At 68.8% G+C, this 55,816-nt stretch carries 55 protein-coding genes (1 of these 55 only partly in view); 26 read left to right on the top strand and 29 right to left on the bottom strand.

Features of this window, described 5'->3' with window-relative positions; all coding sequences use genetic code 11:
• Nucleotides 1–822 carry the 3' portion of a TAXI family TRAP transporter solute-binding subunit gene (locus ACZ7KI_RS14000; RefSeq protein WP_470273520.1) on the top strand. Its footprint begins 90 nt before the window's first position, so 822 of the gene's 912 nt are visible here — the last part of the coding sequence; its start codon lies beyond the left edge, outside the window; its stop codon occupies nt 820–822.
• On the opposite strand, the gene ACZ7KI_RS13995 is transcribed toward ACZ7KI_RS14000, so the two are convergent.
• Nucleotides 812–2,221: a sensor histidine kinase gene (locus ACZ7KI_RS13995; RefSeq protein ID WP_470273519.1), complete on the bottom strand. Its 1,410-nt coding sequence runs from the start codon at nt 2,219–2,221 to the stop codon at nt 812–814. The genes ACZ7KI_RS14000 and ACZ7KI_RS13995 overlap by 11 nt on opposite strands.
• Before the next feature lie 4 nt (nt 2,222–2,225).
• Complete coding sequence (locus ACZ7KI_RS13990; protein ID WP_470273518.1) at nt 2,226–2,912, bottom strand: response regulator transcription factor; 687 nt, start codon at nt 2,910–2,912, stop codon at nt 2,226–2,228.
• 394 nt (nt 2,913–3,306) lie between these two features.
• Between ACZ7KI_RS13990 and ACZ7KI_RS13985 the strand changes: the two genes are divergently transcribed.
• The 4 genes from ACZ7KI_RS13985 (at nt 3,307) to ACZ7KI_RS13970 (ending at nt 6,807) form a co-directional block, all read left to right on the top strand.
• On the top strand, nt 3,307–4,035 hold the full coding sequence (locus ACZ7KI_RS13985; RefSeq protein WP_465463644.1) for an amino acid ABC transporter ATP-binding protein: 729 nt from the start codon (nt 3,307–3,309) through the stop codon (nt 4,033–4,035).
• Nucleotides 4,036–4,267: 232 nt separating this feature from the next.
• The gene (locus ACZ7KI_RS13980) at nt 4,268–5,125 is read left to right on the top strand and encodes a glutamate ABC transporter substrate-binding protein (RefSeq protein ID WP_470273517.1); all 858 of its coding nucleotides are present in this window, start codon (nt 4,268–4,270) and stop codon (nt 5,123–5,125) included.
• 84 nt (nt 5,126–5,209) lie between these two features.
• Complete coding sequence (locus ACZ7KI_RS13975) at nt 5,210–5,905, top strand: amino acid ABC transporter permease (protein ID WP_470273516.1); 696 nt, start codon at nt 5,210–5,212, stop codon at nt 5,903–5,905.
• On the top strand, nt 5,902–6,807 hold the full coding sequence (locus tag ACZ7KI_RS13970) for an amino acid ABC transporter permease (protein WP_470273515.1): 906 nt from the start codon (nt 5,902–5,904) through the stop codon (nt 6,805–6,807). Before ACZ7KI_RS13975 ends, ACZ7KI_RS13970 begins: the two co-directional genes overlap by 4 nt.
• 410 nt (nt 6,808–7,217) lie before the next feature.
• On the opposite strand, the gene ACZ7KI_RS13965 is transcribed toward ACZ7KI_RS13970, so the two are convergent.
• From ACZ7KI_RS13965 to ACZ7KI_RS13940, 6 genes are all read right to left on the bottom strand, one after another.
• A complete protein-coding gene (locus ACZ7KI_RS13965) occupies nt 7,218–7,865 on the bottom strand; it encodes a response regulator (protein ID WP_470273514.1) in 648 nt (215 codons plus the stop codon).
• A gap of 236 nt (nt 7,866–8,101) precedes the next feature.
• The gene (locus ACZ7KI_RS13960) at nt 8,102–8,938 is read right to left on the bottom strand and encodes an NAD(P)H-binding protein (RefSeq protein WP_470273513.1); all 837 of its coding nucleotides are present in this window, start codon (nt 8,936–8,938) and stop codon (nt 8,102–8,104) included.
• Nucleotides 8,939–8,948: 10 nt separating this feature from the next.
• On the bottom strand, nt 8,949–10,307 hold the full coding sequence (locus ACZ7KI_RS13955) for an MFS transporter (protein WP_470273512.1): 1,359 nt from the start codon (nt 10,305–10,307) through the stop codon (nt 8,949–8,951).
• A 250-nt stretch (nt 10,308–10,557) separates the two neighbouring features.
• On the bottom strand, nt 10,558–11,097 hold the full coding sequence (locus ACZ7KI_RS13950) for a GtrA family protein (protein WP_465507019.1): 540 nt from the start codon (nt 11,095–11,097) through the stop codon (nt 10,558–10,560).
• 126 nt (nt 11,098–11,223) lie between these two features.
• A complete protein-coding gene (locus ACZ7KI_RS13945; RefSeq protein ID WP_470273511.1) occupies nt 11,224–11,724 on the bottom strand; it encodes a GtrA family protein in 501 nt (166 codons plus the stop codon).
• Nucleotides 11,725–11,736: 12 nt separating this feature from the next.
• Nucleotides 11,737–14,001, bottom strand: coding sequence for a sigma-70 family RNA polymerase sigma factor (locus ACZ7KI_RS13940; protein ID WP_470273510.1), 2,265 nt, complete (start codon nt 13,999–14,001; stop codon nt 11,737–11,739).
• A gap of 257 nt (nt 14,002–14,258) precedes the next feature.
• On the opposite strand from ACZ7KI_RS13940, the gene ACZ7KI_RS13935 reads away from it, so the two are divergent.
• The 5 genes from ACZ7KI_RS13935 to purE all read left to right on the top strand — a co-directional run bounded on the left by ACZ7KI_RS13935 (nt 14,259) and on the right by purE (nt 19,480).
• Nucleotides 14,259–15,131, top strand: coding sequence for a GGDEF domain-containing protein (locus ACZ7KI_RS13935; RefSeq protein ID WP_470273509.1), 873 nt, complete (start codon nt 14,259–14,261; stop codon nt 15,129–15,131).
• Nucleotides 15,132–15,210: 79 nt separating this feature from the next.
• Nucleotides 15,211–16,563: a glycosyltransferase 87 family protein gene (locus ACZ7KI_RS13930; protein WP_470273508.1), complete on the top strand. Its 1,353-nt coding sequence runs from the start codon at nt 15,211–15,213 to the stop codon at nt 16,561–16,563.
• Nucleotides 16,538–17,743: a glycosyltransferase 87 family protein gene (locus ACZ7KI_RS13925; protein ID WP_470273507.1), complete on the top strand. Its 1,206-nt coding sequence runs from the start codon at nt 16,538–16,540 to the stop codon at nt 17,741–17,743. Before ACZ7KI_RS13930 ends, ACZ7KI_RS13925 begins: the two co-directional genes overlap by 26 nt.
• A gap of 45 nt (nt 17,744–17,788) precedes the next feature.
• Nucleotides 17,789–18,973, top strand: a complete 1,185-nt coding sequence (locus ACZ7KI_RS13920; protein ID WP_470273506.1) for a 5-(carboxyamino)imidazole ribonucleotide synthase — start codon at nt 17,789–17,791, stop codon at nt 18,971–18,973.
• Nucleotides 18,974–18,982: 9 nt separating this feature from the next.
• The gene (gene purE / locus ACZ7KI_RS13915; protein WP_410656335.1) at nt 18,983–19,480 is read left to right on the top strand and encodes a 5-(carboxyamino)imidazole ribonucleotide mutase; all 498 of its coding nucleotides are present in this window, start codon (nt 18,983–18,985) and stop codon (nt 19,478–19,480) included.
• A gap of 70 nt (nt 19,481–19,550) precedes the next feature.
• Here purE and ACZ7KI_RS13910 read toward each other — a convergent pair whose 3' ends face one another.
• On the bottom strand, nt 19,551–21,200 hold the full coding sequence (locus ACZ7KI_RS13910; RefSeq protein WP_470273505.1) for a class I adenylate-forming enzyme family protein: 1,650 nt from the start codon (nt 21,198–21,200) through the stop codon (nt 19,551–19,553).
• A gap of 105 nt (nt 21,201–21,305) precedes the next feature.
• Here ACZ7KI_RS13910 and ACZ7KI_RS13905 point away from each other — a divergent pair, with 105 nt between their 5' ends.
• Nucleotides 21,306–22,478: an acyl-CoA dehydrogenase family protein gene (locus tag ACZ7KI_RS13905; protein WP_007031887.1), complete on the top strand. Its 1,173-nt coding sequence runs from the start codon at nt 21,306–21,308 to the stop codon at nt 22,476–22,478.
• A 227-nt stretch (nt 22,479–22,705) separates the two neighbouring features.
• Complete coding sequence (locus ACZ7KI_RS13900) at nt 22,706–23,134, top strand: hypothetical protein (protein WP_470273504.1); 429 nt, start codon at nt 22,706–22,708, stop codon at nt 23,132–23,134.
• On the opposite strand, the gene ACZ7KI_RS13895 is transcribed toward ACZ7KI_RS13900, so the two are convergent.
• A complete protein-coding gene (locus tag ACZ7KI_RS13895; RefSeq protein ID WP_470273503.1) occupies nt 23,082–23,540 on the bottom strand; it encodes a hypothetical protein in 459 nt (152 codons plus the stop codon). The genes ACZ7KI_RS13900 and ACZ7KI_RS13895 overlap by 53 nt on opposite strands.
• Nucleotides 23,541–23,726: 186 nt before the next feature.
• Between ACZ7KI_RS13895 and ACZ7KI_RS13890 the strand changes: the two genes are divergently transcribed.
• Nucleotides 23,727–24,152: a DoxX family protein gene (locus ACZ7KI_RS13890; RefSeq protein WP_470273502.1), complete on the top strand. Its 426-nt coding sequence runs from the start codon at nt 23,727–23,729 to the stop codon at nt 24,150–24,152.
• 63 nt (nt 24,153–24,215) lie between these two features.
• Here the strand turns inward: ACZ7KI_RS13890 and ACZ7KI_RS13885 are convergent, their stop codons facing one another.
• The 3 genes from ACZ7KI_RS13885 to ACZ7KI_RS13875 all read right to left on the bottom strand — a co-directional run bounded on the left by ACZ7KI_RS13885 (nt 24,216) and on the right by ACZ7KI_RS13875 (nt 27,884).
• The gene (locus ACZ7KI_RS13885) at nt 24,216–24,923 is read right to left on the bottom strand and encodes a TIGR03089 family protein (RefSeq protein ID WP_470273501.1); all 708 of its coding nucleotides are present in this window, start codon (nt 24,921–24,923) and stop codon (nt 24,216–24,218) included.
• A gap of 9 nt (nt 24,924–24,932) precedes the next feature.
• On the bottom strand, nt 24,933–26,249 hold the full coding sequence (locus ACZ7KI_RS13880; RefSeq protein WP_470273500.1) for an LCP family protein: 1,317 nt from the start codon (nt 26,247–26,249) through the stop codon (nt 24,933–24,935).
• Nucleotides 26,250–26,339: 90 nt separating this feature from the next.
• Nucleotides 26,340–27,884 (bottom strand): LCP family protein, encoded by a 1,545-nt coding sequence (locus ACZ7KI_RS13875; RefSeq protein WP_470273499.1) that lies wholly within the window; start codon nt 27,882–27,884, stop codon nt 26,340–26,342.
• Between the two features lie 150 nt (nt 27,885–28,034).
• Here ACZ7KI_RS13875 and rfbB point away from each other — a divergent pair, with 150 nt between their 5' ends.
• Together rfbB and rfbD are read left to right on the top strand one after the other, a co-directional pair.
• On the top strand, nt 28,035–29,024 hold the full coding sequence (gene rfbB, locus ACZ7KI_RS13870) for a dTDP-glucose 4,6-dehydratase (protein WP_470273498.1): 990 nt from the start codon (nt 28,035–28,037) through the stop codon (nt 29,022–29,024).
• A complete protein-coding gene (gene rfbD / locus ACZ7KI_RS13865) occupies nt 29,021–29,899 on the top strand; it encodes a dTDP-4-dehydrorhamnose reductase (protein WP_470273497.1) in 879 nt (292 codons plus the stop codon). Before rfbB ends, rfbD begins: the two co-directional genes overlap by 4 nt.
• A 9-nt stretch (nt 29,900–29,908) precedes the next feature.
• On the opposite strand, the gene ACZ7KI_RS13860 is transcribed toward rfbD, so the two are convergent.
• Genes ACZ7KI_RS13860 through ACZ7KI_RS13850 form a run of 3 tightly spaced genes read right to left on the bottom strand, consistent with a single transcriptional unit; the run spans nt 29,909 to nt 34,459 of the window.
• Nucleotides 29,909–30,997 (bottom strand): glycosyltransferase family 4 protein, encoded by a 1,089-nt coding sequence (locus ACZ7KI_RS13860; protein WP_470273496.1) that lies wholly within the window; start codon nt 30,995–30,997, stop codon nt 29,909–29,911.
• Complete coding sequence (locus tag ACZ7KI_RS13855) at nt 30,990–33,503, bottom strand: glycosyltransferase (RefSeq protein WP_470273495.1); 2,514 nt, start codon at nt 33,501–33,503, stop codon at nt 30,990–30,992. Before ACZ7KI_RS13855 ends, ACZ7KI_RS13860 begins: the two co-directional genes overlap by 8 nt.
• 32 nt (nt 33,504–33,535) lie before the next feature.
• Nucleotides 33,536–34,459 (bottom strand): glycosyltransferase family 2 protein, encoded by a 924-nt coding sequence (locus ACZ7KI_RS13850; protein ID WP_470273494.1) that lies wholly within the window; start codon nt 34,457–34,459, stop codon nt 33,536–33,538.
• A 19-nt stretch (nt 34,460–34,478) separates the two neighbouring features.
• On the opposite strand from ACZ7KI_RS13850, the gene ACZ7KI_RS13845 reads away from it, so the two are divergent.
• Nucleotides 34,479–35,564, top strand: coding sequence for a glycosyltransferase family 4 protein (locus ACZ7KI_RS13845; protein WP_470273493.1), 1,086 nt, complete (start codon nt 34,479–34,481; stop codon nt 35,562–35,564).
• A gap of 40 nt (nt 35,565–35,604) precedes the next feature.
• Nucleotides 35,605–36,741, top strand: a complete 1,137-nt coding sequence (locus ACZ7KI_RS13840; protein WP_470273662.1) for a glycosyltransferase family 4 protein — start codon at nt 35,605–35,607, stop codon at nt 36,739–36,741.
• A 144-nt stretch (nt 36,742–36,885) separates the two neighbouring features.
• Here ACZ7KI_RS13840 and ACZ7KI_RS13835 read toward each other — a convergent pair whose 3' ends face one another.
• A complete protein-coding gene (locus ACZ7KI_RS13835) occupies nt 36,886–37,419 on the bottom strand; it encodes a hypothetical protein (protein ID WP_470273492.1) in 534 nt (177 codons plus the stop codon).
• Between the two features lie 123 nt (nt 37,420–37,542).
• Between ACZ7KI_RS13835 and ACZ7KI_RS13830 the strand changes: the two genes are divergently transcribed.
• Nucleotides 37,543–38,406 (top strand): glycosyltransferase family 2 protein, encoded by an 864-nt coding sequence (locus ACZ7KI_RS13830; RefSeq protein ID WP_470273491.1) that lies wholly within the window; start codon nt 37,543–37,545, stop codon nt 38,404–38,406.
• 58 nt (nt 38,407–38,464) lie between these two features.
• Nucleotides 38,465–39,505: a serine hydrolase domain-containing protein gene (locus ACZ7KI_RS13825; RefSeq protein WP_470273490.1), complete on the top strand. Its 1,041-nt coding sequence runs from the start codon at nt 38,465–38,467 to the stop codon at nt 39,503–39,505.
• Nucleotides 39,506–40,344: 839 nt separating this feature from the next.
• Here ACZ7KI_RS13825 and ACZ7KI_RS13820 read toward each other — a convergent pair.
• Nucleotides 40,345–40,779, bottom strand: coding sequence for a hypothetical protein (locus ACZ7KI_RS13820; protein ID WP_465507050.1), 435 nt, complete (start codon nt 40,777–40,779; stop codon nt 40,345–40,347).
• A gap of 204 nt (nt 40,780–40,983) precedes the next feature.
• Here ACZ7KI_RS13820 and manB point away from each other — a divergent pair, with 204 nt between their 5' ends.
• Complete coding sequence (gene manB / locus ACZ7KI_RS13815) at nt 40,984–42,063, top strand: mannose-1-phosphate guanylyltransferase (RefSeq protein WP_470273489.1); 1,080 nt, start codon at nt 40,984–40,986, stop codon at nt 42,061–42,063.
• Between the two features lie 2 nt (nt 42,064–42,065).
• Complete coding sequence (locus ACZ7KI_RS13810; protein WP_470273488.1) at nt 42,066–42,962, top strand: DNA-3-methyladenine glycosylase family protein; 897 nt, start codon at nt 42,066–42,068, stop codon at nt 42,960–42,962.
• On the opposite strand, the gene ACZ7KI_RS13805 is transcribed toward ACZ7KI_RS13810, so the two are convergent.
• The 7 genes from ACZ7KI_RS13805 to ACZ7KI_RS13775 all read right to left on the bottom strand — a co-directional run bounded on the left by ACZ7KI_RS13805 (nt 42,963) and on the right by ACZ7KI_RS13775 (nt 47,916).
• Complete coding sequence (locus tag ACZ7KI_RS13805; protein ID WP_470273487.1) at nt 42,963–43,148, bottom strand: hypothetical protein; 186 nt, start codon at nt 43,146–43,148, stop codon at nt 42,963–42,965. It lies immediately after the preceding gene.
• Nucleotides 43,149–43,177: 29 nt separating this feature from the next.
• Entirely contained in the window at nt 43,178–43,528 is a 351-nt protein-coding gene (locus ACZ7KI_RS13800) for a GntR family transcriptional regulator (RefSeq protein ID WP_470273486.1), read from the bottom strand.
• Between the two features lie 83 nt (nt 43,529–43,611).
• Entirely contained in the window at nt 43,612–44,286 is a 675-nt protein-coding gene (locus ACZ7KI_RS13795; protein WP_470273485.1) for a hypothetical protein, read from the bottom strand.
• Between the two features lie 28 nt (nt 44,287–44,314).
• On the bottom strand, nt 44,315–44,860 hold the full coding sequence (locus tag ACZ7KI_RS13790; protein ID WP_470273484.1) for an NUDIX hydrolase: 546 nt from the start codon (nt 44,858–44,860) through the stop codon (nt 44,315–44,317).
• Nucleotides 44,857–46,251, bottom strand: a complete 1,395-nt coding sequence (locus ACZ7KI_RS13785) for a coenzyme F420-0:L-glutamate ligase (protein WP_470273483.1) — start codon at nt 46,249–46,251, stop codon at nt 44,857–44,859. Before ACZ7KI_RS13785 ends, ACZ7KI_RS13790 begins: the two co-directional genes overlap by 4 nt.
• Nucleotides 46,187–47,185: a 2-phospho-L-lactate transferase gene (cofD, locus tag ACZ7KI_RS13780; protein WP_470273482.1), complete on the bottom strand. Its 999-nt coding sequence runs from the start codon at nt 47,183–47,185 to the stop codon at nt 46,187–46,189. Before cofD ends, ACZ7KI_RS13785 begins: the two co-directional genes overlap by 65 nt.
• Nucleotides 47,182–47,916: a GNAT family N-acetyltransferase gene (locus ACZ7KI_RS13775; RefSeq protein ID WP_470273661.1), complete on the bottom strand. Its 735-nt coding sequence runs from the start codon at nt 47,914–47,916 to the stop codon at nt 47,182–47,184. The genes cofD and ACZ7KI_RS13775 overlap by 4 nt, the downstream gene beginning before the upstream one ends.
• 52 nt (nt 47,917–47,968) lie before the next feature.
• Here ACZ7KI_RS13775 and ACZ7KI_RS13770 point away from each other — a divergent pair, with 52 nt between their 5' ends.
• The 3 genes from ACZ7KI_RS13770 (at nt 47,969) to dapC (ending at nt 49,683) form a co-directional block, all read left to right on the top strand.
• Nucleotides 47,969–48,163: a hypothetical protein gene (locus ACZ7KI_RS13770; RefSeq protein WP_465504731.1), complete on the top strand. Its 195-nt coding sequence runs from the start codon at nt 47,969–47,971 to the stop codon at nt 48,161–48,163.
• Between the two features lie 111 nt (nt 48,164–48,274).
• Nucleotides 48,275–48,595, top strand: coding sequence for a ferredoxin (fdxA, locus tag ACZ7KI_RS13765; protein ID WP_016331413.1), 321 nt, complete (start codon nt 48,275–48,277; stop codon nt 48,593–48,595).
• Complete coding sequence (dapC, locus tag ACZ7KI_RS13760; RefSeq protein WP_470273481.1) at nt 48,592–49,683, top strand: succinyldiaminopimelate transaminase; 1,092 nt, start codon at nt 48,592–48,594, stop codon at nt 49,681–49,683. Before fdxA ends, dapC begins: the two co-directional genes overlap by 4 nt.
• A 40-nt stretch (nt 49,684–49,723) precedes the next feature.
• Here dapC and ACZ7KI_RS13755 read toward each other — a convergent pair whose 3' ends face one another.
• Complete coding sequence (locus ACZ7KI_RS13755; protein WP_470273480.1) at nt 49,724–50,332, bottom strand: TetR/AcrR family transcriptional regulator; 609 nt, start codon at nt 50,330–50,332, stop codon at nt 49,724–49,726.
• A 79-nt stretch (nt 50,333–50,411) separates the two neighbouring features.
• Here ACZ7KI_RS13755 and ACZ7KI_RS13750 point away from each other — a divergent pair, with 79 nt between their 5' ends.
• A complete protein-coding gene (locus ACZ7KI_RS13750; protein WP_470273479.1) occupies nt 50,412–51,815 on the top strand; it encodes an FAD-dependent monooxygenase in 1,404 nt (467 codons plus the stop codon).
• On the opposite strand, the gene ACZ7KI_RS13745 is transcribed toward ACZ7KI_RS13750, so the two are convergent.
• The 3 genes from ACZ7KI_RS13745 to ACZ7KI_RS13735 form a co-directional block, all read right to left on the bottom strand.
• Complete coding sequence (locus ACZ7KI_RS13745) at nt 51,791–52,762, bottom strand: CHAD domain-containing protein (RefSeq protein ID WP_470273478.1); 972 nt, start codon at nt 52,760–52,762, stop codon at nt 51,791–51,793. The two genes, ACZ7KI_RS13750 and ACZ7KI_RS13745, sit on opposite strands and share 25 nt — an antisense overlap.
• A 117-nt stretch (nt 52,763–52,879) precedes the next feature.
• Entirely contained in the window at nt 52,880–53,866 is a 987-nt protein-coding gene (gene dapD, locus ACZ7KI_RS13740; protein WP_470273477.1) for a 2,3,4,5-tetrahydropyridine-2,6-dicarboxylate N-succinyltransferase, read from the bottom strand.
• Between the two features lie 28 nt (nt 53,867–53,894).
• Nucleotides 53,895–54,284 carry a hypothetical protein gene (locus ACZ7KI_RS13735; RefSeq protein WP_470273476.1) on the bottom strand — a complete coding sequence of 130 codons (390 nt, stop codon included), beginning with the start codon at nt 54,282–54,284 and terminating at the stop codon, nt 53,895–53,897.
• Between the two features lie 48 nt (nt 54,285–54,332).
• On the opposite strand from ACZ7KI_RS13735, the gene dapE reads away from it, so the two are divergent.
• The gene (dapE, locus tag ACZ7KI_RS13730; protein WP_470273475.1) at nt 54,333–55,406 is read left to right on the top strand and encodes a succinyl-diaminopimelate desuccinylase; all 1,074 of its coding nucleotides are present in this window, start codon (nt 54,333–54,335) and stop codon (nt 55,404–55,406) included.
• The last annotated feature ends 410 nt before the right edge of the window (nt 55,407–55,816 follow it).

Raw genomic sequence — 55,816 nt, 5'->3', positions numbered from 1 at the left:
CGGATCGCGGCGGGGCTCGACGGCGGTGTGTACGACAAGCTCGCCGAGGCGCTGGCCGACGCGTGGGCCGCCCAGCTGGACACCGAGCGGCCCGAGATCCAGGAAACCGAGGGCTCGCCGGACAACATCACCCGGGTGCGCTCGGGGCGGGCCGACGTCGCGTTCGTCGCCGCGGACGTCGCCACCGAGAACACGGCCGGGCTGGCCGCGCTCGCCCGCGTGCACGACGACTATCTGCACGTCATCGTCCGGGCCGACTCGCCGATCAGGTCGTTCGCCCAGCTGCGCGGGCGCAAGGTCGCGATCGGCTCGCCGGACTCCGGTGTCGAGTACCTGTCGAAGCAGTTGCTGGCAGCGTCCGGTCTGACCGGCGCGGTCGATCAGCGCAACCTCGGGCTCAACGAGGCGCTGCCCGCGCTGGAGAACCGTCAGATCGACGCCGTCATCTGGTCCGGTGGGCTGCCGACGCCCTCGATCACGGAGCGGGTGCAGACGGTCGGCCTGCGGTTGCTCGACATCACCGACCTCGCGGACAACCTGCGGGCCAGCAGCCCGGTATACCGCACGGCGACCATCCCGGTGACGGCCTACAACCTCGCGGAGCCGGTGACCACCGTCGTCCTGCCGAACTTCCTGGTCGTCCCCACCTCTATGTCCGACGACGTCGCCGAAGCACTGGTCCGCGGGCTGTTCGAGGCGCGGGGCCAACTGGTCAAGGCGGCCGGGGCCGCGCTGTCGATCGACGTCCACCCGGCCATCGAGACCGCTCCCCTGCCGCTGCATCCCGGCGCGTTGCGGTACTTCCGTTCCCTCAAGGACTGACGACGGGCAGGGTCACGGTCACTTCGAGTCCGCCGCCCTCAGGCGAGCCGAGCCGCAGCGAACCGCCCGAGCGGACCATGATCTCCGTGACGATCGCCAGGCCGAGGCCGGACCCCGGCACGTTCTGATGCGCGGCGCTGCGCCAGAACCGGTCCGCCGCGCGGTCGAGTTCGTCGTCGAGCAGGCCGGGCCCGTGGTCACGGACGGCGATGTCCACCTTCCCGTCCTCGACGGTGACAGTGACGGTGACCTCGGTCCCCGGCTCGGTGAACTTGAGCGCGTTGTCGAGCAGCGCGTCGAGCACCACCTCCAGGCCGCGGGCCGGGGTGAGCACCCGCAGCCCGCCGCCCAGCCCGGACGAGACCAGTGAGACGTCGCGCGTCGCGCCGACCACGGTCCAGTCGGCGACCCTGGCACCCACCACTTCGTCGATTTCGACCGGCACCAGTTCGCCCCCGGAAGCCTCGGCACGGGCCAGCGAGAGGAGTTCGTCGAGGATCTGGTTGAGCCTTCGCGCGTCGACGACGGCGGCTTCGAGGTCCGCCGCCGCCAGGTCGTCGTCGACGTGCCCGTCGAGGTTGCCGAGCCGGATCTTCAACGCGGTCAACGGGTTCCGCAGCTGGTGGGAGGCGTCGGCGACGAACGCGCGCTGCGCCGAAAGCGCCTCGTCGACACTCGCGGCCATCCGGTCGAAGGACCGTTCGAGCTGCCGCAGTTCCGGCGGACCGCCCGACTCGCCCACCCGCTCGACCTCGCGGCCGCTGACCACGGCGGCGACGAGGGCACCGGTGGCGTCGTCGAGGCGGCGGACCGGGCGCAGGATCCAGCGCACCACCGGCACCGCGACCAGCAGCGCGAGCCCGAACGCCAGCACGGCGCCCGCCGCGATGAGCGCCCACCACCACAACAGTTCGGTACGGGCCTTCTCGGTCGAAGACAGGGTGATCACCGCGCCCCGCACCTCGCCGTCGATCAGGATCGGCTCGGCGAGCACCAGCGGCTCGGTCCGCCAGGGCATCAGCAGCGGGCCGGGTTCCGAGCGCCGTCCCGCCAGCGCCTGCTGCAGATGCGAGGCGATGACGGGGTCCTTGAGGTTGATCCGGGCTGCCTGTCCGGGTTCGCCGAGCGCGCTGGCCACACCCTCGCCGTCCTGATCGGCGATCACCACCGGGACCCCGTAGACCTCGGTGTAGCGGCGGAGTTCGTCCTCGATCAGGTCCGGCCGGTTCTCCACCAGCGGGCGCTGGGCCAGCGAGGCGAACCGGGAAGTGTCGGTCAGCCGGTCGAGGAAGAGGTCGAGCTGCACACTGGCCGCCACGCTGAGCGCGAGCGGGATGCCGAGGCCGAACACGAGCGCCGCGACCAGGGTCAGCACGATCGCCTGCAGCCGGACGCGCACCGGCTCAGCCCTCTTCCGGGCCGTAGGCGCCGCCGAGGCGGTACCCCACGCCGCGGACGGTCTCGATCAGCGCGGGCCTGCCCAGTTTGGTCCGCAAAGTGGCGACGTGGACGTCGAGCGAGCGGCTCTCCGCGGGACCGCGGTGGCCCCAGACCTCGTTCAGCACGTGGTCGCGGGCGCAGACCGCGCCGCGGGCGGTGACCACCAGCGCGAGTACCTGGAACTCCTTGCGCGACAACGAAACCGGCTGCCCGTCCACGTGGACCTCGTGCCGTCCGATATCGACCGAGACATCACCCGCCCGAATGACCCCCGCCGGTTCGGGTCCAGCCGGGCGTTCGCCCCGGCGGCGGCGCACGGCTTCGACGCGGGCGACGAGTTCGTCGACGTCGTAGGGCTTGACCAGGTAGTCGTCGGCGCCGGATCGCAAGCCCTGGATCCGGTCGTCGACCTCTCCCCGCGCCGAAACGACGATCACCGCCACATCGCTGACCGCCCGGATCCGGCGGCACAGCACGATCCCGTCGATGTCGGGAAGGCCGAGGTCGAGCAGTACGACGTCGACCTCGTGCACCAGGTCGAGCACCCCGGCCCCGGAGGCGAGGCGTTTGATCGTCAGACCGCGACGGGTCAGCGCGGGCGTCAGCGCGCCCGCGACCCGGTCGTCGTCCTCCACCAGCAGTACCCGCACCCGTGTTTTCCCTTCCCCGCCATCCCCGCACCGCGACGACTGAAGAACGACTCTATGGGGTGAGTCACCCCGGGCGCTCCCCGTACCGATCGGCCGTCCGGCCCAGTGACGACCCCACCGCAGGCGGTAATGGTCACGATGCGTCACAGATTCCCTGTGACCCCGGTTACGGGATATCCCGGCCTTGTCTAGGCTGATCAGCGCCGGGCGGGCGTGGATCGGGGCCGTCCGGCGGCTTGGAACGATACGGACTTGAAACCCTAAGTATTGGTCAAGCCGCCTTTACAAGCGGTCCGACGGGAGTAGGTTTCCGCCATCGCGTGGTGCCTGACCCCGCAGTCCCCTGCAAACGAACGCTCCTGGAGGCCAGATGACCGCGGAGGTGGCGGCGCCGATGATCAAGGCGGCCGCCGTGAACAAGTACTTCGGCGACCTGCACGTGCTCAAGGACATCAACCTCGAGGTGCCGCGTGGGCAGGTCGTGGTCGTGCTCGGGCCGTCCGGGTCTGGCAAGTCGACGCTGTGCCGGGCGATCAACCGGCTGGAGCCCATCAACTCCGGCGAGATCGCGGTGGACGGCGTTCCGCTGCCCGCCGAAGGAAAGGCGCTGGCCGCGCTGCGCGCCGACGTCGGCATGGTGTTCCAGTCGTTCAACCTGTTCGCGCACAAGACGATCGTCGAGAACGTCATGCTCGCGCCGATGAAGGTCCGCAAGGTCAACTCGGCCGAAGCCCGCAAGACCGCGATGGACCTGCTCGAGCGCGTCGGCATCGCCAACCAGGCCGACAAGTACCCGGCGCAGCTCTCCGGCGGACAGCAGCAGCGGGTGGCGATCGCCCGCGCGCTGGCGATGCGCCCCAAGGTGATGCTGTTCGACGAGCCGACCTCGGCGCTGGACCCGGAAATGGTCCAGGAGGTCCTCGACGTCATGACCACGCTCGCGAAGGACGGGATGACGATGCTCGTCGTCACCCACGAGATGGGCTTCGCGCGGCGCGCGGCGAACCGGGTGGTCTTCATGTCCGACGGCGAGATCGTCGAGGACTCCACCCCGGACGAGTTCTTCACCAAGCCCAAGACCGACCGGGCGAAGGACTTCCTCGGCAAGATCCTTACCCACTAAGCGCCTGTTGGCGGAGCTGAAGACTCACCTCGAAAAGGGACCACATGCGTGAACCCGCCCCGGCCGAAGGCCCCGCTATCGCGGTGGCAGGACGCCCTGATCGACCACGTGACGTGGAAGATCAGGCAGCGTCCTGCCGACGTCGATCGCGGACGCGGGTTCACCAACAGACGCTAAGGACTTCCCCGCCGGCCGGTATGGCTGGACAAGATTCGGAAGGAAACTGAGAAGAATGCGGTTGAACCGAGTTCTGCGAATGAGCGCGGCCGTCGTGGCGGCCGGTCTCGCCCTCTCCGCCTGTGGCGGCGGCGGGTCGGACGCCGGCAGCGGCTCCAGCGGCGCCAAGAACGTGGTGGCGAAGGCCAAGAACGACAAGAAGCTGACCATCGGCATCAAGTTCGACCAGCCCGGCCTCGGCCAGAAGCAGGCCGACGGCACCTACGCCGGGTTCGACGTCGACGTGGCGAAGTACATCGCCAAGGAGCTCGGTGTCGAAGAGTCGGGGATCACCTGGAAGGAAGCGCAGTCCGCGCAGCGCGAGGACCTGATCAAGAAGGGTGAGGTCGACTTCATCGTCGCCACCTACTCGATCACCGACAAGCGCAAGAACGAGGTCTCCTTCGCGGGCCCGTACTTCATCGCCCACCAGGACCTGCTGGTGCGTTCCGACAGCACCGACATCACCGGCCCGGAGTCGCTGACCGGCAACAAGAAGCTCTGCTCGGTCAAGGGTTCGACCCCGGCGCAGAACGTCAAGGAAAAGTACGCCAAGGAAGTTCAGCTCGAAGAGCGCGGCAAGTACACCGACTGCGTTACCTCGCTGCTCAACAAGACCGTCGACGCGATGACCACCGACGACGTCATCCTCGCCGGCTACGCCGCGCAGCAGCCCGGCAAGCTGAAGCTGGTCGGCAAGGGCTTCACCGACGAGAAGTACGGCATCGGCTTGAAGAAGGACGACGCCGAGAGCGTCACCGCGATCAACAACGCCATCAAGAAGATGCAGCAGGACGGCGCGTGGAAGGCCGCTCTGGAGAAGAACGTCGGTCCGTCGGGCTACAAGATCCCCGAGCCCCCGGCCATCTCCTGACACCTGGCTCGCTGAGCCGCTGAACCAAAGGAATCGAACGGTGCGCCGTGTACCGCGGCGCACCGTTCCCATACCGAGGCTGGGTTGAGCACCTTGTTCGATTTCCTCGACAATCCCAATTACGACTTGCTCGGCGCCTTCTGGATGACGATCAAGCTCACCTTCTTCTCCGCGATCGGCTCCCTGATCTGGGGGACGATCCTGGTGGGGATGCGGGTGAGCCCGGTTCCGATCATGCGGGCGTTCGGCACCGCCTACGTCAACATCTTCCGGAACACCCCGCTGACGGTGATCATCGTCTTCACGTCGCTGGGACTGTCCTCCACCTTGGGACTCAACCTGGCCTCGTCGGAGTCGACGACGTCGTTGGAGGACAACGCCTTCCGGCTCGCGATCCTCGGCTTCGTCGCCTACACCGCCACGTTCGTCTGTGAATCGCTGCGGTCGGGTATCAACACCGTCCCCGTCGGTCAGGCCGAAGCCGCCCGCGCACTGGGACTCGGCTTCACCCAGGTGCTGACGCTGATCGTGCTGCCGCAAGCCTTCCGGTCGGTGATCGCGCCGCTGGCGAACGTCATGATCGCCCTGCTGAAGAACACCACCGTCGCGGCGATCATCGGTGTCGCCGAGGCCTCGCTGCTGATGTCGGACATGATCGAGAACGAGTCCGACTCACTGCTGCTGGTCTTCCTCGTCTTCGCCGTCGGGTTCGTCATCCTGGTCCTCCCCCTCGGCCTGTTGCTGGGCTGGGTCGCCAAGAAGGTCGAGGTCAAGCGATGAGCGCGCAGACCGTTCTCTACGACATCCCGGGCCCGAAGGCCAAGGTGCGCAACGGGCTCTACAGCGTGCTCTTCGTCCTCGTTCTGGCTTTGGTCGTTTACGCCATCTACGTGGGCTTCGACGAAAAGGGGCAGTGGGCTGGAGCTCTCTGGAAGCCCTTCGTCGATGGTGCGACGTGGACGCAGTTCCTGCTCCCCGGTCTGCTCAACACGCTGAAGGCGGCTGGGCTGTCGATCGTGATCGCGCTGCCGATCGGGGCGCTGCTCGGCATCGGGCGGCTGTCCGAGCACAAGTGGATCCGGGTCCCGGTCGGCGCCATCGTCGAGTTCTTCCGTGCCATCCCGGTTCTGCTGCTGATGGTCTTCGCGGCAGCCTTCTACGCGTTCTACACCGGCATCGACTCGGAGATCCGGCCGTTGTTCGCCGCGGTGACCGGTCTGGTGCTCTACAACGGTTCCGTCATGGCCGAGGTGTTCCGCGCGGGCATCCTGTCGCTGCCCAAGGGCCAAGGCGAGGCCGCGTCCGCGCTGGGCATGCGCAAGACCCAGATCATGATGACCGTGCTGCTGCCGCAGGCGGTCACCCTGATGCTGCCCGCGCTGGTCAGCCAGCTGGTGGTCATCCTCAAGGACACCGCGCTGGCCGGTCAGCTGACGATCGGCTTCGACGAGCTGATCCGCAGTTCCGGACCGCTCACCGGTCTCTACGGCAACACGATCCCGACGCTGATCGTCATCGCGATCATCTTCATCGTGCTGAACCTGATCCTGAGCTGGTTCGCGTCGTGGCTGGAGAACAAGCTGGCACGACGGAAGAAGGCCCCCAAGGGTGCCAAGCCGGTGCACGACGCTCCCGCGTCCGTCGTCGACGCCACCGACTTCAACACCGGCCGAGCGGTGTAGCTCGGTAAGTACATGAAGGCCCCCTTCCTTGCGCCTGCGTACAGGAAGGGGGCCTTCGAAGTCGGGATGCTGCAGGTCGGGGACCTCTTCGTCATGGCGCAGGCCGACGTCTATGAAGGAATCAGGACGTTGAGTGCCCCAATTCCTTCGTGGACACGGGGCCGCACCCGGTTGCGAAGCTTGATCAACAGAACTTCAGGGACATGCCCCTGAACCCGGTACACCTCGAGTGTGGAGGATTTGGGACCTTCACCGTCCCAAATCCTCCACACTCGCACCCCACAGGCATCAGCGATGCCACATCCGAACCACCAAGAGCCGCACTGACCAGCAACTCTGCGACTTTGCCGGGACCCTGCTCTCAAGGTAGGGAAGGAGGCCTTCACGGACTTAAATGGCCGACTCGCTATTCAGCGACCCAGCCCGGCTTCGCGGGCGCGCACGATCGCTTCGGCGCGGTCCGTGACGTGGAGTTTGCTGAACACGTTGGAAATGTGGTTCCGCACGGTTTTCGGGCTGAGACACAGGGTGCTGGCGATGGCGGTGTTGCTGCGCCCGCCGGCGATGAGCGAGAGGACCTCTCGTTCGCGGACGGTCAGTTCCGGGAACACCGTGTCCGCGCTCGGCTGGGAGTGGTTGAAGAAGCCGAGAACCCGCGTCGCGATATCTGGCCCGAAGATCGCTTCGCGCCTTGCCACCGCGTGAACGGCGCGAATGATTTCGTCGGGTTCGGCGTCTTTCAGCAGATATCCGCGGGCTCCGGCTCGCATCGCGGAGAAAACGGATTCGCTTTCGTCCGCCATCGTCAGCATGAGCACGCCGACGTCGGGCTGTTCGGCGACGATGTGCCGGGTCGCTTCGGCGCCGCTGAGGTCGGGCAGGTGCAGGTCCATGACCACGACGTCCGGCACGAGGGCACTCGCCGCGCTGATCGCGTGTGCCCCGCTCGCGGCCTCACCGACCACGTCGATCTGTGGTTCGTTGGCGAGCAGTGTGCACACCCCGAATCGGAACAATGGATGGTCGTCGACCACGAGCACGCGAAGGCGTTCGTTCATCCGGTTCTCCCCCTGTCTCCCCGACGCGGCACGCTAACGAGAGGGCCGGTCGCGGACAACGCGTGGTCCGGACAGCGGACCGGCGAGAATTAAACGCCCGATGAGTGTCGCGTATCGCGGGGTTCCGCCCAAGTCATTAACCCTTTCGGCCCAGGCGGGGGAGCAAGGGACCTTTGCTAGCGTTCGTTAGTGCACTAACTAACGGGAGCAAAGGTCCCTTGCTCTCTTTCCGCAGGTCAGGCGAAGGCGGCGGCGTGCTCGCGAGCCCAGTCGGCGAACGTGAGCGGTGCCCGGCCGAGGAGTTCGCGGACGGTGCCGAACACGATCTCCTCGTTCCCGGCGGACTGCCGTTTGAGCTCGAAGAGCCCGTCGACGCTCGAAGCGGGCCAGCCGTACCCGAGCATCCGGGCGCGGGCGTCGGCTTCGGGCTCTTCGACGTAGGTCAGCTGACGTCCGAGGACGTCGCCCAGGATCTCGACCTGCTGTCGCGTCGTGAGGGCCTCGCCCCCGGTGATCGGATACGTCTTGCCCGCGTGCCCGTCGGTGGTCAGCACGGTCGCGGCGATTTCGGCGATGTCGCGGACGTGCACCAGCGCGGACGCCGGATCGCCTTCCGGGACCCGGATGACACCGTCGCCGCGCACGGCGTGCAGCCAGGCGAACCGGTTGTCCATGAACGTGCCGGGACGCAGGATCGTCCAGTCCGGCCCGGCCTCGCGGACGGCCTCCTCGGCCGCGGCGTGCATCGAGGAGAGCGGATCCGGCTGTCCGAAATGGACACCGGTGGTGGAGAGCTTGACGAGCCGGTCGACGCCGGTGGCCGCCTTGACCACCGCGCGTTCCTGGGCGAGACCGTCCGAGCCGTGCCCGGAAGTGAGGATGAAGACGCGATCGACGCCGTCGAGCAGCGCGGGATCGAAGGCGTCGAGATCGCCTGCGGCGACTTCGGCGCGCGGATCGAGGCGGGCTCGGGCGGGATCACGGGTCAGCGCGCGTACGCGAGCGCCCCTGTCCAGCAGCATGGGAACGAGTTCGCGGCCGATTTTGCCGGTGGAACCGAGAACGAGAATCATCGAAAACTCCTTAGTGGTGGCGCCGCAGCGGGACGCGCGGCAGGAAAAGGGCGGCGGCGAGGCCGATCACGAGGGCGGGGACCATCACCCAGAACACGCCGTTGAGCGCGGAGGCATAGCCGGCGGGACTGTCGGTGCCGAACGCACTCGTGAACACCGCGCCGAAAACGGTCAGCCCGGCCGTGGTGCCGAGGGAACGCAGGAAGCCGACGGTCGCCGAAACGGCGCCGAGGTCGGTGCGGGGGACGTTCTGCTGGGCGGCCATGGAGAGCACCTGCATGTTGAGCCCCGCGGCCGAGCCGAACACGACGAGATAGGCGACGACGAGCGGCAACGGCGTCGATTCGTCCATTGTGGACATCGCGAGGGCGGCGGCGAGGCCGAGCGTCATGCTGAGGATCGGTGCCCAGCGGTAGGCGCCGGTCTTGGCGATGATCCGGCCGGCGACCATCGACGACGCGGCGACCGCGAGCGTCATCGGCAGCAGCAGGAGCCCGGCTTCCGCGGGACCGGCGCCGCCCGCGGTCTGCAGGAAGAGCGCCAGGTAGTTGACCGAACCCAGGAAGACGAACCCGGCCGCGGCACTGGCGAGCACGCTCAGGCTGAACATCCTGGCGCGGAACAGCCGGAGCGGGATGATCGGTTCGGCCGCCCGGCGCTCGATGAGCAGGAAAGCGACGAGCAGCACGGCGCCGATCGACGCGGACAGCGGCGTCGCCAGGGTCAGTCCGACGATCGCGCCGGACAGGGTGACGATGCCGGCGAAGTCGAACGGTGCGGTCGTCCGTCGTCGTTCGAGCCGGAGGAAGCGCGCGACGGCGACGAGGGCGACCAGCCCGATCGGCACGTTGACCAGGAAAATCGACCGCCAGCCCGCGAGGTCGGTCAGCACCCCGCCGACGACCGGGCCCGCCAGCGAGGAGCCGGCGAAACAGATCGAAAACCAGGCGAAATAGCGGGCGCCGTCGCGACCGGGGAACAGTTCGCCGATGATCGCGGCGACCGTGACGAACAGGCCGCCGGAGCCGATGCCCTGCAGGACGCGGGCGGCGATCAGCAGCGGCATCGTCGGCGCGAGCGCGCAGGCGAGGGAGCCGAGGACGAACAACGCGATCGCGGCGAGAACGACGCGTTTGCGGCCGAAGAGGTCACCGAGTTTTCCGTAGACGGGCGCGCTGACGCTGCCGGCCAGCAGGTAGGCGGTGGTGACCCAGGCGAACGACGCGGCGCCGCCGAGTTCGCCGACCATGCGCGGTAGGGCGGTCGCGATGACCTGGGTGTCGAGCATCGCCAGGAACACGGCGGCGAAGAGCCCGACGAGGGCAAGGGTGTTTTGGACGCGCGGAGGCGCGCCGAGAGCGGTGCTCAAGAAAGAGGTCCATTCACTGGAAGAAACGAGGGAACGCGAAGGACGCGGAGCGCTGCTTGCGAAAGCAGCCCCGGCATCCCCGCCAAGACGGGAAAAGGCTCAACCGTCATCCGAACCGGATGCGGTCCTCTTCGCGCTTGGCGATCACCTCGAATTCGTCCCGCTCGACCGTACGAACCCGGCCGGCGTCATCAGTGAAGGAACGTTGACATGGATGACCCTAGGCAATCACATGTCTTTTGGCAAGTACTTAAGGGAGCGGGATGACGTCTTCGTCCGGCTCGTCGCTGTCACGACGGCGTTTCCCCAGCTCATCCGGGAAGACCCACTTCTTGAAACCCCAGAAGCGGAAGAACATCGCCAGGAGCATGCCGATGATCGACCCGCTCGTGAAGTCCGCGAACTCCTGGACGAACCGCGTCACGTGCGGTACTTCGAGATCGAAGATGTAGCGCGAGGTGTACAGCGGGATCAGGTTGACCACCACGGCGATCCCGCTGATCACGAAGAAGAGCGCCGCCTCGTGATGCCGCTCGCGGCCGCCGCGGGTCCGGAAGGACCATTCGCGGTTGAGGATGTACGACACGATCGTCGCGACGATGATCGCGATCGCCTTCGCGGTGGTCGGCTTCGACTCCAGCACGCTGAGCTTCAGCAGGTACCAGACGCCGTTGTCGACGAGGAACGTCGTGCCGCCGACGATCCCGAACTTCAGCAGTTCACGGTGCTTGATCAGCACGGATCGGAACGGCTCCGGCGTCCGGGAAAGGACGGATTCGACCACGGTCACCCGGCCAGTCTAATTCGCGCGGGCCATCGAACGGGCTGGTAGGGGCATAGCCGGAGCGTTATATGACGCTTTGGGCGATTCTTCGGGCAGCGGGGGAGCAAGGGACCTTTGCTCTCACTCCGCAGGTCAGGCGGCCTTGTCGGCCGGCTCGTCCGGAGTGCGCCGCCCGCCGCCCCGCAGCAGCCGCGGCCGCGCGTCCGTGTCCGGGAACACCCACTTCTTGAACGACCACCAGCGGAACACCGTGCCCAGCAGCGTCCCGACGAGCACGCCGCTGACGAAGTCCGCGATCTCCTGCGTCAGCAGCCCGACGTGCGGCTGCTCCAGGCCGAGCACGTACCGCGAAACCAGCTGCGGAAGCGCGTTGAGCCCGAGCGCGATCGCGCTGAGCAGGAAGAAGAGCGCGGCCTCGTGTGCCCGCTCACGGCCGCCCCGGGTGCGAAAGGACCATTCGCGATTCGCCACGTAGGAGAAAACGGTCGCCACCAGGACACCGATGATCAGCGCGGTCACCGGTTTGTCGGTCAGCACGGTGAACTTCAGCCCGTAGGTGATCGTCATCGTGATGACGAAACTCGCACCCCCGACCATGGCGAAACGCAGCAGTTCCCGATGTTTCGCCAGCATGAGGGCACGCTACTAAAAGAGACCCCCGATGACCCCGTCGGGCTCCACGGTCGGCTTCGACTTACCCGGCCGCGGCGGCGCGCTCGTGGTCGTGGGCGGCGGGGCCGGCTCCTGTTTCGCAGGCTCCGAAGGTGTCGCGGACGGCGAAGGCTTCTTCGACGGAGCAGGCCATCCAGGTCGCCCTGGCTTCGTTGTCTCCGATGTCGCCGGAGGCTTCGAAGTGACCGACGGCAGCGAAGGTGGCGTGGTCGGCGGAAGCAGCGCCGAGTCGTCACACCAGTGGTGCCAGCAGCCGAAGTAGACCTCCACCGGCTTCGCCTTCGCGACCCCGAGGGTGGCGTTCACCGTCACCGGGAGGTTGTCCGCCGGACGGCCCTTCAAGCGGACCCACAGGCTGACCTGGCGCCCCGGAGCCAGCGAGCCGCGCGAAGTGCACGACGCGCCTTCGCCGGTCGGGCGGCACGGGATGCCGTACACGCTCCATGAGGTGAGCACAGGGTGGTCGAGGGTGATCGTCACCGGCTTCGTCGACTTGCCCGTGTTCTTCACGCGGACCAGCACCAGCGGGTTCCGGTTCCAGGGGAACGCCGACAGCCCGTCGCTCTCGGCCCGCAGGTAGAGGTCGTCCGGCGGCGCCGGCACCTTGACCTTCACCGCGACCGACACCTTGATCTGCGCGCCCGCCGTCACCGAACCGGTCACCATGCTGCCGTCGACGGCCGTTTCGTCGGCGAGGAGCCGGAACGTCAGCACCGCGGACTGCCCCGGTTCGAGCCCGGTACCGGTCTTGCAGGTCACCGTGCCGGTGCCGCCGGGGCAGTTCACCGTGATCGGAGCGGGCGCCTGCTGCCGGAAGCCGGTGACGCCCGGCGCGCCCCCGCCGCCGGCGGGCACGGCCGTCACGCCCTTCGGCAGGTTCAGCGAGACCGCCACGGGCTCGGACTTCGATCCACCGTCGTTGCGCACGGTGATCGGCAGGTTCGCTTCTTCACCCGGCTGGAGCTGAACGCCACCGGGCGGGGTCGACGCCGTCATTGCCGGAGGCGACGGGATCGCCGGCGACGAGGGCGGAGGTTGTTCCGCGGGCGGAGGCTGCTCGGCCGGCGGCGGTTGCTGCGCGGGCGGAGGCTGAGCAGGAGGTTGCTGGGCCGGGGGTGGCTGAGCCGGCGGTGGCTGCTGCGCGGGCGGCGGTTGCTGTGCCGGAGGAGGTTGCTGTGCGGGAGGAGGTTGCTGTGGCGGCGGAGCGGCGGGTGCCGCGGCGGGCGGCGGGACCGATGCCGCCGCGGGGATCTCCTGGGTTCCGCCACCGGCGGCGAGTGCCACCGCGACGGCGGCGACGATGGCCGCGCTCGATCCGGCCACTCCGGCGAACTGACGCGGTCCGGCCGCGGCGGCGCCCGCCGCTCCGCCCGAACTCGAACCCGCGGCGGCGGCCGTCGCGGCCGCGGTGACCGCGCCCGCCTTGCCCGCCCCGGCGGTGGCCAGGTAGCCGAGCGCCGCGCCACCGAGCACGATCGGCGCGATGATCCCGCGCAGACCGCCGTTGATGTCGGCCAGTTCCGCGGCCAGCGCGCGGCATTTCTCGCATTCGTCCAGGTGGTTCTCCACCTGCGCCCGCTCGCGTTTGGACAAGCCGTCGCGGGTCCACGCGCCGAGCTTGTCCGCACTCGCGCGGCAGCGTTCACCGGCGTTCTCGGCCAGGTGGACCTGCAGATACGCCTGCCGGAGGCCTTCGCGGGCCCGGTAGGCCAGTGCGGAGACGCCGTTCGCGGTCAGCCCCAGCAGCGGCGCGACCTCGGCGGGGCTCTGTCCCTCGATCTCGGTGTGCCACAGCACCGCCTGCCACCGTTCGGGCAGCCGGGCGAACGCCTTCGCGGCGAGCGTGCGCTCGAGCCCGGCGACGGCGGTGTCGGAGAAGGGGACAGTCAGCGCTTCGCCGACGGCGCCGCCGACGTCGGACATGTCCTCGTTCAGGTCGACGCGCTTTTCCTTGCGCGTCTTGTCATAGGCGGTGTGCCGGAGCGCTGTCAGCAGGTACGCGCGGAACGCCGTTTCGGGACCTTTGCCGCCACGCAGCGTGTCCAAGACCTTCGCGAAGGCTTCCGAAACGAGGTCGTCGGCTTCCGAACTCGACCGGGCGAGCTGGCGGGCGAGGTTGTGCGCCGCGCCGGCGTGACGTTCGTAAAGCGTTCCGTACGACGCGATCTTCCCGTCACGCACCTCGGCGATCAGCTCGGCGTCACTCTTACCGGAGAGATCGGCGGGAACGATGGACACGGGACTCCTTCAGCTGCTGGTTGGGCGGGTTCTACTCGTCTTGACGCCCGAACAGGCCCAGTGTGACGGACCGGGCGACGTACGTCACCTCGCGGCCCCGCCGATGACCCGGAGGGCGCAACAGCTTCACCCGCGCCGGGTTACCGAAGAGTTCGGAAAGATCCTTGGAAAACGCCGTCACACCCGTCGTGGACCGGCGTCCCCACCGTGAAGCGATCGCAAGATCGACAAGATCAGGACGGAAGGGGCGGTGGCCAGTGGACGTACCGGCGACCGGTGCGCCGTCCGGGGGACCCGACGGGCAAGCCGCCTGGAACCGGTTCGAACGAGATCGCTCTCTCCGCGCCCTGCGGGCCCGCTGGCGAACAGCGAGCCTGGCCTCGGGCTGGCGTTTTCCCAGTGACTGGGGCCTCCCCGAGGTCGACGCCGTCTGCGCGGCGGTGATCAAGAACGGACGGGCCGTCACCGCCGAGGTGGCGGAGACCGCCCTCGCGGGACTGGGCAGGGCACGCGCCGCGGCGGGTGCGGGACTGGCCGAGACACTCGCGGATCTCGCGGCGTTGCACGCGGTGCTCGCCGACCCGGACGCGGTGGACGGTTTCGTCGCACCGGATGTCGACTCCACCCCATCCCGGTTACTCCGGGTGACGGCGTTGGCGTGGGCGGACGTGGCGACCGATCAGCTCGTGAACACGGAAGTGACCGAACCGCTCACCGGCTTGCCCACCGCCGCGTACCTGAGGACGCGGTTGAGTGAGCTGTACCGCCAGGCCCGCCGCGACGAGCGGCCGGTCTCGGAGGCGCACACGCTGCTGGTGGTCTCGATGGACTTCAGCGCCGTCGCGGGCTGGCCACGACTGACCGCGATGATCCTGGTGGCGGACGCGCTGAAGCAGGTGTTCGACGGCGGGGAGAGCGTCGCCTCGATCGGGCCGTCGGTCGCGGGCGCGCTGGTGTCGAAGGACGTGAGGCTCGCTTCGTCCGGCGTCGCGCTCCGAAGGGCGCTCAACGAGCGGCTTTCGGTGGACGCCCAGCTCCGCGATACCGGCCGTCCGCGGATTTCGGCGGTCCGGCTCCCGCCGTCCTACGACGCGGCCTGCGATCTGCTCACCTCACTCGCCCGTTCCTGAGGGGTTAGCGCAAGACGTTCTCCAGGTCACGGGCGACCCGGTCGACCAGCGACGACCCGGTTCATGATTTCCTGTTTCCGTGACCCGGACTGTTCCCGCCGATCCGAACGGCGACGTTTCGGCGAGCCGACCGCAGCATCGCCTTTCGTTGCGCAAGTCGCTCGCCCGCTTGTCGGTCCGGCCGAGGTCGATCCTGATCCTCTCGGTGATCCCGCTGGTCGCGATCGGTTTCGGTATCTGGGGCTGGCAGCACGAATGGGTGCTGGGCGTGGACAGCGCGGTGTACCGCGCCGGCGCCGAGACGTTGCTCAACGGCGATCCGCTGTACGACGCCAACACCCTTCCGGTGGAGCCGTGGTGGGCGCTGCTGCCGTTCACCTATCCGCCGACGGCCGCGCTGCTGTTCATCCCGCTCGCGCTGGTCCCGACACAGGTCGCCTGGGGGCTGCTGACCGCCGTCTCGCTACTGGCGATGGCCCTGTGCGTCCGGATCGCCATCGGCGCGCTGCCGAAGCCGCCTGCCGACGGTCCCCGCTGGTGGGCCTCGCCCGCCCGCTCCACGATCGCGTTCTTTTTGGTGTTCCTCGGCCTCGAACCGGTCTGGCGCACGATCTTCCTCGGTCAGATCAACCTGATCCTGATGGCGCTGGTGATGCTCGACATCCTGGTCATCGGCGCCCGCGGCAGCCGCTGGGGCGGGGTGCTCGTCGGTGTCGCGGCCGCGGTGAAACTCACCCCGATCGTCTTCCTCGGGCATCTGTTCATCACCGGCCGCCGGATGGACGCCGTCCGCGGGCTCGTCACGTTCGTCGTGATGCAGGGCTTGATGTTCCTGATCATCCCGCACGACGCGGCCCGCTACTGGACCTACACCCTGCCCGACACCGGCCGCATCGGTCCGGTGCACTGGGCGGGGAACCAGTCGCTGAACGCGCTGATGAACCGCTTCACCGAGCTCGCGCCCTGGGCGTCGAAGGCGGCGATGGGGATCGGCGCGCTGCTCGCGATCCCGGCGATCTGGCTGGTGCTGCGCTTCCACCGCAAGGGCCAGGCGCTCGCGGCGATGCTGGTGACGGCGTTCTGGATCCTGCTGGTCTCGCCGATCTCCTGGACCCATCACTGGGTCTGGGTCGTGCCGCTGGTCGTCCTGCTGGTCTCGCGCCTGCCGGAGACCACGCCAGCCACCGCGTGGAAACGCTGGCTCGGCACCTTCGCGGTGTTCTTCGTCTTCATCAGCTGCGTGCTGCTGATCCTGCCGAACGGCCGTAACGTCGAGCTGCACTGGAAGGTGTGGCAGAACATCCTCGGCAGCGCGTACATCTTCATGCCGCTGGTGCTGGCACTCGCACTCGCCGGACGATGGTGGTACCTGCGCCGGAAACGACGCTCCGCAGATACCGAAAAGCATGCTGAAGTCGCGACCGGCGGCTGAGCCCCGGGTAGTCGGATTCGCGCTGGCGGGTGCGCTCGCCCTGGCGATGCTCGTGGTGGGCATCGTCGCCTGGCTCGGCGAATGGCACCTCGGCGCGGACAGCGCCGTCTACCGCGCCGGCGCGCTCACCCTGCTGAAGGGCGAACCGCTCTACACCCGCGAAGCGCTGACGACGCTGCCGCCGTGGGTGCTGCTGCCGTTCACCTACACCCCGGCCGCGGCGCCGCTGTTCCTGCCGCTCGCGATCGTCCCGGCGGGGTTGACCTGGGGCGTCGTCGGCGCGCTTTCCCTGGTCTGCCTCAGCGTCGTGATCTCCGTTGTCGCCCGGGCTTGTGGCGCCCCCATCACCCGGTGGTGGGTCCTGCCGCTGGCCACGGCGGGCGCGCTGGCCCTGGAGCCGGTCTGGAAGACGATCTTCCTCGGGCAGATCAATATCGTCCTGATGGCGTTGATCGTCCTCGACGTCCTGGTGCTTTCGGCGCGTGGTTCGCGGTGGGCCGGGGTGCTGATCGGGATCTCGGCCGCGATCAAACTGACGCCGTTGATCTTCGTGCCGCATCTGCTGTTCACCGGCCGCTGGAAGGACGCGCTGCGGGCGCTCGGCACGTTCGCCGCGCTCGAAGCGGTGATGTTCGCGGTGATCCCCGGCGACGCCTTCCGGTTCTGGACCGAAGCGGCCACCGATCCCAGCCGGGTCGGCTCCGTGCACTGGATCTTCAACCAGTCACTCAACGGGCTGGTGAACCGCGCTTCGGAACTCGCGCCGTGGTCGCTGACGGTGGCCATCGCGATCGCCGCGATCCTGGCCGTCCCCGCCGTCTGGCTGGTCGTGCGCCTGCACCGCGGCGGTGATCCGGTCGGCGCGCTGCTGGTGACGGCGTTCTACGGGCTGTTGCTCTCGCCGGTGTCCTGGTCACACCACTGGGTGTGGACGGTGCCGCTGCTGGTCCTGCTCGTCGTCCGCCGATCGTGGGTTCCGGCCGCGGGCGTCGCGGTGCTGTTCGTGAGCGGCGTGATCATGTTCGTCCCCAACGGCGGGGACACCGAGTTCGGCTGGGGGCTGGGCTGGTCGCTGCTCGGCAACGTCTACGTGCTCGCGGCTGCGACGGCCATCACAGGACTGGCGGTTCGGGAGCTGCGGCGCGGGTCCGCCCAGGTCGCGGCGGTGGCGGCCAAGTAATCTCATCCGCGGCATCGGCTTTGAGAGCGGGAGTGTGCGGCAGTAGTGGACAAGCGAACCGGTCTTCCGATCGTCGGCATGGTGGGCGGCGGGCAGCTGGCCAGGATGACCCATCAGGCGGCGATCTCCCTCGGCCAGTCCCTGCGCGTGCTGGCGGCAGGGGAGAACGACTCCGCGGGCCTCGTCGCGGGCGAGGTCGTGCAAGGGCATCACACGGATCTCGAAGCGCTGCGCTCGTTCGCCGCCGGGGTCGATGTGCTGACCTTCGACCACGAGCACGTTCCCGGCGAGCACCTGCTGACGCTCGCGATGGAAGGCGTCACCATCCGGCCCGATCCGGCCGCGCTGTCGATGGCGCAGAACAAACTCGTCATGCGCGAGATGATGGCCGGACTCGAGATCCCCGGTCCCGAATTCGCCGAAGTGTCCGCTGTGGACGATGTGATCTCCTTCGGTGACAAGCACTCCTGGCCTGTCGTGCTGAAGGCGGCGCAGGGCGGCTACGACGGCCGCGGCGTCTGGATGCTCGACACCGCGCAGCACGCGCGCGAGACCGTCCCCGAACTGCTCGACGCCGGAACCCCTTTGCTGGTCGAGGAAAAGGTCGTCATGCGGCGCGAACTGTCCGCGCTGGTGGCCAGGTCCCCGTTCGGACAGGGCGCGGCGTGGCCGGTGGTGGAGACCGTGCAGTCCGGTGGGATCAACACCGAGGTGCTCGCGCCCGCGCCGGGACTGAGCTACGAGCGCACGCAGCAGGCGCAGGACCTCGCGCTGCGGATCGCCGCGACGCTGAACGTGACCGGGTTGCTCGCCGTCGAGTTGTTCGAGACCGACGAAGGGCTGCTGGTCAACGAACTCGCGATGCGCCCGCACAACTCGGGACACTGGACGCAGGACGGTTCGCGGACCTCGCAGTTCGAGCAGCATCTTCGGGCCGTGCTCGACTATCCGCTCGGGGCGACCGATCTGATCGCTCCCGCCTGCGTGATGGCGAACGTCCTCGGTGCGCCCGAAGCACCCGAGATGGGACCGGACGAGCGGCTGCATCACCTTTTCGCGCGATACCCGGACGTCCGCGTTCACCTGTACGGCAAGGGAGAACGCCCCGGCCGCAAACTCGGCCACGTCAATTTCGTGGGCGAACGCATGGAGGAGTTGCGCGACCGCGCGCTGCTCTCCGCGCACTGGCTTTCCCACGCCGTCTGGCTCGACGGCTACGAAATTCACTAGGAGTTGGAGATGTCGCCGCAGGTTGGCCTGATCATGGGCAGCGATTCGGACTGGCCGACGATGGAAGCGGCCGGGCAGGCGCTGGCCGAGTTCGGCGTCGAATACGAGGTCGGCGTCTACTCGGCGCACCGCACTCCGCAGCGGATGCTCGACTACGCGACGTCGGCCGCTTCGCGCGGCGTACGCGTGATCATCGCTGGTGCCGGCGGTGCCGCGCACCTGCCGGGCATGGTCGCGTCGGCGACGGTGCTGCCGGTGATCGGCGTGCCGGTGCCGCTGAAGTACCTCGACGGCATGGACTCGCTGCTTTCGATCGTGCAGATGCCCGCCGGTGTCCCGGTGGCGACGGTTTCCGTTGGCGGGGCACGGAACGCGGGCTTGCTCGCGGTGCGGATCCTCGCCGCTTCCGACGAGGGACTGCAGGCGAAGATGGCCCGGTTCCAAGCGGATCTCGAGCAGCTGGTGCTCGACAAGGACGCCGCCCTGCGCAAACGCGTCGAAGGCTGAGCGCGTTTCGTCCTCTGAATGCGGTAGTTCGACGACGAACCACCGCATTCAGAGGACGAAACACGTGACGTCAGTCGGCGAGCTGCTTCCGCAGTTCCCGCTTGAGCACCTTCCCGGCGGCCGAAACCGGGATCTGGTCGACGAAGTGGATCGCTCGCAGCCGTTTGTACGGCAGGACACGTTCGCCCACCGCCTCCATGAGCTGCTCCGCCGTGACGTTCTCGTCGTTGCGGACCACGAAGGCGACCGGCAGTTCGCCGACCTCGGTGTCCGGTTTGCCGACGACGGCGGCGGCCGAGACGCCGGGCAGGGTGATCAGCAACTCTTCGAGCTCGCGCGGGAAGACGTTGTATCCCTTGTACAGCAGCATGTCCTTCTTACGGTCCACTATGGACAAGTAGCCGTCCTCGTCGAGGATGCCGATGTCGCCGGTGTGCAGCCAGCCGTCGACGAGCGCGGCCGCGGTCTCCTCCGGGCGGTTGCGATAGCCGGTCATCACCTGTGGCCCGCGTATGCACACCTCGCCGCGTTCCCCGGCAGGTAAGGGGTCTTCGCCGCCTTCGGCAGGGACGATCTTGATTTCGGTATCCGGCAACGGCAGCCCGACCGAGCCGACCTTCCGCATGGCGGAACGGTAGGACGGCGCGATGACCGCGCCCATGGTGACCTCGGTGAGGCCGTAGCCCTCGGTGATGATCACGCCGGGGAACCGGTTCTGCAGGGCGCGGATCATCTCGTGGTTCATCGGCGCCGCCCCGGAGCCGATGCTCAGCACTGAAGACAGGTCGGCCGTGTGGAAGGCCGGGCAGGCGAGCAGCGCCGCGAACAGCGCGGGCGCGCCGCCGATGGTGGTGACCCGCAGCATCTCGGCGTCGGCCACGTACGCGGCCGGGTCGAAACGGTCGTGCAGAACGACGGTGCCGCCGTCGAGCAGCGGGACGTTGAGAGCGGCGATGGTGCCCATCGCGTGGAACCACGGCGTCAGATTGAGCGCGATCCCGGTGCCGATCCGAGACGGCCACTCGTCCGGTTCGCCGAGCTGGTCGACGGTCACTTCGCCGGCGTCATCGAGCACGGGGACCGCCCCCAGCCGCCAGCAGGAACTCTGCAGGCTGTTGACCACCACGTTCCGGTGCGGCAAGCAGACGCCTTTGGAACGACCGGTTGTGCCGCCGGTGTACGCCAGATGGGCGAGATCGCGATAGACGTCGATCTCCACGTCCGGTCGCTCGTCGGAGTGATCGGCGTAGAACTTCGTGAACTCGACTTCGCCCTCGCCCGCTGCTTCGGGCGGGTGAACGACGATGCTCAGACGCACCGACGTCCGGTCTCGGATCGAAGCGAGCACCCGCGCGACAGGACCGACGGTGACGGCGGCGACCGCACCGGCGTCGGCGAGCTGGAAGGCGAGGTCGTCCGGTGGGAGCAGGGGGTTCGCCGGGCTGAAGGTGGCACCCGCGAGCAGCGTCCCGTAGTACGCGACCGGGTACGCCAGGCAGTTCGGCAGGTGGAGCGCGACGACGTCGCCGCGCCCGATGCCCTCCGCGCGCAGCGCGTTCGCGAACCGGCAGGCCGCGCTGTACGTCTCGGCGAAGGTGAGGCTCTGGTCTCCGTGGGCGAAGGCCGTGCGGGAGCCCCAGCGAGCAGCGGCGCCGGCCAGAATCGAGCCGACCGGGACCTCGGGATAGTCGAGCGACCTGGGAAGCTGAGTGAGCTGCATCACCCGAACGTACGGACTTTGCGGCCAAAGACACAAGCGCTCGCGATGTCGCACAATGTGAACGAGCGCTAACATCGGTCGAACTTCCATTCGCGTTATGAAGAGGTGACGAAGGTGTCTGACGGCCCGGGTCTGTACCAGCTTGCCGAGGAGCACGAAGAGCTGCGGGCCGCGGTCCGTGCCCTGGCTGAGAAGGAGATCGAGCCGTACGCGGCCGAGGTCGACGAGAACGAGCGGTACCCGATCGAGGCGTACAACGCGCTGGTCAAGTCGGGTTTCAACGCCGTCCACATCGGCGAGGCCTACGACGGCCAGGGTGCGGACGCCATCGGCGCCTGCATCGTGATCGAAGAGGTCGCGCGCGTCGACGCGTCCGCGTCGCTGATCCCGGCGGTCAACAAGTTGGGTACGCAGCCGATCATCCTTTCGGCGTCGGAAGACCTCAAGAAGCTGGTGCTGCCGTCGATCGCCTCCGGCGAGACCTCGGCGTCGTACGCGCTTTCGGAGCGCGAGGCCGGCTCGGACACCGCGTCGATGCGCACCCGCGCGAAGCTCGACGGTGACCACTGGGTGCTGAACGGCACCAAGTGCTGGATCACCAACGCGGGTGAATCGTCCTGGTACACCGTGATGGCGGTGACCGACCCCAACGCCGAGAAGAAGGCCAACGGCATCTCCGCGTTCGTCGTCCACAAGGACGACCCCGGCTTCACCGTCGGCTCGAAGGAGCGGAAGCTCGGCATCAAGGGCTCGCCGACCCGCGAGATCCACTTCGAGAACTGCACCATCCCGGCCGACCGCATCATCGGCGAGCCCGGCACCGGCCTGAAGACCGCGCTGCGCACCCTCGACCACACCCGCCCGACCATCGGCGCGCAGGCGCTGGGCATCGCGCAGGGCGCGCTCGACGCGTCGATCGCCTACGTCAAGGAGCGCAAGCAGTTCGGCAAGTCGATCTCGGAGTTCCAGGGCGTCCAGTTCATGCTGGCCGACATGGGCATCAAGATCGAGGCCGCCCGGAACCTCGTCTACGCCTCCGCCGCGGCGACCGAGCGCGGCGACAAGCGCGGCGGCTACATGGCCGCGGCCGCGAAGGCGTACGCGTCGGACATCGCGATGTCGGTGACGACGGACGCCGTGCAACTCTTCGGCGGCGCGGGCTACACGCGCGACTTCCCGGTGGAGCGCATGATGCGCGACGCGAAGATCACCCAGATCTACGAAGGCACCAACCAGATCCAGCGCATGGTCATGGCACGCGCCCTGCTCAAGGGCTGACGCACTCGGCCAAGTACGTGAAGGCCCCCTTCACTGCGCTAGACGCAGTGTGAAGGGGGCCTTCACGTACTTCCGGCGTCGAAGACTTCGCATTTAGAGGACGAAATGCGGTGCTTGCGCGTGCAACTACCGCATTTAGAGGACGAAATGCGGGTGTGAGATCGGGCTTCGGTGAGAAGCTTCACGGAGGGGCGGCGATCAAGCGCGGACCCTGTCACTCTCGAAGGATGTTCTGGTCCGCTCCGGTGTCGTGGACACCGCACGACGAGGCCGAGCTGATCGCCGGTTGGCGGTTGTGGCTCGAGCTCGGGGATCGCGCGTGGCCGTCGGCGGCGTGGGACGGGACGGCGGCTGACGTGGTGAGGCCGCTACGTGAGCTGGTCGCGGCCTGCGACGAGATCGAGACGGGCTACCGCAAGGCGGTGGCCGAGCCGTCCGAGGAGTTCATCCGCATCATCCAATTCCTCGTGTTCACCGCCAGCCCGGTGATCGAGTTGTGGGCCGACGACGAGGTTCCGCTCGACGCCGAGCGGATCTCGTTGCTGCACGCGGATCTGGCCGGTTTCGCCGAGCATGCCGAACGGGTGCTCGAGGTGCTGGCGGTCAGTGGGGGCTGGACGGGTCTGGCCGCGGAGCACCGGCGGACGGATCGTTGAGCGATTCCGGCTTCTCGACCCACGCGAACCGTGAGCCCGCCAGGTGCTCGGTCAGCGGGCGAGCCAGCGAGAGCAGGGTCACCGGTGTGTCGTACGGCGCCTCGCCGGGCGCGATCGCGTAGCCGGTTTCGACCACAGAGTCCTCCTGCTCGTCGGACTCGACGTCGTGGCGTAGGACGCCGTCGTCGTTCGACCAAGTGCCACCGAGGACGCGATGGAACTTCAGGACCAGTTCGCCAGGATTGGGCGTCGCCCAAGTGAAGCGGGACACCGCGAACTCGGTGCTCCAGCTCGCCCAGTAGAGCCATCCGGTGCCGTCGCCGCGGAACACCAGGTCGACGGACTCGACGCTGCCCGGATGCAAGATTTCATCCGTCCACATGCCGGTCAGGCGTTCGCCTTTCACGGTGGAGATTTTGCCCGCCGTATGGGGGCAACGTGCGTCACCTTCCACAGAGGGCATGCGGCCGTCCGGGGTGCGCTTCCTGTCGGATACCTGTCGATCACGCTCCGGAGGTGCCATCGGAGGTGCCCGGTGCCTTACCGTCGTACGGGTAAGTTGAATATTCACCTATCAGAAAGCTGATACCTGATGTTCGCTCGTTTCAAGGATGTCGCCCTCCTGCTGGGCCGGATCGGGGTCGGCGTGGTGTTCCTCGCCCATGGCCTGCAGAAATGGGATAACGGGATCGACGGCACCGCGAAGTTCTTCGAGCAGACAGGCATCCCGCTGCCGACGATCGCGGCGATCTTCGCGATCGCGGTGGAGATCGTCGGCGCCATCTTGTTCATCGTCGGTTTCCTGACACCGCTGGTGGGCCTCGGCTTCGTCGTGGTTTCCGTCGGCGCTCTGCTCTCGGTGCACATCGACAACGGCCTGACCGGTCAGGGCGGTTACGAACTGGTGCTCGTCCTGGCGGTCGCCGGGCTCGCGCTCGGTTTCAACGCCGGAAAGCTCTCGCTCGACCACGCGCTCTTCGGGCGCAAGCGTGAGGCGAAGCAGCTTCAGGACGCCTGACCCGCGCGCTATGAAAGGACCTTTCCTTGCAAATTTGGCAAGGAAAGGTCCTTTCATGGCACTTCAGGAGGGGAGATCCGCCGTAGTCCGCTCGGCTTCGCGCCGAGCCGCGAGCTTGGCCGGATCGGCGTTGCTGACCTGGACCAGATGCGCACCGGCCGCGAGCGGCGTCAGGAACCCCGCGAGGATCCCCTCCGCGCCAGTCCATTCCACAGTGGACAGAACGCGGTCGTCCGCGGACAAACTCGCCGAAGAAGCACGGGAACGAGCCTCGGCGAGCACCTCGTCCACAGTGGACGAATCGAGGGCGGGAGTGTCGCCGGGCACGGGGAACAGCGGGCTGAACTGGTCGCCCGAAAGCCGGGCCTCGGTCAAGTAGTCCAGCGCCCCGTCCGGCACGGAACCGGCGGGCAGTCCCAGACCCATCGGGTGCAGCGAGACGACGGCGGTCGCGGACGCCTCGGAAACGCCGTCCGGCGCGATGAACGCCACCCGCGCGCCCGCGGTCTCCGTCACCACCCTCGCGCCGCACCACCACGCGCCCAGCAGGACGCCGGCGGTCTGCCAATGCGACGGCAGCACCACGGCGACCTCGTCACCCGGCTCGACGTCGAACTCGTCGACCAGCCAGTTCGCCGTTTTGGCCGCCCAGTTCACCGTGGTCGCCACGGACAGCTCGACCCGGCTGCCCTGCTTGTCGTCGTAGTGGGTGATCAGCGGTTTCGCGAGCGACCCGAGCAGGGGCCGCAGCAAGAGATCGGTGAGGCTCACGCCTCAACGCTAGTTCACGCAGGGAACGCTCGATGCGGCGAGCAGGGGAGCCGCCCCCGAGGCCCCGCCGCCACCGCCCCGCCCCACCAGGCCGGAGACGAAGGTCCGCACGGCGGCGGGGTCGATCTCGACGATGCTCTGGCCGTCCTCGCTCCGGCCGTTGATGTTCACCACCGGAATGGTCGTGAACGTCAGGTCGCCCGACGCGATGCCCTTCGCCTGCTGAGCGAACTCCAGCAGGTCCAGCCCTTCGTCCAGCACGATCGACCGATGCACGACATCCATCAGGCCGCCCATCGTCGACGGGCTGGTCAGGGTGCCCGCCGAGAGCACCTGGTTCAGCGCCGAGGACAGGAAGGTCTGCTGACGCACGATGCGGTCGAGGTCGCCGCGCGGCAGGTTCTTCCGCTGGCGGACGAAGGACAGCGCCTCGCCGCCGGAGACGACCTGCTCCCCGCGCCGGAAGTTCGCGCCGGAGTCCTTGTCCTCGGTGGCGTGGTTCAGGCAGACCTTGACCCCGCCCAGCGCTTCGGTCAGCAGGTAGAACCCGAGCAGGTTGACCTCGGCGTAGTGGTCGATGCGGATCTGCGTCAGGTCCTGCACGGTCTGGACCAGTGCCTTGCGGCCTTCCTGGTCGGAGTCGCGTTCGAGTTTCGCCTGGTCGGACTCGCCGCGGTGCGCGTTCGCGTAGTTGGCCTTCGCGACGCCGTACGCGGAATTGATCTTGTTCTTGCCGCGGCCGGGGATCTCGGTCCAGGTGTCACGCGGAATCGAGACGCCGGACGGCTTCCCGCCCGTCTTCGGAATGCGCAGGATGATGATGGTGTCGGTGTTGACGCCGGGCTTTTCCTCGGTACGCAGTTCCTTGAGCACCTTCGCCGGCAGCGGATTGCCTTGCGCGTCGGTGCGGGCGTCGCTGCCGACCAGCAGGATGTCGGTCGCGCCGTCGTCGGCGGGCGGTGCGGCGGGATCGTCCGCCTTGCTCAAGGCGTTCGTCGTGGGGACGTTGTTCTGCAACTGGTCTTTGGTGACGTACGCGTAGCCCGTCGTGCTGAGGGCGAGCAGCGACACGAGGCCGAGCGCGATCCGGCGGGTGATCCGCCCGGCGCGGCGCAGCGGGCGCTCGGGCACGGCGAGTACGCCCGAGACCGCTTCGTCCTCGGGCGGGGTGGAGGGCTGGGGGAGCGGGTTCCGGGGGTACGGCGTCGGGACGAAGCGGGGCTCTTCGTCACTCTCGGTGTCCGAGGCCGTGGCCTCTTCCTGCTTCGGCTCTTCGGTGTCCGATGTGTCCGGACGTTCGCCGGTGTCCTTGTCTTCGCTGTCCATCCCTGTTCACCACCCCTCGGGCTGCCCGTTGATCCGATCGTAGGAGAAGGCTAGGTCACCTGGAGGTCGGCCACGCTGAGTACCCGGACATTAATTGACGCAGGGCACATTGCCCGCGACGATCGGCGTCGTGGTCGGCGCCGGAGCGCTGGACGGCGGCTGAGCCGGCTTCGAGGCGGCCGACGACTTCGGCGGCGCCGTGGTCGCGCCGCCGGGGCCGGCGGACGCGCCCTTGAAGTCCTTGCCGAGCAGGACCCGCATCTTGCCGGGGGCGACATCGCGATCCGCCTCGGCCTGCACCGCGGTGCCGAAGACCTGCTTGATCAGGGCGAGCGCCTTCTCGTCGCCCGGCGCGTACCGGATGACCGTGGAGTTGCGCGTGCTGAGCTTGGTGTCGGCCGCGAGTTTGAACCCCTTGCCCTGTAGGAGGTTCCGGGTGTCGGAGGCCAGCGAGGGCGAACCCGACCCGTCGAACAGTTCGACGGTCACCGCTTCCGCGCCCGGCAGGGTGGCCTGTGCCTCGGTGGACGGCGGCTGCCCGTCGGAGGTCAGGCGGTTGATCTCGGCCTGCACCTGCGCCGGGTCCACCCGGAGCACGGCGGCGCCGCCGATGGTCGCGTCGCCCTGGGTCGGGATCGTGTGGAACTCGACGTTGCCGCTGGTCAGGCCCCGCATCTGCGCGGCGAACTCCGGCAGGTCCCAGCCTGCCGACAGCACGACCGACTTCTTCACCGCGTCGATGAGGTTCGCGATCTTCGCCGGGTTGGCCAGGACGTCCGACGAGAGGACCTTGTTCGCCAGCCCGGACAGGAAGGCCTGCTGCCGCGCGATCCGGTCGAGGTCGCCGTTCTGCAGGTCGTACCGCTGGCGGACGAACGCGAGCGCCTGGACGCCTTCCACGGTCTGCCGGCCGGCGGGCAGGTCGACCCCGGACTTCCGTTCCTTGACCGGGCCGTTGAGGCAGACCTCGACACCACCGATCGCCTTGGTGATCTCGTAGAAGCTCGACAGGTTCACCTCGGCGTACCGGTCGATCATCTTCGGCTTGCCGATGAACTGCTCCAGCGTCGCGATCAGGTTCTTACGACCGGCGTCCTTGGCCTTGGCGTCGACGTCCTTGAGATTCGTGTTGCCCTGCTGCTGCAGCGTCTTCGACGTGTCGTTGTAGGCGTACACGTACGCGCTGTTGAGCTTGTGCTTGCCGAAGCCGCCGGTGATCTCGACCCACGAGTCACGGGGGAAGGAGATCGCGGTCGCCTTCTTGCCGTTCTGCGGGATGTGGACCAAGATCATCGTGTCGGTCTGGCGCTCGCCGTCGGCGTTGCCGGCGTGGAGCATGTCGAGGACCTCGCGCGGCAGCGGGTTGCCCTGCGCGTCGGTGCGGCTGTCCTGGCCGACGAGCAGGATGTCGATCGCGCCGTCCAGCGGTTTCGCCGGCGGGTGGCCGTTGTCCTCGAAGAGGTTGGTCGTGGCGAACCCCTGCGACGGGTCGCCGATGAACTGCCAGCCCCACCAGGTCAGTGCCAGGATCGTGATCGAGACCAGGCTGAACACGACCTTCACCCCTCGACGGGCGAACACCACGACGCCGCCGCCACGGCGCGCCGGAATGGGTGGCCCGGGCCACTCGGTCACGTGCGGTCCTCCACGAATCTCCCCAGGGCACACGTGTGCCTCGGACTCAACTCTACTGACCCCGGTGTCAGACGTCCGTAGGCTGGTGAAAGGTTGCCCCGGTCGTGACACACTCGGCCGGTCAGGAAGTCGTGAAGAGAGGGTCGCGGGATGCGGGTGCTGGTCACTGGGGGTGCCGGATTCATCGGTTCGCATTACGTCCGGCAGGTGCTGACGGGGGAGTATCCAAGCTTGGCCGACGCCGAGGTCGTCGTGCTCGACAAGCTGACCTACGCGGGCAACGAAGCGAATCTGGAGCCGGTGAGCAAGAACCCGCGCTACCGGTTCGAAAAGGGTGACATCTGCGACGCCGCCCTGGTCAGCGAGCTGATGCGGGGTATCGATCTGGTGGTGCACTTCGCCGCCGAGTCCCATGTGGACCGTTCGATCGCCGGGGCGGCCGACTTCGTGCTGACCAACGTCCTCGGCACGCAGACCCTGTTGCAGGGTGCGCTCGAAGCCGAGGTCGGGAAGTTCGTGCACGTGTCCACCGACGAGGTCTACGGCTCCATCGAGGAGGGTTCCTGGAGCGAAGACCACGCGCTGGAGCCGAATTCGCCGTACTCGGCGTCGAAGGCGTCCTCGGATCTGTTGGCACGTTCCTTCTTCCGTACGCACGGACTGCCTGTCTGTGTCACGAGGTGTTCGAACAACTACGGTCCGTACCAATTCCCGGAGAAGGTCATCCCGCTCTTCGTGACCAACCTGCTCGACGGCAAGAAGGTCCCGCTGTACGGCGACGGGCTCAACGTGCGTGACTGGCTGCACGTGGACGACCACTGTCGCGGTATCCAGTACGTCGTCGACGGCGGCAGGCCGGGCGAGGTCTACAACATCGGCGGTGGCACGGAACTGACCAACCGCGAGCTGACCGAGCGGCTGCTGACCGCCGTCAGCGCGGAGTGGGAGATGGTCGAGCCGGTCGAGGACCGCAAGGGGCACGACCGCCGGTACTCGGTCGACATCACCAAGATCTCGCAGGAGCTCGGTTACGCGCCGCGAAAGTCCTTTGAGGACGGACTGGCCGAAACCGTCGCCTGGTACGCCGAGAACCGGTCGTGGTGGGAGCCGCTGAAGAACCGTTCGGCACAGGGGAAATGACGGTGCTGAGCATTCTCGTACCGGGTGGTTCCGGCCAGCTCGGCCAGGACATCGCCGCGTTGGCGCCGGATGCCGTGACGCCGTCGTCGGCGGAGTTGGACGTGCGTGACACCGGTCAGGTCATCGCCGCGGTGACCGCGCTGGCGGACCGGGCCCGCGCGGCCGGGGCGTCGCCGGTGGTGATCAACGCGGCGGCCTACACCGCGGTGGACGCGGCGGAAACCGATGAGGAGCGCGCGTTCGCGGTGAACGCCGACGGTCCCCGGGTGCTCGCCGCGGCGTGCTCGTCGCGGGGGGTGCCGCTCATCCATGTCTCGACGGACTACGTCTTCGCGGGAGACGCGACGTCGCCGTACGAGACCGGTGATCTGCTGGGGCCGCTCAATGCTTACGGCCGGACGAAGGCGGCTGGCGAGGACGCCGTCCTCGGATCCGGCGCGCGCTCGTGGATCGTCCGCACCTCCTGGGTGTACGGCAAGACCGGGTCGAACTTCGTGAAGACCATGGCGCGCCTGGAAAAGGAACGCGAAGAACTGTCCGTTGTGGACGATCAGACCGGTTCGCCGACGTGGTCACGCGATCTCGCGGCCGGCCTGCTGGAGCTGGCGGGCCGGGTGGCCATCGGGGAAGGGCCGGCGCAGCGGGTGCTGCACTGCACCGGTGGCGGGTCGACGACGTGGTGTGGGTTCGCGCGGGCGATCTTCGCGGAACTCGGCGCCGACCCGGCGCGGGTGAAGCCTTGTACGACGGCGGAATTCCCGCGTCCGGCGGCGCGTCCGGCGTACGGGGTGCTGTCGAACGCTTCGTGGCGTGAGGCGGGGCTTACCCCGCTCCGGGACTGGTCCGAGGCGCTCAAGGCCTACTTCGCGTCCTGACCTCGAGCGTCAGTGTTCGGTGCTGGCCTTGCGGTAGGCGGCGACGGTGAGTTCGGCGCACGCGCGCCAGGTGAAGTTCGCGACGTGGGCGCGGCGCGCGGCCGAGGTGGCGACGGCGTGCGGGTCGCTGACGGCGATCCGCAACGCCTCCACGAGCGCGTCGACGTCCTCGTACGGGACCAGGCTCGCGCAGTTCCCGGCGACTTCGCGCAGCGCCGGGATGTCCGTGCACACCACGGGAACGTCCGAAGCCATCGCTTCCAGCACCGGGAGCCCGAAACCCTCGTCGCGCGACGGCAGCACCAACGCGCTCGCCCCGGCGACGACCGTCCGCAGGTTCACGTCCGACAGGTAGCCGAGATGCCGCGAACGCGAGCCCACCGAGAACGAACCCGGCCCGGCGAACACGAGATCCGGCAGATCCGGCGCAGCCTCGTGGGCCCGCTGCAGCCAGTGCAGACCCTTGCGCGGCCCGGGCGCGCCGGCGAAGAGCAGGTACTTGTCCGGAAGCCCGAGTTCCTTGCGGCGTTCCTTGTCCGGCGGCCGCGCGGTGAACCAGGCCGGGTTCACCCCGAGCGGGGTGACCACGATCTTGCGGCGGTCGACGTCGAGTCGTTCGGCGATCCGGTCGGCGACGGCGTTGGTCGGCGTGCAGATCACGTCGGAGAGCCGCGCGCCGCGGCGGACCAGTTGCGGCAGCTCGTGATCGCTCGGCGCGAGTTCTTCGGGGGCGTCCAAAAAGGCCAGATCGTGGATCGTCACCACGCCGGCCGCGCGGAATCGGCCGGGCAGGACGAAGTTGGTGCCGTGCACGACATCCGTCGGTCCGGCGAACAGTTCCACTGGAGGCAGTTGCGAATGCAGCCACGCCTTGCGCAGCAACCGCGCCGCCACCGGCATGCCGCGGGCCCGGACGCCGTGTGGCAGCACGTGGCGCAGCCGTCGCCAGCCGCGCAAGGTGAACGCGACCGCGCGGGTGTCCACTTCGGACATCGAAGCGAGCTCTTCGGACAGTGCGACCGTGTACCGGCCGATACCCGTCCTGGCACCGAGAAGCGGGGTCCCGTCGAGCAGGACGCGCAAGGGGCGGTCAGCCACGGCCGAGCCTTTGTTTGGCGACCTTGACCACCCGGCCGCCGACGCGCCGCACGAGTTCCTTCGGCCCGCCGTCGGCGAGGTACTCGCGGATCAGGTCGACGTCGCGGCGCAGCATTTCCTTGCCCCGCACTGGTTCGGTGACCACGAGATCGTCCGTGCCGGGCAGCCGGTCGGCCGCGGGTCGCGGGTTCCGGCAGAACTCCACGAGCGGTTTCAGCGCCTCCGGCCAGGCGTAGCGCTGGGCGACGACGGCGATCCGCTCGACGCAGCCCGCCGCGAACTCCTCGTCGTACAACGCCTTTTCCAGCGCGTCGGCCAGCGCGCCGACATCCTCGGCCGGGACGACGACGCCGAGCCGTTCCTCGCGGACCAGGTCGGCGAACGAGTCGCCGTCGGTGGTGACGATCGGCAGTCCGGCCCACAGGTAGTCCAGCACCCGGGTGCGGAACGCGAACGTCGTCTCGACGTGCTCGTAATGCGTGGTGACCCCGCAGTTCGCGTCCAGCAGCCAGTTCTGGCGCTCCTCGAACGGCACCCACTGCTGATTGAAGAACACATGCTTGCCGGTCAGGCCGAGGTTGTCGGAAAGCAGCATCGTGCGCGCGCCGATGTCCATCTCGGTGACCTCGGGATTGGGATGCTTCATCCCGAGGAACACCAGGCGGACGTCGCCGCGGCGCTGCCGCAGTTTCTCGATCGCGCGGACCAGGGTGAGCGGGTCGAACCAGCTGTAGACCCCGCCTGCCCACAGTACGACGTGGTCGGTCTCGCCGATGCCGTCCAAAGTGGACCGGAGGCCGGGGCCGGTGCGGACAGGGGCCTGCGGTGACAGGCCGAACGGGACGACCGAGAGCAGCGACTGCGTGGTCGGGTCCGCGTCGTAGAGGCGTGGCGAAAGCCTGCCCATCGCGGCGAGGTGCCCGAGCCAGAAATGACGCTGCCGCTCCGACGCGCACAGGAAGAAGTCGCCGCGTTCCAGCTGTGCGTCGAGGACCTTGGTGACACCGATGAGGTCCTTCGCGCGCTTGTCGTCGGCGACGCCCTTGCCCTGTTCCAGCAGTTCCAGGTGCATCGGGTCGTAGAGATCCGCGACGACGATCTTGTGCGCGTACTGCTTCTTGAGCGCGGGTGCGAGTTCCAGCACGTGACCCTGCAGGACGATGATGTCGGCCCACGCGATCGGGGCCTCCAGCTCCCGCCGCGTCGCCGCGCTGACCTGGAACGGCGCGGGCGGCGGGTCGGCGAGCGGGTTGACCGTCACCAGGTGGACGTCGTGTTCGGCGGCCAGTGTCGCGGAGATGTTCCATGCGCGGATCGCTGGACCCGCCATCCGTTCGGTGATCGCGTCCCCGGTGATCACCAGGATCTTGCGGCGCTGTCCGAAGAGCGCGTCGATGCCGAAGGTCTCGACCAGGATCTCGTGCGCGGCGAGGTAGCGCGGCAATGGATACGCGGGCTCCAAAGCCTTGCGCAGCAGGGGAAGCAGATCGGCGTCGGTGCGGACGCGGGCGGCCTGTTCGGTGGCGCGGGACTCGGCCAGCGACGGCAGCAGTTCGACGAACTGATCGATCGCCAGCACCCCGGCCAGCGTCGTCCGCGGTACTTCGACCGGACCGGTTTCGGCCGGGCCGACGCCCTTGGCGAGGTCGAACCGTGTCGCGTCGAGGTCGCCGCGCGCGGTCGCCCGGCGGACGGCCAAGGCCAGCGCGGCGGGCAGCGCACGCGAGAGCGTTTCGTCGGAAAGGTTCTTGTACAGCGCGGCCAAAGCGTTGCGCTCCAGCAGGAACGTCTCCCGCCCCGAGTCCGGCGCGTCCACTGTGGACATGGTGGCGTGGTGCTTGTGGTAGGTCAGCGACTCCGGAACGTAGCGGACGCGCCAGCCACGCAGGTTGAGGCGCCAGCCGAGGTCGACGTCCTCGTAGAACATGAAGAACCGCTCGTCGAAGCCGCCGAGTTCGGCGAACACCCCGGCGCGGACGAACATCGCCGAACCGGTGGCGAACAGGACGTCCTTGGCGATCTCGTGGTCGGCTGCCGGGACGTCGGCCAGCGGGCTTCCGGCGTGGCGTTTGTAGCCCATGCCGAACCAGGTCAGGCCCGCGTCGACGAAGTCGGTGCCGGTGCCGTCCCAGTCGAGGACCTTGCTGGCCACCGCGGCGACCGTCGGTTGCGCGCGCAGTTCGGCGACGGCCGTGCGCACCCAGCCCGGTGCCGGGCGGGCGTCGTTGTTGAGGAAGGCGAGGACGGTGCCGGTGGCGTGCGCCGCGCCGAGGTTGCAGCCGCCCGCGAAGCCGGAGTTCACCGGGGACTCGACGAGCTTGACGCCCGGGGCCGCCGCCTTGATCTCGGCCACGTCGGAGCCGCCGGAAGCGTTGTCGACGCAGATGACCTCGAGGTTCGGGTAATCGTGTTCAGCGAGCGCGCGCAGGCAGGCGACGGTGTCGGCGGCCCCGCGATAGTTCACCACGATCACCGAGACGACCGGTTGCGTTTCCCCCTGCGCCAAAGCCGTACTCCCTGCACTCGATTGGACCAAGCTTAAAGCCCGGCCCACGCCTCCCAGACCGCGCCTCGGCCGAGCGCGGCGCGGCGCCCGATGGCCCGACGCTCGACCAGCGTGCGTGGCAGCCGGGCCACCACGGCGGCCAGCACCCGGCACCGGAGGCCGAGCCGGAAGTTCGGCGCCGCCGCCTTCCCGCGAAGAGGTAAGACGAGCGTGAGCGCGGCGAACTTCACCAGCTGCCGGACGGCCACCTGTCCCGGCGCGCACCGGAGCAGGGTGAGCAGGCGATTGCGTTCGTTCCAGAGGTGGAACCGGACCGAACCCGGTCGCGTACTCGCGCCATGCCGGTGGAGGACGTCGGCGTCGGCGCTGACGACGTCCCAGCCCGCCAGCCGCAGCCGCCACGCGGTGTCGGTGTCCTCGTAGTAGCAGAAGTAAGAGGCCGGGACGCCGCCGACGGAGCGGAGCGCCTCGACGTTCAGCACGGCCGCGCCCCCGCAGAAGCCGAAGATCTCGTCGGCGGGTTCGGGCAGGTCGGCGCCGTGGCCGTCGGCGGTCAGCCGGACGCCGGTGGACTGGACGCTCCCGTCGGCCAGCGTCAGCCGGGCGCTCACGGCCGCGGCGAGCGGGGCCGCGGCGAGGGCGTCTTCGCAGGTCGCGAGCCACTCCGGGGCAGGCGCGGCGTCGTCGTTCAGCCAGGCCATCAGCGGAGTGTCCACTTTGTCCAGTGCGGCGGCCATGGCGCCGGCGTAACCGGTGTTGCGCCGCAGCCGGAGCACCTCGGGCTTCGACGGATGGGCGGCGAGGAGGGCGGCCGTCCCGTCGTCCGAGGCGTTGTCGACGACCAGGGTCCGATGCGGACGTGACTGCGCGGCGAGCGCGTCGAGGCAGGCGGTGACGTGCGCGGCGCCGCGCCAGGTGACCACGACGACGGTGGTGCTCGGTTCGGCGTCGGTCATGCCAGAGACAATAGAGACCATGCCCGAACTGGTCGTGCTCGCCGAGCAGCTGCTGGCGCCCGTCCCCGGCGGGACCGGCCGCTACACCGGTGAGCTGCTGCGGGCGCTCGCCGAGACCGCGCCGCCGGGCTGGACGGTGTCGAGCGTGGTCGCGCGGCATGCTCACGTCGAGGACGCCGTGGTCGAAGGTGTCGAGGGTCCGCGTGTGCTGCCGATTCCGCCGCGAGCGCTGATCGCGGCCTGGCAGCTGGGCCTTCCGTGGTGGCCTGGCGGCGACGCGGTCCACGCGCCGACGCCGCTCGCGCCCGCCCGGGTGCCGAGGGGGCGGACGCTGTCGGTCGCGGTGCACGACACCGTGCCGTGGACGCATCCCGAGACGCTGACTCCGCGCGGCGTCGCGTGGCACAAGGCGGTGATCGCGCGGGCCGCCCGTACGGCGACCGCGCTGACCGTGCCGACGCGGGCGGTCGCGGACGAGCTCGCCGGGCTGGTGCCGGTTTCGGTGCCGGTGAGGGTGATCCCGCACGGCGTACGGCCGCCTGCCGCGTTCGCCGAGATCGAGCTGCCCGAGAGGTACGTGCTCGCGATCGGGACGATCGAGCCGCGCAAGGGCATCGACGTGCTGATCGAGGCCGCCGGCCGGATCGGGACGCCGTTGGTGCTGGCCGGGCAGCCCGGCTGGGGCGGGATCGACCCGATGGTGCTGGCGCGGGAGCACGGCGCCGACGTCCGGTTGCTGGGGAAGGTGAGCGACGCGGAACTGGCGTTCGCGTTGCGGTGCGCGTCGGTCCTCGCCATGCCGAGCCGGGCGGAGGGCTTCGGACTGCCGCTGATCGAGGCCATGGCGGCGGGCGTACCGGTGGTGCACTCGGACGTGCCGGCCCTGGTCGAAGTGGCCGGGGGAGCGGGCGTCGTCGTACCTGTGGGCGACGCGCAAGCGCTTGCCAAGGCCCTTGAAGAGGTACTAGGCCATCCGGAGCAGGCTGCTGCCCTGCGTGACGGTGGCCTCATCCGTTCGAGTGAGTTCACCTGGCGGCGCGCGGCTTCGGCCGTTTGGGGCCTTCACCAGCGCGATCAGTTTTTCGGTTCCTCTCCGCGGGGCTAGTGCGCCGCCGTACCCTGCAAGGGTGACCGATGACCCTCGCGTGCTGATCGACGCGACCGCCGTCCCCGCGGACAGGGGTGGCGTCGGTCGTTACGTGGATTCACTGGTCGCGGCGCTGGACGCGGACGGCGCGCGGATCACCGTCGTCTGCCAGCCGCGGGACGCGGTGCTCTACGACCGGCTCGCGCCCGGTGCGCGGATCGTGCCCACCTCACCGTCGACTTCGACCAGGACGGCGCGGCTGACCTGGGAGCAGGCGACGCTGCCGAGGCTGGTCCGGCGGCTCGCCGCCGACGTCGTCCACTCGCCGCACTACACGATGCCTCTGGCCAGCCCGGCCGCTTCGGTGGTGACGCTGCACGACGCGACCTTCTTCACCGACGCGATCCTGCACTCTTCGGTGAAGGCGCGCTTCTTCCGCGCCTGGACCGCGACGGCGCTTCGCCGCGCGACGCTGTGTGTCGTGCCGAGCCTCGCGACGGCGGCCGAACTGGAGCGTGTCGGCCAGGTGCGGACGGCCGAGCTGGAGATCATCCACCACGGCGTCGAACCGGACCGGTTCCATCCGCCTTCGCCCGCCGAGATCGAGGCCGCGCGTAAGGCCGTGGGGCTCGGGAAGACGCCGTACGTGGCTTTCCTCGGCGCGCTGGAACCGCGCAAGAACGTGCCTGCGCTGATCCGCGGCTTCGCGCACGCGGTCACCGGCAGGCCGAACCCGCCCGCACTGGTGCTGGCCGGGCAGCCGGGCTGGGATTCGCAGGTCGAACGCGCGCTGGACGCCGTGCCGCACCGGCTTCGGGTGATCCGGGCGGGTTATCTGCCGTTCGACACGCTCGCGGGATTCCTCGGCGGCTCCGAACTGGTCGCGTACCCGAGCCTCGGCGAAGGTTTCGGGCTGCCGGTGCTGGAGGCCATGGCGTGCGGCGCGGCCGTGCTCACGACCCGGCGGCTTTCGCTGCCCGAGGTCGGCGGGGACGCGGTCGCCTATTGCGGGGTCGGTGCCGGAGACGTCGCGGCGGCGATCTCGGAACTGCTCGACGATCCCTCGCGGCGGGCGGAGCTGGCCGAAGCCGCGCTTCGGCGGGCGAAGGAGTTCTCGTGGGCGACGACGGCGGAGCGGCACCGGGAGGCCTACGCGAAGGCTTGGTACCGGCATGCGCAGCGACGGGCGGGTTGAGGCGCGGTTCTTTCAGGTGCTGAACGTCTGCAACGCCGAGTCATCATGTGGTGTGGGGTATGCTTGGCGATGCGAGGCCCCGGTGGGGCCGAGTATGAAAGCCCGTGACGCGTCCGGACGGTCGTCTCGCGGGCTTTTCGCTGTTCACACCTCGATGATCGAGTCAATGAGCTGGGCCGCCCTCCGGCGCCAATTTCCTCCCGCGCCAAAGCACCAGCCTGCGGCATCGGAGATCCACAGCAGAGGTTCAGTCGTCGAGTTCAGATGCTCGTAGGTGAGCTCCGTTTTGGACGGGCGATGGCCGAGAGCTCGCTGCAGGGTCTTGCGATCGTGGATATCGCGGTGATCCCGTGAGTCGAGGACCAATCGGTGAGCGCTCTTGGCGAGCAAGTCGGTGACAGCACGTTCGAGGCATTTCTGCCGGGTGTCTTCTTCCGTTTTTCGAGTGCATGAACCCAGGTAGATGGTCGTCGCGACTTCCAACGCGGCGATGCGATCGATCAGCAGTCTTCGACGAGGTTCCTTCTCTTTCTTGAAATGCAGCTCCCGGGCGCCAGGCAGCAATAACGCGTGCAGCTCTCGTCTTGACGGTGCGAGCTGAGCCGGTGCGACCAGCGTCATGCACAGGAGGTAGCGCTGGTCGCGCACCGATTCGTCGATGAAGGCGTGCACGGGCATCGGTCTATTCTGCCCGGCGATGATTGCGGAAAGCATTGGGGTGAGCACACTCTGTTGCCATAGCGCAAGTCGTGTTGAACGGGTGGCCGGAGACACGTTCCGTGACGGGTGGACAATGGCCGCGTGACTGAGCACCCCAGCTACGGCGACGGGCTCGCCGTCGTGACCGTGACGTACTTCCCCGGCGAAACCCTCGAGAAGTTCCTCGACACCCTCGAGAAGGCGACGGACCGGGAAGTCCAGGTCGTCGTCGCCGACAACGCCTCCACGGACGGCGCGCCGGAGAAGGCCGCCCGCCGGGACAACGTCAAGCTGCTCAGCATCGGCGAGAACGTCGGTTACGGGACGGCTGCCAACCGCGGTGTCGCGGAACTCGACGACAGCTACGGCTGGGTCGTCGTGGTGAACCCGGACCTCGAATGGGAGCCCGGTTCGCTCGACGCGCTGCTGGAGGTCGCCGAGCGCTGGCCGCGCGGTGGCGCGTTCGGGCCGCTCATCCACGATCTCGACGGCACCGTCTACCCGTCGGCACGGCTGCTGCCGTCGTTCGGCCGAGGGATCGGGCACGCGGTCTTCGGCAAGATCTGGCCGGGCAACCCGTGGACGCGGCAGTACCGCCAGGAGACCGGTACGCCGGTCGAGCGCACGGCTGGCTGGCTTTCCGGGTCCTGCCAGCTGTTCCGCCGCGAGGCCTTCGACTCGGTCGATGGATTCGACACGCGCTACTTCATGTACTTCGAGGACGTCGACCTCGGAGACCGTATGGCTCGCGCCGGCTGGCTGAACGTGTACGCGCCTTCGTCCAGTGTCATGCACATCGGCGGCCACTCGACTTCGCAGGCTTCGGAGAAGATGCTGCGCGCGCACCACGACAGTGCGTACCGCTACCTCGCGGACCGTCACCGCGGCCTCCGGTGGAAGCCGGTCATGCTCGCGGTGAAGCTCGGGCTCGCGCTGCGGCTCAAGCTGGAGACGCGTAAGAAGTAGTCGTTCCGGTCACCGGAACTCACGCGACTCGGCCCCCGGCCGTCGTTACCGTCGGTGCATGAACCTCGCAGAACTGGACAGCTGGCTGACCGGACGCGCCGGTGAAGACCGTTTCTCCGGGGTCGTGCTGATCCGGCGCGGCGACGAGACCTTGTTCGAGCGCGGTTACGGTCTGGCCAGCCGTCGCTGGTCGGTGCCGAACGCGCCGGACGTCCGGTACGACACGGCGTCGGTCACCAAGCTCTTCACCGCCATCGCCGCGCTGCGGTTGGTCGACGAGGGACGGCTGGACCTCGACCGCCCGATCGGCGAGATCATCGACCTCACCGGCACGGCGATCGCGCTCGGGGCGACGACGCGGCAGCTGCTCACGCATACGTCCGGGATCGCCGACGACGCGGACGAGGAAGCCGGCGAAAGCTACGAGGCGCTGTGGGTCGACAAGCCGGTGTACTCGGTCGTGAACACGCGCGATCATCTGCCCAATTTCGCTTACCGGGCACCGAATTTCGCGCCGGGCGAAGGCTGCCGGTACTGCAACTCGGGGTACGTCCTCGCCGGGTTGGTGATCGAGGAGATCACCGGCCGGCCCTATCGCGACCACGTCCAGGAGGCCGTGCTCGACCGCGCGGGGATGACCGATTCGGGCTTCTTCGACCGGCGCGATCCGCGACCGAGGGTCGCCGAGGGCTGGGACCCGATCCTCGACGGCGAGCGCGTCACCGGCTGGAAGCAGAACATCTTCAGTTACCCGCCGATCGGTTCACCCGATGGGGGTGCGTACTGCACCGTCGGCGACCTCGTCCTGTTCCTGCGGGCCATCCGGGAGGAACGGCTTCTCTCCCCGGAGCGCACGAAGGAGTTCCTCACGCCGCAAGTGCGCCACAGCAGTGGCGTCCGGTACGGCTTCGGCCTCGAATTCGTCCTGGAGCAGGACGGCGCGGTGTGGAACTACTACAAGGACGGCGGGAACGTCGGCGTCTGCTCGCTCGCGCGGCACTATCCGGCGAAGGGGTTGGACGTCGTGCTGCTGTCCAACGCCACGTACGGCGGGGGCGCGGCGATCAAGGAGATCGACCGGGTGATCCGCGCTTCTTGAGGTGGCCGCCGCGTGAAATGAGCCTTGTCCATCCTGAGGTTCTGGGCAGGCCCCGGCAAAGTCGCATAATCGCTGGTCGGCTCCATTGCTAGAGCGGGGTCAAGGCGAACGTGTCGTGGCGTACCGGCGGGAGCGGGTTCATGCAAAGGGGGCCTCACCTGGCTCCCGACTGTCCATAAGGGACATTTTTCGAGACAAATGTGCCCGATTTGGGCGAGTTGTGGGGTTTGGTGAGGGGGTCGTGAGTGATGTGGGTCGTTCTAACCCTCATTAACACTCACGACCCCGCACGGAAACGTATAGAGCGGCATCAATCGGACAGTCGATCGGCTGGCGGTGTCCCTTGTGGACACTGAAGCCCGCTGGTGTCCAGAATCAGGCCTGCTCTACCCCGGCTCGCCCTTGATCAACGTCGTGCCGCTCGGGTCCTGTGGCTCGCCGCAGCGGCACCAAGGTGAGGTCAGGTTCGCGCAGGTCAGCAAGTACCGGTCCGCGACAACCGTCATCACTGTCCTGAGTGGCGATTCGGGCTGGAGCGAACCCTTTCTTAGGTACCTACGCGTGGCCTGCGGCTTTGCTCGCGGGATGTACATGCTGGCCCCCTTCCTTGCGCCTAGCGCAGTGAAGGAGGCCTTCATGTGCTCGCGAAGGTGTGAACGTCGAGTTTCCTCGGCTGAGCCGAGGGAAGAGATCCTTCGCGGCACAGACTCGGTCATGCCACCTACCCCCACACTGTCACTCGCCACCCAAGCCTCGCTCGGAACCTACGGATGCAATGAAAGGCCCCTTCATCGCAAATTTTGCGATGAAGGGGCCTTTCATTGCACGCGCGAGAGGGACTAGATGCCGTCCAGTCGCCGCGAAAGGTTGGACCGGCCCGAAGGGTTCTGCTTGACCGTCGGCACCAGGCCACCGACCTCGTTCTCGACGGTTTCCGGCTCCGGCTGTTCGATCAGCGGGCTCCGCACGGGTGCGGCCGGCGGCCGGCGGGTGAGCGGGGTCGTCGCCTGTGGCAACGGCCGCGTCGGCTGCGCACCCTGCTGACGGGGGTACGGCTGCGGCCGTGTCGCGCCCTCGGAGCGCACCGGCGGCATGTCCAGCCGCGTCGTCGGCTCCGGTCCCGCCAGCGGATGGTCGTTCTCCGCGATCAGCGAGGCCGGTAGCTGTGTGGTGGTGTCCGGGTCCGACGAACGGTCGATCTCCGCGACCACCGATCGGGGGATCTGCTGGGTATTCGCGGAGTCCATCGGCGACGTCGCGTTGTCCGGTGTCACGACGAAGGCTCCACGCGCGCTGGCACGTGCGAGCAAGGCGTCCGCCCGAGCACGGGGGTCCATCCCCTAGGCCTCCCGACTGACCTGGGGCCCTCTGGGTTCAGGGCCGACTGTGTGCTGTCTAGGGTAGGCCCTCGGGGCGGCCGCCGTCAGGGTTTCCCGCGGCTTGTCGCCCGGCGGCGCGTGATACAGGAGGAGTTCTCTGTGACGTCTGAGGTCAAGGCCGATGCCGTGGTGCTCGTCGGGGGGAAGGGAACCCGGCTGCGCCCGCTGACCCTCTCGGCGCCCAAACCGATGCTCCCGACGGCGGGTACGCCGTACCTGAGTCACCTCTTCTCGCGTATCCGTGAGGCCGGGATGACCCACGTTGTACTGGGAACTTCGTATCGAGCCGAGGTTTTCGAGGAGTACTTCGGCGACGGGGCGGAGCACGGTCTCGAACTCGAATACGTCGTCGAGGAAGAGCCGCTCGACACCGCCGGCGCCATCCGCAACGTCTACGACCGCCTGCGCGCGGACAACGTGATCGTCTTCAACGGCGACATCCTCTCCGGCGCCGACCTTTCAGAACAGTTGCGGACGCACACGGAGTCCGGCGCGGATGTGACCCTCCATCTGCAGCGCGTCGCCGATCCCAGCCGGTTCGGTTCGGTGCCCACGGACGAGAACGGCCGCGTCACGGCCTTCCTGGAGAAGACGCCGAATCCGCCGACCGACCAGATCAACGCGGGCTGCTACGTCTTCCGCCGCGAGGTGATCGAATCGATCCCGGCGGGCCGCCGGGTCTCGGTCGAGCGTGAGACCTTTCCCTCCCTGCTCGAGAACGGCGCTCACCTGCACGGTTTCGTGGACTCCTCCTACTGGCTCGACGTCGGCACGCCGGAGGCGTTCGTCCGCGGCAGTTCGGACCTCGTGCGCGGCGTGGCGCCGACGTCGGCGCTGCCGGGGCCGACCGGCGACGCGCTGGTGCTGGAAGGGGCCAGCATCTTCGTGGACGCCGTGCTGCGTGGCGGGTCGACGATCGGCGCGGGCGCGCTGATCGGCAAGGGCGCGATTGTGGACGGATCGGTCGTCTTCGACGGTGCCGAGGTCGGCGAAGGGGCTGTCGTGGAGCGCTCGGTGCTCGGTGCCGGGGTGAAGGTCGGTGCGGGAGCGGTGCTTCGCGGCGTCGTCATCGGTGACGGTGCCTCGGTGGGCGCGGGCTGTGAGCTGCTCGACGGCGCCCGCGTGTGGCCCGGGGTGACCCTGCCCGAAGGCGGTATTCGCTTCTCGAGCGACGCCTAGCCATGCGTTTCACCCCCGGCTACGAACTCGACCTGGACATGGTGCTGGGTCCGCTGAGCCGTGGGTCACGCTCGCCCAACGTCGTCCGCACCGAGAGCGGCGTCACCTGGCTGGCCGCCAACACCGCGGACGGCGCGGGCACGCTCGCGCTGCTGCGGCGCGCGGACGGCGAGATCGAGGCGGAGGCCTGGGGCCCCGGCGCGGACAGGCTGCTCGACGGCGTCCCGGCGATGCTGGGCGCGCACGACGACGACTCCGAATTCGTGGCGCACCACGACGTCATCGCGTCGGCTCGGCGCCGCAATCCGGGGCTGCGGCTCGGTTCGACCGGCCGGGTGTGGGACGCGCTGGTGCTCGCCGTGCTGGAACAGAAGGTGACCAGCACGGAGGCGCTGCGGTCTTGGGGCGAACTGTGCCGCTGGTTCGGGGAGCAGGCGCCGGGGCCGGGACCGGCACGGCTGCGGGTGCCGCCGACGCCCGTCGCCATCCGGTCCATTGTGGACTGGAAATGGCATCGCGCCGGAGTGGACCTGAAGAGGCGGACGACGCTGATCAACGCCGCCCGCGTCGCGCCCCGGCTGGAAAAGGCCGTCGAACTGAAGGGCGTCGAAGGACGGGCCTGGCTGCGAAAGGTCCCCGGCATCGGGGTGTGGACCGCCGCGGAGATCGCGCAGCGTGCCTGGGGCGACCCGGACGCGGTGAGCTTCGGCGACTACAACATCCCGTCGATGGTCGGGCACGCGCTCGTCGGCACGAAACTCGACGACGCCGGGATGTCCGAGGTGCTGGCGCCGTACTCGCCGCAGCGGCAGCGCGCCGTGCGCTACCTCTCCACGGCCGGGTTCCGCCGTCCGCGGTTCGGGCCGAAGATCGAACTCCGCGACTATCGCGCCATGTGACTAGCTGCCCCAGCCCTGCGGCGGGTAGGTCTGCTGCTGGCTCGGGTACTGCGGCTGCTGTTGCGGGTACTGGTGGTGGGGGAGCGCGGGTGGCTGCTTGGTGTTCGCCTTCACGAGGAAGAACACGCCGACCCCGATCCCGGCCAAGACCAGGACGCCGACCACCAGAACCAGAAGGAAGACCATGCCGAGAGCCTAACCGGGCTCCTGCTCGGTCAGCCCAGCGCGGCGTCGACGATCGCTTTGGCTTCGTCGCGGTCGAGACCCAGTTTCCTGGTCAGCGCCGCGTAGTCGGCCGCCGCCTGCCGGGCCCGTTCGCGTGACTCGTCGCCGACGGCGCTGACGAACGTCCCCGCCCGGCCGCGGGTCTCGATCAGGCCCGCTTCCTCGAGTTCCCGGTAGGCCTTGGCGACGGTGTTCGGGGCGATGCCGAGGTCTTCGGCCAGTTTGCGCACGGTCGGGAGTTTCGCCCCGACGGGCAGCGTGCCGTCGTTGATCTGTGTCGCGTAGCCGGTGCGCACCTGCTCGAAGGGTGGGACCGAGGAGTTCGGATCGACCCTGATCATGCGATTTCTCCCTGCTGGAATGCCGTGAAGGCCTCCTTCACCACCCTGAGGGTAGGGAAGGAGGCCTTCACGGACATCCGGGGCTACTGGCGGGGCGGGACCACCTGGGTGGCGTCACCCGCGCCGCCGGACACGACCTGCGTCCGGTCGCCGTCCGCCGGGGAGACGACCTGGGTGCGGTCGGCGCCCGCCGGTGAGACCACCTGGGTGCGGTCGGCACCGGCGTCCGCCTGCTGCTGCGGGGACACGACCTGCGTGCGGTCCGCGCTGCCGTCGATCGGCGGCCCGGCCGGCGGGGGAGGCGGCGGGAAACCGGGCTGAGCCATGCCGGGCGCGCCGAACGGGTTGGGCGCCGGGGCGCCGGGCGGCGCGAATCCCGCGGGGGCGCCGGGCGGCGGCGGGAAACCCGCCGGAGCCGGGGCCGGAGGCGGCGGGAAGCCGGGTGCCTGGCCGTAACCGGGCTGGGGCGGCGGGAAACCGGGCGGGGGCTGCTGCTGCCAGTTGCCCTGCGGCGCCGGACCGCCCGCGGGCGGGGGAGGCGGCGGGAAACCCGGAGCCGGGCCGCCACCGCCGAAGTTCGGGTTCTGCGGGAAGGTCATCGGCGGCTTCTTCGCCTGGTTGGCCTTCACGATGATCACCACGATCACGATGATGATAATGATGATCGCCAGGATCAGCAGTACCCAGCCGGCGCCGTCGCCGTCCCCGCTGCTGTGCACCCGGACCCGATCCAGGTATGGCGTCAGCGTCGTCAGCATCATTCCCCCTTAAACGTCAGCCGACACCTTAACGGCCGGACGTCGCGGGCAAGGCGGCTTCCACCAGTTCGGCCAGATCTTCCGACCCTTTCGGCAGGGAATTCACCGGCCACCAACGAAGATCGTCCGATTCGTCGCTTTGTACCGGTTGTGCTCCCCGGGGTGCACGCACGGTGAAACGCACGTCGAAATGCCGGGTCGGCACGCCGAGTGAGCAGGTGATCGGGTGGACGTCGAGATGCACCGGCGCCGGATCGATGACCAGGTCGTGAATGCCCGATTCCTCCCGCGCCTCGCGCAAGGCCGCGTCCGCGAGCGTCGCGTCGCCCGGTTCGCAGTGCCCGCCGAGCTGGAGCCAGCGCCCGACTCGCGGGTGCAGGGTGAGCAGGACGTTCTCCGCGTCGGCGTCCAGAAGTACGGCCGACGCGGTGATGTGCCCCGCCGCGCATTCGCGACGGCAGACATCGTCGCGGGCGGCGAGGAAGCCCAAATAGGCCTGCCGCAAGGATTCCTGGGCGGCGTCCGCCGGTCGCCAACCGGACAAAGTGGACACGACGTTCTCATGCAGGGTCACAGTTCGAGAAGTCCTTCACCGGGTTCGCGCGCACCGCGGGCGGGCGGCAGCGCGGCGGGATGTCCGATCGCGACCGCGCCGAGCGGCTCCCAGCGCGCGTCCAGGCCGAGGACCTCACGCACGATGTCGGCCGCGAAGATGGTCGAGCCGATCCAGCACGAGCCGAGGTCTTCGGCGGCGAGCGCGACCAGCAGCCCTTGCACCGCCGCACCGCCGGCGACGGTGAACATCGTGTGCTCACAGGCGTTCCGGCGGTCGTCGCGGTAGGTGTGCGCGCCCTCGGCGACGAGGAACGGCACCACGACCTCTGGGGCGTTGTACAGGATGTCGCCGCGGCTGAGTCGTTTCGCGACCTGCTCCGGGGTGAAGTCGTCGCCTTCGAGATCGGTCTGCCACGACGCCTTCATCGCGTCGAGAAGCTTGCGGCGCAAGCCTTCCTCGCGCAGCCACACGAACCGGACCGGTTTGGTGTGGTGCGGCGCGGGAGCCGTCAGCGCCGTCGATACGGCGCGGCGCAGTACCTCGGGATCGACCGGCTCGTCGGTGAAGGACCGGATCGACCGCCGCGCGAGCACGGCTTCCCGGCGGCCCTGCGCGATGGCCTCGTTGGTGCCGAGCCGGAACAGGTCCTCTTCCACCGGCCGGATCAGCTTGCGGGCGGTGGATCCGTCGTCGGTCAGCCGCAATCCGCGCACGACGGCGACCGGGGTCCCGCCGAGCTTGCCCTTGACCAGATCCGCCGCGGCGGCGAGTTCGTCGGCGATCGCCACTTCGGTCACCGCGAGTTCGTTGCCCTGACTGTCGACCTCGCCCGCGTAGGAATGCAGCACGCGCAAACCGGACGCGCCGATCGCGGCGTCGGTCTGCCCGACCCGCCAGGCGCGGCCCATGGTGTCGGTGACCACGACCGCGACCTCGACGCCGAGCCGCTCGCGCAGCCCGTTCCGCAGCGCGAGCGCGGAGGCGTCCGGATCGGACGGCAGCAGCGCGACCTCGCCGGAGGCCACGTTCGACGCGTCCACGCCGGACGCGGCCTGCACGATGCCCAGCCGGTTCTCGGTGATCACCGTCCGGTTGATCCGCGCGATCACGCGGACGGACTCCTCCTCGACGAGCTTGCGCCGGGCGGCGTCGCGCTCCTCGGGATCGGCGGGGACCCGGATCAGCATGCCCTCGGCCTTGGAGACGATCTTGCTCGTCACGACCAGGACGTCACCTGAGCGCAGCCACGGGGCCGCCGTGACGATCGCTCCGGTGAGGTCGTCGCCGGGGCGGAATTCCGGGAGGCCGTCGACCGGCAGGATCTCGATCTTCTCGGAAGCGTGGTCAGTCAACGGAGACTCCGGCCAGGTCGAAGGCCGCGCGCGCCATCGCCGCGGTCGCGTCCACATCGGACATCAGCAGGGGGACGTCGCGGACGGCGACTCCCGGTACGTCGACGGTTTCGCCCTCGGCGACCAGCCAGCCGTCGAGCACGCCTTCCGGAGACTCCTTGCGAGAGCCGTAATGCCGCCCGACGGCTTCCGCGGACGTCTCCACCCCGATCGCGCTCAGGCAAGCGTCGGCCATACCGCGCAACGCCTTCCCGCCGATGATCGGCGAGATGCCGACGACCTTGGCGCGCGTCTTCCGCAGCGCGTCGCGCACGCCGGGGACGCCGAGGACGGTGCCGACCGAGACGACCGGGTTGGACGGCGCGAACAGCACGATGTCGGCGCCCGCGATCGCGTCCAGCACGCCCGGCGCCGGTTTCGCCTCGTCGGCGCCGACCGCGATGATCGAGTGCGCCTTCGGTTCGGCGCGGTAGCGGACCCACCACTCCTGGAAGTGGATCGCCTTACGCTGCTCCGGGTCTTCGGGATCGTCGATCACGACGTGCGTTTCGACGCGGTCGTCCGACATCGGCAGCAGGCGGACACCCGGCTGCCAGCGGTCGCACAGTGCCTCGGTGACCTGAGAGAGCGGATATCCCGCGCGCAGCATCCGCGAACGGATCAGGTGCGTCGCGATGTCCTTGTCGCCCAAACCGAACCAGGTCGGCTCGGCGCCGTACTCGGCGAGCTCTTCCTTGACCGTCCAGGTCTCGCCCGAGTGCCCCCATCCGCGTTCTTTGTCGATCCCCCCGCCGAGGGTGTACATGCAGGTGTCCAGGTCGGGGCAGACGCGCAGACCGTGCATCCACACGTCGTCCCCGGTGTTCACCAGCGCGGTCACCTCGTGCGGCGATTCCGGGGCGGAACCGATCGCGGGCAGACCCAGTGCTTGTTTGACCCCCAGCAGGAAGCGGGCCCCGCCCACTCCACCGACCACAATGACGACCTTCACGACAGGCGATCCTCGCACGCGTCCGGACCCGGGGCCCAGTAGCGGTACCTGTGGTGCTCCGTACAGCCCAGGCCCTCGTACAGCTTCAGCGCGCCGGTGTTCCCCATGGCGACCTGCAGGACGGTGCCGGTGGCGCCCTGAGCGGCGGCCCAGTCGCCGATCGCGTTCATCAGCCCGCGCGCCAGCCCCCGTCGCCGGAATTCGGCGCGGACCTCCAGCCGGGCGATGTGCAGCCACTCGCCGACGACCGCGCCGCGCACCGCCCCGGCCGTGACGCCGTCCAGTTCCACGACCCCGAAACCGACCTTGCCGGTGCCGAGGACGTAGCGCGGCGCGTCCGCGGGTTCGGCGCCGCCCGCCGTCAGCTCCCACCATCCGGACGTCGGCTCGTCGAGGACCACCGCTCCCGCCGAGGTCCCGCGCGAGAGCGGTCCGGTCATCACGCGTACCTCGTGCGCGGGCCGGTGTTCCACATGGTGGACCCATCCGTGGGCTTCGATGGCGGCTTCGGTGGACGTGTTCTGGATCACCTGGACGACCGGTGGGATGGCATGATCGTGGGCGAAGTCACAGACCGCCCGCAGGGCCTCTGTCAGCGGTTTTCCCGGGTCACCGATCGCCAGGGCGCTGTTGGCGCGGGCGGTGAACCCGTCCGCCCAGCGCAGCCGCCAGTCGCCCATCCGGCTTTCCAACAGGGGAGGCCAGGCTTGGCTACAGGTGAGCTCGAGCATTTCCGCACTGTTCACGGTTAGATTGTGTCAAGGAAGGCAGTGGAGGGACCCGATGAGCATCGCGCGCAAGGACGATCGCCACAACGAAGACCTGGTCCGCGAGATCTCCGACGGCTTCAACCGGGCATTGGGCGCGGAAAAGGCCGTCGAGGAGAAGAACGCGGAGGCGGCGAAGCCCGCCGCGCCGAAATTCGTCATCACTGGGGACAGCAGGGCCACTCCACCGCCTCGCCGGAAGGACCGCTGAAGGGCACATACCCGGAGTACGGATAAGGGTGGCCTAAGCGGGCCGGTCGCGCCCGTGGGCGCGTAATGTCCGTTGCAGACTGGTGAAGCAGAGATAAAGCAGGAGTGCGCAGTGACCTACGTGATCGCCGAGCCCTGCGTCGACGTGCTCGACAAGGCGTGTATCGACGAGTGCCCCGTGGACTGCATCTACGAGGGTGACCGCATGCTGTACATCCACCCGGACGAATGCGTCGACTGCGGTGCCTGCGAGCCGGTCTGCCCCGTCGAGGCGATCTACTACGAGGACGACGTCCCCGACGAGTGGAACGACTACACCAAGGCCAACGTCGACTTCTTCGACGAACTCGGCTCGCCCGGTGGCGCCTCCAAGGTCGGCAAGACCAGTCACGACCCCGCCTTCATCAAGGCACTTCCCCCGCAGGGCGAATGAGCCGGGTCGCTCTTCCTGATTTTCCCTGGGACTCCCTCGCCGAAGCCAAGGCGAAGGCCCAGGCACATCCCGGCGGCATCGTCGACCTGTCGATCGGTACGCCGGTGGACCCGGTCCCCGAGAGCGTCCGCACGGCACTCGCTTCCGTGTCGGACATCCCGGGGTACCCGACCACGCACGGGATTCCCGAGCTGAGGGCCGCCGCGATCGAGGCGCTTTCGCGACGGCACGGCATCGAGGGCGTTCCCGAGGCGGCCGTGCTGCCGACGATCGGTTCGAAGGAGCTGGTCGCCTCGCTGCCGCGGCAACTGGGCTTCGGCCCCGGTGATCTCGTCGTCATCCCCGAGGTGGCGTATCCGACCTACGAGGTCGGCGTACTGCTGGCGGGTGCTTCCCTGCTGCGTGCGGACAGCACGATCGCGCTCGGCCCGCAGCGGCCGTCGATGCTGTGGCTGAACTCGCCGTCCAACCCCACCGGGCGCGTGCTCGGGGTCGACCACCTGCGCAAGGTCGTCGACTGGGCGCGGGAACGCGGCGTCGTCGTGGTCTCCGACGAGTGTTATCTGGCGCTGGGCTGGGAAAGCGAGCCCGTGTCGATCCTGCACCCGTCGGTGCACGGCGGTTCTCTCGACGGTCTGCTGGCCGTTCACTCGCTGTCGAAGTCCGCGAACCTCGCCAGCTACCGCGCCGGATTCGTCACCGGCGACCCGAAGCTCGTCGCCGGACTGCTGGAGATCCGCAAGCATTCCGGGCTGATCGTGCCGCGTCCGGTGCAGGAGGCCATGGTCGCCGCGCTGAAGGACGACGAAGCCCTTGCCGGGCAACGGGAACGCTACGCGCGCCGACGGCTGGTGCTGCGGAAGGCGTTGCTGGACAGCGGTTTCGAGATCTCGCACTCCGAGGCGGGGCTCTATCTCTGGTCCACGCGCGGCGAATCCGCGCTCGACACGGTCGACTGGCTCGCCGAGCGTGGCATCCTCGCCGCGCCGGGCACCTTCTACGGGCCGACGGGCGGGCGGCACGTCCGGATCGCCCTGACGGCGACGGACGAGCGGATCGACGCGGCCGCGGAACGCCTCGCCTCCTGAGTTCGACTCGGTTCACGCACCGCGGGGGTGACAGGGGAGCTCAGGTGACGTCGCGACCGGTGAAGCCCCGGTAGATGAACCGCGTCAGCGCCTCGATGGCTTCCTCTTCGGAGACCGACGACGGGTCCAGCATCCACGTGTGCGCGAAGCCGTTGACCAGTTCGGCCATCATCGCGAGCGTGAGCCGTTCCGAGGCGGGCAGTTCCATCCCCGCCGCGGTGATGTACCCGAGGTGGCCGACGATGTCCTCCGCCTGATCGGCGCCGAACCGCGCGAAGGTGCGCGCGAAGTCGTCGTTGACCATCGCGGCCTGGCGCAGCGCGAGCATCGTCGCCGCGTTGTCGCGATGGAAGTTCCAGTACTCGCGGACGTGCCAGCGCACGGCGTCCGGGTCGGTGAAGTCGGCTTTGTGCTCCGGCGAGGACGCGTTGACGTCGCTCGCCGCCGCGAGGTCCGCGAGGAGCGCTTCGAGCAGCTCTTCCTTGCTCGCGAAGTGGTTGTAGAACGATCCCGCCGCGCGCCCGGCCTCGGCCGTGATGTCGGTGATCTTGGTGTTCAGGTACCCCTTCGCCGCGAAAACGCGCTTCGCCGCGTCCTTGAGCGCGGCCTCGGTCTCCGCCGCCTTCTCCCTGCGGCTCATCGCCGTCATCGGCACCTCCTTGACACGGAAGGCTAGCAACGGTCATAGTGAATCGAGATTCACTGAATTATAATTCACTGGAGGAGAGATGACCGAGGTGCTGATCGCGGGAGCCGGGCCGACCGGACTCACGCTGGCCATCGATCTCGCGCGTCGTGGTGTCGGCGTGCGGATCGTGGAGAAGGCCGAGACGTTCTTCGAGGGCTCGCGTGGTGACGGCCTCCAGCCGCGCACGCTGGAGGTCTTCGAAGATCTCGGCGTGCTGGACGCCGTACTGGCCGCCGGGCAGGCGCCGGTGCCGATACGGATCCATCTGGGTGGCGAGGTCGTCGATGAGCGGATGATGGCCGAACTCGTCGAGCCGACGCCGGACGTGCCGTATCCGAACGGCTGGTTCCTCGGCCAGTCACGGACCGAGGAGATCTTGCGCGACCGGCTCGCCGAATTCGGTGTCCAGGTCGAGCTCGGCACCCCGCTGCTCGGGTTCGAGCAGGACGCCGACGGCGTGACCGCCGAACTCCCGGGCGAGCGGATCCGAGTCGACTATCTCGTCGGCGCGGACGGCGGGAAGAGCTTCGTGCGCAAGGCACTCGGGATCGCGTTCGAGGGCACCACCGACGAATCGATCCGCATGCTGCTGGGTGACGTCCAGGCGGAGGGGCTCGATCGCGAGTACGGGCATTGGTTCGCGAAGCCCGAGGACCCGATGTCGGGGATCGTGCTCACGCCACTGCCCGGGGTGCCGCACTTCCAGTTCGGCGCGCCGCTGGGTGAGGAGGAGGTCGAGGCGTCGCTGGAGACGTTGCAGTCCCGGCTCGACGAGCTGTCCGGCGGCGGGGTCCGGTTGCACGATCTCGCCTGGTCGACGGTGTGGCGGCCGAACATCAGGCTCGCCGCGCGGTTCCGGGACGGGCGCGTGTTCCTCGCCGGCGACGCGGCGCACGTCCACCCGCCCACCGGCGGGCAGGGGCTCAACACCGGCGTGCAGGACGCGTACAACCTGGGCTGGAAACTCGCCGACGGTTCGGCCGAGCTGCTCGACAGCTACGAGGCCGAGCGGCGCGGGGTCGCGGCGCGGGTGCTGGAGATCAGCACCGAAATCCTCGAGAAGTACAAGGAAGGCTCGGAAGACGCGCACGAGCGCGGGGAGAACACGCGTCAGCTCGACATCGGGTATCGCGGCGGCCCGCTCGCACCCGAGGCGACCGGCCGGATCCGGCCCGGCGACCGCGCGCCGGACGCGCCGCTGGCCGACGCGAACGGCAAACCCGTCCGGCTCTTCGAACTGCTACGCGGTCCGCAGGCGACAGTGCTGGTATTCGGCGACGGTCCCGCTCCCGAAGGCGCGCGCCGGATCCTGCCCGCGGGCAGCACACTGTCCGATGTGGACTTCGAGGATGTCGGCGGGCACGCCTTCGCCGCATACGAAGCCAGGAACGGGCGCCAGGTGCTGATCAGGCCGGACGGCTACCTCGGCGCGATCACCGCCTGAGCGGCCGCGTCGACCTCGGTCCAGACATCGCGCCAAACGGCACGGACCTCGGCCCGGCGCAACAGTTCCTTCTCCGCGACCCGGCCCGCGATGAAGGCGACCTCGGGGTCGGCAGAGGCGACGACACCGCGCATGCGATCGGCGGCGACGCAGGCGTCCTGATGGTCCCCGAGAACGGTCTGCAAGTTCTTCGTGGCCTTGATCAACCGCTGGATCCGCTCCGCTTGGTTCTTCTTCGCGGCAGGCTTGGCCATCTCGGCGGCGTAGCGGAGTTTCTTGCCGTAGATGCGAAGCGCGTGAAGGTCGTCGTCAGGTGGGTTGGCGGGAAGCGCCTTCACGGCCTTCGCGAGCTTTCGATGCGGCTTCGCGAGGCCGGCGATGAGATCCGCGGAGGTGGACCCGGCCTCGGAAGTGGGTTCTTCGGTGGCGGGCTGCCGGGCGAGCCGGCCGATGTCCTGCATCATCGCGGCGTACCGGGGACCGGCGAGCGCGCGGGTGAGCCGCCGCTTCGCGACTCCGCGTTCAGTGACGAACTTCGAGACCAGACGGCGCGCGGCGGGCTGGTCGCGCACCTCGAACTCCGCGACGACCTCCCGCAGATGTCCGATCAGGACGTCGTAATCCCGGACGTCGCCGAGTGACTGGCCGAGCCAGCCGAGCTCCGCGCGCACCGGTTCGGCGTCCGGGCCGACGAGGCGGCCAGACAGCTTGAGGACACTGCGCATGCGGCGCAGCGCGACCCGCATCTGGTGCAGGTCCTCGGGGTCGGCGCCGGATTTGGTGCCGGGTTCGTGCGCGAGGAGCGCGCGGATCTCGACGTCGAGTTTGACCCGGACATGCGCGGCAGCCGGATCGTCCGGCCCGGCTTTCGCGGGCCGCTCGCCGAGCCCGAGTGCGGCCGGGGTGGTCGAAGGGACGTTCTTGCGCGGCGGGGCCTCGGCTGTCACAAGATGAATTCTAGGTGAACCGATGAGGTGGTCCAGGCCGTGAGAGAAGCAAGGGACCTTTGCTCTCGCTCTCCGGGGGAGAGTGACAGCAAAGGTCCCTTGCTCTCTTTCCGCAGGTCAGTTGGCGTGCAGGGCCGCGTTCAGCTCGATGCCGACGCCGCTGCGCGCGACGACCTCGACGGCGCCGGTCCCGGAATTCCGCCGGAACATCGCGCCCGAGATGCCGGACAGCTCCCGCGCCTTCACGACCTTGCCCTCGAAGGTCACCTTCGTGCCCGCCGTGACGTACAGGCCGGCCTCGACGACCGAGTCGTCGCCGAGCGAGATGCCGATGCCGCCGTTCGCGCCGATCAGGCAGCGCTCGCCGATCGAGATGGTCTCCTTGCCGCCACCGGACAGGGTGCCCATGATCGACGCGCCGCCGCCGACGTCGGAACCGTCGCCGACCACGACACCGGCGGAGATCCGGCCCTCGACCATGGACGCGCCGAGCGTGCCGGCGTTGAAGTTGATGAAGCCCTCGTGCATGACCGTGGTGCCGTTGGCCAGGTGCGCGCCGAGGCGGGCGCGGTCGGCGTCGGCGATGCGGACGCCGGTCGGCACGACGTAGTCCACCATCCGGGGGAACTTGTCCACGCCGTAGACGGTGACGTTGCCGCGAGCCCGCAACCGCAGCCGGGTCGCCTCGAAGCCCTCGACGGGGCACGGCCCGTGGTTGGTCCACACGACGTTCGCCAACAGGCCGAAGATGCCGTCGAGGTTCGCGCCGTGCGGCCGGACCAGCCGGTGCGACAGCAGGTGCAGGCGCAGGTAGACGTCGTGCGTGTCACCGGGGGCTTCGGCGAGGCGGGCGATGGTCGTGCGCACCGCGACGACCTCGACACCGCGGTCGGTGTCCGGACCGAGCTGGGCCGCGGCGGCCTCGCCGAGAGCCTCGGAGGCCTCTTCGGCGGTCAGCCGTACCGTGCCGGGCTTGTCCTCGGCGCTCTCGGTCAGCTTGGGCAGCGGGAACCAGGTGTCCAGCACCGTGCCGTCGGTCGTGACGGTGGCCAGTCCGACGCCGGTGGCGCCGGTCGTTTCGGGATCAGGGGTCTGCTCGCTCACGCCCTGAACGGTAACCCAGTGACCTGCGTCAACCGCCGACGAGGCTCTTCACGCTGGTCAACGCCGCCGACATGTCGACGAGTGCCTGGCCGCACGCGCCGCCGGGCGCCGCCTGGTCCTGGCAGTTCGCGGTGCGGAAGGCGGCGATCGGGCGATCGAGGCCGTCGGCGCTCGCCGACAGGTCCGGCCTGCGCTTGCGGACACTGCCCGCGGCGCTGGAGAGTTCGGTGACGTACTTCTGGCAGCCCTTGGGCGATTCGGTCCCCGGCGTGAGGTAGCACCGGTCGGTGGTCAGTGCCTTGAGCTTGATCGGCAGCACGTCCGGGCCGGTGCTCTGGGTGGGCTTCACCGTCACCGGGACCTCACCCGATCCGCAGCCGCTGACTAGCAGGAGAAGGGCGACCAAGACCGCTCGCATGCGCACTCCCTCACGGTAGCCCTGCGGCGCCGCCGGTACGGTGCGGGCATGCCTTCGCTCGATCTGCACGCGGACCCTGTCGACCTCACCGCCGCGCTGGTGGACATCTTCAGCGTCTCGGAAGAGGAGAAGGTCATCGCGGACACCGTGCAGGCCGCACTGGAGACGCAGGCGCCCCACCTCGAGGTGATTCGCAACGGCGACGCCGTCCTCGCCCGCACGAACCTCGGCCGTCCTTCGCGGGTGGTGCTGGCGGGGCATCTCGACACCGTTCCGGTCAACGAGAACCTGCCGGTGCGCCGTGAGGGGACCGGTGACGACGAGATCCTGCACGGCCTGGGCACCGTCGACATGAAGAGCGGCGACGCCGTCTTCCTGCACCTCGCCGCCGCCCTGCGCGAGCCTCGGCACGACGTCACCTTCGTGCTCTACGACTGCGAAGAGATCGAAGCGACGAAGAACGGCCTCGGTCGTATCGAGCGCGAGCTGCCCGAGTGGCTGCGAGGCGACCTCGCGATCCTCGGCGAGCCTTCGAACGGCGGCATCGAGGGCGGCTGCCAAGGCACCATGCGGATCGAGATCCGCGTCGAAGGCGTCCGGGCGCACACCGCGCGCGGCTGGATGGGCGTCAACGCGATCCACGGCCTCGCCGAACCGCTGCGCAGGCTGGCCGAGTACACGCCGCGAGTGGTCGACATCGACGGCCTGACCTACCGCGAGGGCCTGCAGGCCACCAAGATCGGCGGCGGGGTCGCGGGCAACGTCGTCCCGGACGAGGCCGTGCTCACGATCAACCACCGCTTCGCCCCCGATCGTTCTTCGGAGGAAGCCGAGGCGCACCTTCGCGAGGTGTTCGAGGGTTACGACGTGAAGGTTGTCGACTTGTCGCCAGGCGCTTTGCCCGGTTTGAGCGTCCCCGCGGCGGCCGAACTGGTCGCGGCGGCTGGCGGCAAGGCGGTCGCGAAGCTGGGTTGGACCGACGTCGCGCGGTTCGCGGCCCTCGGGATTCCAGCGGTGAACTTCGGGCCCGGCGACCCGACGCTGGCGCACACGCGGCAGGAACACGTACGGGCCGGAGAGATCCGCCAGGTCGCCGCGGTGCTGCGCGAATTCCTCGGGTAGGTCCGCCGCTGACGTGCGGGACGCGCTCACGAATCGGGCTCGCAGAGGTCACCCTCTCGCGTGCAGTACATGAGGGCCGGTGCTGCTGTGATAGGTGTGACTGGAGACCAAAGCTGAGACCGGCTCGCGGGAGTCGCCTGCGCGGACTAAATGTCCATTAAGGACTCACGGCTCGCTCGCCTGTCCCTTTGATCCGCAAATGGCTGGTTTCATCAGGTCGTGAAGGCCTCCTTCCCTACCTTGAAAGTCAGGGTCCCGGCAAAGTCGCATAAGTGCTGGTCGGCACTTGTTCTTGGTGGTCCGGATGTGGCATCGCTGATGCCTGTGGGGTGCGAGTGTGGAGGATTTGGGACGGTGAACGTCCCCAACCCCCCCCCCCCCACATCTTCCCAACTCCTGGGCACTCCCCA

This window comes from Amycolatopsis sp. NPDC039088, assembly GCF_055598845.1.
Note: the sequence above shows the minus strand (reverse complement) of the source record. Positions and strands in the feature narration are given on the sequence as shown.

Excerpts from the sequence above, each read along its gene's own strand:
- ACZ7KI_RS13825 (WP_470273490.1), top strand. The coding sequence starts at position 38,465 with ATGAACCTCGCAGAACTGGACAGCTGGCTGACCGGACGCGCCGGTGAA.
- ACZ7KI_RS13925 (WP_470273507.1), top strand. The coding sequence starts at position 16,538 with ATGCTGAAGTCGCGACCGGCGGCTGAGCCCCGGGTAGTCGGATTCGCG.
- ACZ7KI_RS13805 (WP_470273487.1), bottom strand. The coding sequence starts at position 43,148 with ATGGTCTTCCTTCTGGTTCTGGTGGTCGGCGTCCTGGTCTTGGCCGGG.
- dapC (WP_470273481.1), top strand. The coding sequence starts at position 48,592 with ATGAGCCGGGTCGCTCTTCCTGATTTTCCCTGGGACTCCCTCGCCGAA.
- ACZ7KI_RS13965 (WP_470273514.1), bottom strand. The coding sequence starts at position 7,865 with ATGAACGAACGCCTTCGCGTGCTCGTGGTCGACGACCATCCATTGTTC.
- ACZ7KI_RS13795 (WP_470273485.1), bottom strand. The coding sequence starts at position 44,286 with ATGCTGACGACGCTGACGCCATACCTGGATCGGGTCCGGGTGCACAGC.
- ACZ7KI_RS13755 (WP_470273480.1), bottom strand. The coding sequence starts at position 50,332 with ATGACGGCGATGAGCCGCAGGGAGAAGGCGGCGGAGACCGAGGCCGCG.
- ACZ7KI_RS13900 (WP_470273504.1), top strand. The coding sequence starts at position 22,706 with ATGTTCTGGTCCGCTCCGGTGTCGTGGACACCGCACGACGAGGCCGAG.
- ACZ7KI_RS13970 (WP_470273515.1), top strand. The coding sequence starts at position 5,902 with ATGAGCGCGCAGACCGTTCTCTACGACATCCCGGGCCCGAAGGCCAAG.
- ACZ7KI_RS13775 (WP_470273661.1), bottom strand. The coding sequence starts at position 47,916 with ATGCTCGAGCTCACCTGTAGCCAAGCCTGGCCTCCCCTGTTGGAAAGC.
- ACZ7KI_RS13910 (WP_470273505.1), bottom strand. The coding sequence starts at position 21,200 with ATGCAGCTCACTCAGCTTCCCAGGTCGCTCGACTATCCCGAGGTCCCG.
- ACZ7KI_RS13835 (WP_470273492.1), bottom strand. The coding sequence starts at position 37,419 with ATGCCCGTGCACGCCTTCATCGACGAATCGGTGCGCGACCAGCGCTAC.
- ACZ7KI_RS13985 (WP_465463644.1), top strand. The coding sequence starts at position 3,307 with ATGATCAAGGCGGCCGCCGTGAACAAGTACTTCGGCGACCTGCACGTG.
- ACZ7KI_RS13890 (WP_470273502.1), top strand. The coding sequence starts at position 23,727 with ATGTTCGCTCGTTTCAAGGATGTCGCCCTCCTGCTGGGCCGGATCGGG.
- purE (WP_410656335.1), top strand. The coding sequence starts at position 18,983 with ATGTCGCCGCAGGTTGGCCTGATCATGGGCAGCGATTCGGACTGGCCG.
- ACZ7KI_RS13850 (WP_470273494.1), bottom strand. The coding sequence starts at position 34,459 with ATGACCGACGCCGAACCGAGCACCACCGTCGTCGTGGTCACCTGGCGC.
- ACZ7KI_RS13785 (WP_470273483.1), bottom strand. The coding sequence starts at position 46,251 with ATGTGGACGCGACCGCGGCGATGGCGCGCGCGGCCTTCGACCTGGCCG.
- ACZ7KI_RS13800 (WP_470273486.1), bottom strand. The coding sequence starts at position 43,528 with ATGATCAGGGTCGATCCGAACTCCTCGGTCCCACCCTTCGAGCAGGTG.
- ACZ7KI_RS13960 (WP_470273513.1), bottom strand. The coding sequence starts at position 8,938 with ATGATTCTCGTTCTCGGTTCCACCGGCAAAATCGGCCGCGAACTCGTT.
- ACZ7KI_RS13770 (WP_465504731.1), top strand. The coding sequence starts at position 47,969 with ATGAGCATCGCGCGCAAGGACGATCGCCACAACGAAGACCTGGTCCGC.
- rfbD (WP_470273497.1), top strand. The coding sequence starts at position 29,021 with ATGACGGTGCTGAGCATTCTCGTACCGGGTGGTTCCGGCCAGCTCGGC.
- ACZ7KI_RS13810 (WP_470273488.1), top strand. The coding sequence starts at position 42,066 with ATGCGTTTCACCCCCGGCTACGAACTCGACCTGGACATGGTGCTGGGT.
- ACZ7KI_RS13845 (WP_470273493.1), top strand. The coding sequence starts at position 34,479 with ATGCCCGAACTGGTCGTGCTCGCCGAGCAGCTGCTGGCGCCCGTCCCC.
- ACZ7KI_RS13735 (WP_470273476.1), bottom strand. The coding sequence starts at position 54,284 with ATGCGAGCGGTCTTGGTCGCCCTTCTCCTGCTAGTCAGCGGCTGCGGA.
- dapE (WP_470273475.1), top strand. The coding sequence starts at position 54,333 with ATGCCTTCGCTCGATCTGCACGCGGACCCTGTCGACCTCACCGCCGCG.
- ACZ7KI_RS13980 (WP_470273517.1), top strand. The coding sequence starts at position 4,268 with ATGCGGTTGAACCGAGTTCTGCGAATGAGCGCGGCCGTCGTGGCGGCC.
- ACZ7KI_RS13750 (WP_470273479.1), top strand. The coding sequence starts at position 50,412 with ATGACCGAGGTGCTGATCGCGGGAGCCGGGCCGACCGGACTCACGCTG.
- ACZ7KI_RS13880 (WP_470273500.1), bottom strand. The coding sequence starts at position 26,249 with ATGGACAGCGAAGACAAGGACACCGGCGAACGTCCGGACACATCGGAC.
- ACZ7KI_RS13945 (WP_470273511.1), bottom strand. The coding sequence starts at position 11,724 with ATGCTGGCGAAACATCGGGAACTGCTGCGTTTCGCCATGGTCGGGGGT.
- rfbB (WP_470273498.1), top strand. The coding sequence starts at position 28,035 with ATGCGGGTGCTGGTCACTGGGGGTGCCGGATTCATCGGTTCGCATTAC.